Annotated in this window: 53 protein-coding genes (1 of these 53 cut by a window edge); 18 read left to right on the top strand and 35 right to left on the bottom strand. The window is 62.6% G+C overall.

Annotated features, from left to right (window positions below; all coding sequences use genetic code 11):
* Both M729_RS0120585 and M729_RS0120590 read left to right on the top strand, forming a co-directional pair.
* Positions 1–390, top strand: partial view of a phosphatidylserine decarboxylase gene (locus M729_RS0120585; protein WP_027162687.1) — the 3' portion only. 309 nt of this gene lie to the left of the window's left edge; only the last 390 of its 699 coding nucleotides appear in the window; its start codon lies off the left edge, out of view; its stop codon occupies positions 388–390.
* 75 nt (positions 391–465) lie between these two features.
* On the top strand, positions 466–1212 hold the full coding sequence (locus tag M729_RS0120590) for a phosphatidylcholine/phosphatidylserine synthase (protein ID WP_224621703.1): 747 nt from the start codon (positions 466–468) through the stop codon (positions 1210–1212).
* Positions 1213–1216: 4 nt separating this feature from the next.
* Here M729_RS0120590 and M729_RS0120595 read toward each other — a convergent pair whose 3' ends face one another.
* The 4 genes from M729_RS0120595 to M729_RS0120610 form a co-directional block, all read right to left on the bottom strand.
* Complete coding sequence (locus tag M729_RS0120595) at positions 1217–1810, bottom strand: TetR/AcrR family transcriptional regulator (RefSeq protein WP_027162688.1); 594 nt, start codon at positions 1808–1810, stop codon at positions 1217–1219.
* A gap of 109 nt (positions 1811–1919) precedes the next feature.
* Entirely contained in the window at positions 1920–2720 is an 801-nt protein-coding gene (locus tag M729_RS0120600; protein WP_027162689.1) for an NAD(P)H-binding protein, read from the bottom strand.
* A gap of 153 nt (positions 2721–2873) precedes the next feature.
* Positions 2874–5096 (bottom strand): AMP-binding protein, encoded by a 2223-nt coding sequence (locus M729_RS0120605; protein ID WP_027162690.1) that lies wholly within the window; start codon positions 5094–5096, stop codon positions 2874–2876.
* 123 nt (positions 5097–5219) lie between these two features.
* Entirely contained in the window at positions 5220–5627 is a 408-nt protein-coding gene (locus M729_RS0120610; protein WP_013532540.1) for a 4-oxalocrotonate tautomerase family protein, read from the bottom strand.
* Between the two features lie 114 nt (positions 5628–5741).
* On the opposite strand from M729_RS0120610, the gene M729_RS0120615 reads away from it, so the two are divergent.
* On the top strand, positions 5742–6596 hold the full coding sequence (locus M729_RS0120615) for a LysR substrate-binding domain-containing protein (protein ID WP_027162691.1): 855 nt from the start codon (positions 5742–5744) through the stop codon (positions 6594–6596).
* 163 nt (positions 6597–6759) lie between these two features.
* Here the strand turns inward: M729_RS0120615 and M729_RS0120620 are convergent, their stop codons facing one another.
* From M729_RS0120620 to M729_RS0120630, 3 genes are all read right to left on the bottom strand, one after another.
* A complete protein-coding gene (locus M729_RS0120620) occupies positions 6760–7668 on the bottom strand; it encodes a DMT family transporter (protein ID WP_027162692.1) in 909 nt (302 codons plus the stop codon).
* A 60-nt stretch (positions 7669–7728) separates the two neighbouring features.
* On the bottom strand, positions 7729–8616 hold the full coding sequence (locus tag M729_RS0120625; RefSeq protein WP_027162693.1) for a DMT family transporter: 888 nt from the start codon (positions 8614–8616) through the stop codon (positions 7729–7731).
* 178 nt (positions 8617–8794) lie between these two features.
* On the bottom strand, positions 8795–10312 hold the full coding sequence (locus M729_RS0120630; protein ID WP_027162694.1) for an alpha/beta hydrolase: 1518 nt from the start codon (positions 10310–10312) through the stop codon (positions 8795–8797).
* A 217-nt stretch (positions 10313–10529) separates the two neighbouring features.
* Here M729_RS0120630 and M729_RS0120635 point away from each other — a divergent pair, with 217 nt between their 5' ends.
* Complete coding sequence (locus M729_RS0120635; RefSeq protein ID WP_027162695.1) at positions 10530–11279, top strand: LuxR family transcriptional regulator; 750 nt, start codon at positions 10530–10532, stop codon at positions 11277–11279.
* Positions 11280–11388: 109 nt separating this feature from the next.
* Here M729_RS0120635 and M729_RS0120640 read toward each other — a convergent pair whose 3' ends face one another.
* The gene (locus M729_RS0120640; protein WP_027162696.1) at positions 11389–12483 is read right to left on the bottom strand and encodes a polyamine ABC transporter substrate-binding protein; all 1095 of its coding nucleotides are present in this window, start codon (positions 12481–12483) and stop codon (positions 11389–11391) included.
* Positions 12484–12528: 45 nt separating this feature from the next.
* The gene (gene aguA, locus M729_RS0120645; protein ID WP_027162697.1) at positions 12529–13635 is read right to left on the bottom strand and encodes an agmatine deiminase; all 1107 of its coding nucleotides are present in this window, start codon (positions 13633–13635) and stop codon (positions 12529–12531) included.
* Between the two features lie 202 nt (positions 13636–13837).
* Between aguA and M729_RS0120650 the strand changes: the two genes are divergently transcribed.
* Positions 13838–14344 carry an OsmC family protein gene (locus M729_RS0120650; protein ID WP_027162698.1) on the top strand — a complete coding sequence of 169 codons (507 nt, stop codon included), beginning with the start codon at positions 13838–13840 and terminating at the stop codon, positions 14342–14344.
* 3 nt (positions 14345–14347) lie between these two features.
* On the opposite strand, the gene M729_RS0120655 is transcribed toward M729_RS0120650, so the two are convergent.
* The 14 genes from M729_RS0120655 to rpsF form a co-directional block, all read right to left on the bottom strand.
* On the bottom strand, positions 14348–14569 hold the full coding sequence (locus M729_RS0120655; RefSeq protein ID WP_013532531.1) for a hypothetical protein: 222 nt from the start codon (positions 14567–14569) through the stop codon (positions 14348–14350).
* Positions 14570–14737: 168 nt separating this feature from the next.
* Positions 14738–15367: a hypothetical protein gene (locus tag M729_RS0120660; protein ID WP_027162699.1), complete on the bottom strand. Its 630-nt coding sequence runs from the start codon at positions 15365–15367 to the stop codon at positions 14738–14740.
* Between the two features lie 134 nt (positions 15368–15501).
* On the bottom strand, positions 15502–16242 hold the full coding sequence (locus M729_RS0120665; protein ID WP_013532529.1) for an SDR family NAD(P)-dependent oxidoreductase: 741 nt from the start codon (positions 16240–16242) through the stop codon (positions 15502–15504).
* A gap of 43 nt (positions 16243–16285) precedes the next feature.
* A complete protein-coding gene (gene purF, locus M729_RS0120670; protein WP_013532528.1) occupies positions 16286–17755 on the bottom strand; it encodes an amidophosphoribosyltransferase in 1470 nt (489 codons plus the stop codon).
* Between the two features lie 105 nt (positions 17756–17860).
* Complete coding sequence (locus tag M729_RS0120675) at positions 17861–18529, bottom strand: CvpA family protein (protein ID WP_027162700.1); 669 nt, start codon at positions 18527–18529, stop codon at positions 17861–17863.
* Between the two features lie 63 nt (positions 18530–18592).
* Entirely contained in the window at positions 18593–19996 is a 1404-nt protein-coding gene (gene radA / locus M729_RS0120680; protein ID WP_013532526.1) for a DNA repair protein RadA, read from the bottom strand.
* Positions 19996–20142: a hypothetical protein gene (locus M729_RS1000000137445; protein ID WP_198032117.1), complete on the bottom strand. Its 147-nt coding sequence runs from the start codon at positions 20140–20142 to the stop codon at positions 19996–19998. The genes radA and M729_RS1000000137445 overlap by 1 nt, the downstream gene beginning before the upstream one ends.
* A 76-nt stretch (positions 20143–20218) precedes the next feature.
* Positions 20219–21709 carry a replicative DNA helicase gene (locus tag M729_RS0120690; RefSeq protein WP_013532525.1) on the bottom strand — a complete coding sequence of 497 codons (1491 nt, stop codon included), beginning with the start codon at positions 21707–21709 and terminating at the stop codon, positions 20219–20221.
* A 220-nt stretch (positions 21710–21929) separates the two neighbouring features.
* On the bottom strand, positions 21930–22907 hold the full coding sequence (locus M729_RS0120695) for a small ribosomal subunit Rsm22 family protein (RefSeq protein ID WP_027162701.1): 978 nt from the start codon (positions 22905–22907) through the stop codon (positions 21930–21932).
* 1 nt (position 22908) lies between these two features.
* Entirely contained in the window at positions 22909–23232 is a 324-nt protein-coding gene (locus tag M729_RS0120700; RefSeq protein WP_013532523.1) for a YnfA family protein, read from the bottom strand.
* Between the two features lie 67 nt (positions 23233–23299).
* A complete protein-coding gene (locus M729_RS0120705) occupies positions 23300–24604 on the bottom strand; it encodes a cyclopropane-fatty-acyl-phospholipid synthase family protein (protein ID WP_024504321.1) in 1305 nt (434 codons plus the stop codon).
* Positions 24605–24904: 300 nt separating this feature from the next.
* The gene (rplI, locus tag M729_RS0120710; protein ID WP_013532521.1) at positions 24905–25489 is read right to left on the bottom strand and encodes a 50S ribosomal protein L9; all 585 of its coding nucleotides are present in this window, start codon (positions 25487–25489) and stop codon (positions 24905–24907) included.
* 218 nt (positions 25490–25707) lie between these two features.
* Positions 25708–25956, bottom strand: a complete 249-nt coding sequence (rpsR, locus tag M729_RS0120715) for a 30S ribosomal protein S18 (RefSeq protein WP_006203718.1) — start codon at positions 25954–25956, stop codon at positions 25708–25710.
* Positions 25956–26456, bottom strand: a complete 501-nt coding sequence (gene rpsF, locus M729_RS0120720) for a 30S ribosomal protein S6 (protein ID WP_013532520.1) — start codon at positions 26454–26456, stop codon at positions 25956–25958. The genes rpsR and rpsF overlap by 1 nt, the downstream gene beginning before the upstream one ends.
* 451 nt (positions 26457–26907) lie before the next feature.
* On the opposite strand from rpsF, the gene M729_RS0120725 reads away from it, so the two are divergent.
* Complete coding sequence (locus M729_RS0120725; RefSeq protein WP_024504320.1) at positions 26908–28569, top strand: pilus assembly protein; 1662 nt, start codon at positions 26908–26910, stop codon at positions 28567–28569.
* Between the two features lie 47 nt (positions 28570–28616).
* Here M729_RS0120725 and M729_RS0120730 read toward each other — a convergent pair whose 3' ends face one another.
* Positions 28617–30581: an LTA synthase family protein gene (locus tag M729_RS0120730; RefSeq protein WP_027162702.1), complete on the bottom strand. Its 1965-nt coding sequence runs from the start codon at positions 30579–30581 to the stop codon at positions 28617–28619.
* Between the two features lie 244 nt (positions 30582–30825).
* On the opposite strand from M729_RS0120730, the gene fabD reads away from it, so the two are divergent.
* The 7 genes from fabD (at position 30826) to gmk (ending at position 37385) form a co-directional block, all read left to right on the top strand.
* Positions 30826–31767, top strand: coding sequence for an ACP S-malonyltransferase (gene fabD, locus M729_RS0120735; RefSeq protein ID WP_027162703.1), 942 nt, complete (start codon positions 30826–30828; stop codon positions 31765–31767).
* Positions 31768–31827: 60 nt separating this feature from the next.
* A complete protein-coding gene (gene fabG, locus M729_RS0120740; RefSeq protein ID WP_013532516.1) occupies positions 31828–32565 on the top strand; it encodes a 3-oxoacyl-[acyl-carrier-protein] reductase in 738 nt (245 codons plus the stop codon).
* Between the two features lie 211 nt (positions 32566–32776).
* The gene (locus M729_RS0120745) at positions 32777–33013 is read left to right on the top strand and encodes an acyl carrier protein (RefSeq protein ID WP_006203723.1); all 237 of its coding nucleotides are present in this window, start codon (positions 32777–32779) and stop codon (positions 33011–33013) included.
* A gap of 34 nt (positions 33014–33047) precedes the next feature.
* Positions 33048–34310 (top strand): beta-ketoacyl-ACP synthase II, encoded by a 1263-nt coding sequence (gene fabF, locus M729_RS0120750; RefSeq protein ID WP_013532515.1) that lies wholly within the window; start codon positions 33048–33050, stop codon positions 34308–34310.
* A 102-nt stretch (positions 34311–34412) separates the two neighbouring features.
* Positions 34413–35678: an endolytic transglycosylase MltG gene (mltG, locus tag M729_RS0120755; protein ID WP_027162704.1), complete on the top strand. Its 1266-nt coding sequence runs from the start codon at positions 34413–34415 to the stop codon at positions 35676–35678.
* A gap of 156 nt (positions 35679–35834) precedes the next feature.
* Complete coding sequence (locus tag M729_RS0120760; protein ID WP_013532513.1) at positions 35835–36725, top strand: YicC/YloC family endoribonuclease; 891 nt, start codon at positions 35835–35837, stop codon at positions 36723–36725.
* Positions 36726–36728: 3 nt separating this feature from the next.
* Positions 36729–37385, top strand: a complete 657-nt coding sequence (gmk, locus tag M729_RS0120765) for a guanylate kinase (RefSeq protein ID WP_013532512.1) — start codon at positions 36729–36731, stop codon at positions 37383–37385.
* 48 nt (positions 37386–37433) lie between these two features.
* Here the strand turns inward: gmk and rsmA are convergent, their stop codons facing one another.
* From rsmA to lptF, 6 genes are all read right to left on the bottom strand, one after another.
* Positions 37434–38273, bottom strand: coding sequence for a 16S rRNA (adenine(1518)-N(6)/adenine(1519)-N(6))-dimethyltransferase RsmA (gene rsmA, locus M729_RS0120770; protein WP_027162705.1), 840 nt, complete (start codon positions 38271–38273; stop codon positions 37434–37436).
* Positions 38274–38283: 10 nt separating this feature from the next.
* Complete coding sequence (gene pdxA / locus M729_RS0120775) at positions 38284–39312, bottom strand: 4-hydroxythreonine-4-phosphate dehydrogenase PdxA (protein WP_027162706.1); 1029 nt, start codon at positions 39310–39312, stop codon at positions 38284–38286.
* A 1-nt stretch (position 39313) separates the two neighbouring features.
* On the bottom strand, positions 39314–40252 hold the full coding sequence (locus M729_RS0120780) for a peptidylprolyl isomerase (RefSeq protein ID WP_024504313.1): 939 nt from the start codon (positions 40250–40252) through the stop codon (positions 39314–39316).
* A gap of 90 nt (positions 40253–40342) precedes the next feature.
* On the bottom strand, positions 40343–42781 hold the full coding sequence (locus tag M729_RS0120785) for an LPS-assembly protein LptD (RefSeq protein ID WP_027162707.1): 2439 nt from the start codon (positions 42779–42781) through the stop codon (positions 40343–40345).
* Positions 42781–43866: an LPS export ABC transporter permease LptG gene (gene lptG / locus M729_RS0120790; RefSeq protein ID WP_027162708.1), complete on the bottom strand. Its 1086-nt coding sequence runs from the start codon at positions 43864–43866 to the stop codon at positions 42781–42783. Before lptG ends, M729_RS0120785 begins: the two co-directional genes overlap by 1 nt.
* Positions 43863–45065, bottom strand: a complete 1203-nt coding sequence (gene lptF / locus M729_RS0120795; protein WP_027162709.1) for an LPS export ABC transporter permease LptF — start codon at positions 45063–45065, stop codon at positions 43863–43865. Before lptF ends, lptG begins: the two co-directional genes overlap by 4 nt.
* Before the next feature lie 351 nt (positions 45066–45416).
* On the opposite strand from lptF, the gene M729_RS0120800 reads away from it, so the two are divergent.
* On the top strand, positions 45417–46928 hold the full coding sequence (locus tag M729_RS0120800) for a leucyl aminopeptidase (protein WP_027162710.1): 1512 nt from the start codon (positions 45417–45419) through the stop codon (positions 46926–46928).
* Positions 46929–46956: 28 nt separating this feature from the next.
* Positions 46957–47406: a DNA polymerase III subunit chi gene (locus M729_RS0120805; RefSeq protein ID WP_013532504.1), complete on the top strand. Its 450-nt coding sequence runs from the start codon at positions 46957–46959 to the stop codon at positions 47404–47406.
* 29 nt (positions 47407–47435) lie between these two features.
* On the opposite strand, the gene M729_RS0120810 is transcribed toward M729_RS0120805, so the two are convergent.
* On the bottom strand, positions 47436–47921 hold the full coding sequence (locus M729_RS0120810; protein ID WP_013532503.1) for a DUF995 domain-containing protein: 486 nt from the start codon (positions 47919–47921) through the stop codon (positions 47436–47438).
* A 133-nt stretch (positions 47922–48054) separates the two neighbouring features.
* A complete protein-coding gene (locus tag M729_RS0120815) occupies positions 48055–48978 on the bottom strand; it encodes a glycoside hydrolase family 26 protein (protein WP_013532502.1) in 924 nt (307 codons plus the stop codon).
* Positions 48979–49576: 598 nt separating this feature from the next.
* Here M729_RS0120815 and M729_RS0120820 point away from each other — a divergent pair.
* Both M729_RS0120820 and M729_RS0120825 read left to right on the top strand, forming a co-directional pair.
* Positions 49577–51457, top strand: coding sequence for a cellulose synthase catalytic subunit (locus M729_RS0120820; RefSeq protein WP_027162711.1), 1881 nt, complete (start codon positions 49577–49579; stop codon positions 51455–51457).
* A 292-nt stretch (positions 51458–51749) separates the two neighbouring features.
* On the top strand, positions 51750–52157 hold the full coding sequence (locus tag M729_RS0120825) for a hypothetical protein (RefSeq protein WP_013532500.1): 408 nt from the start codon (positions 51750–51752) through the stop codon (positions 52155–52157).
* A gap of 160 nt (positions 52158–52317) precedes the next feature.
* Here the strand turns inward: M729_RS0120825 and M729_RS0120830 are convergent, their stop codons facing one another.
* The 3 genes from M729_RS0120830 to M729_RS0120840 all read right to left on the bottom strand — a co-directional run bounded on the left by M729_RS0120830 (position 52318) and on the right by M729_RS0120840 (position 56103).
* Positions 52318–53319 carry a glycosyltransferase family 2 protein gene (locus M729_RS0120830; RefSeq protein ID WP_198032118.1) on the bottom strand — a complete coding sequence of 334 codons (1002 nt, stop codon included), beginning with the start codon at positions 53317–53319 and terminating at the stop codon, positions 52318–52320.
* A gap of 44 nt (positions 53320–53363) precedes the next feature.
* A complete protein-coding gene (locus M729_RS0120835) occupies positions 53364–54290 on the bottom strand; it encodes a lysylphosphatidylglycerol synthase transmembrane domain-containing protein (protein ID WP_027162713.1) in 927 nt (308 codons plus the stop codon).
* A 184-nt stretch (positions 54291–54474) separates the two neighbouring features.
* Positions 54475–56103 (bottom strand): glycosyltransferase family 39 protein, encoded by a 1629-nt coding sequence (locus M729_RS0120840; protein WP_027162714.1) that lies wholly within the window; start codon positions 56101–56103, stop codon positions 54475–54477.
* Positions 56104–56315: 212 nt separating this feature from the next.
* Between M729_RS0120840 and M729_RS01000000135480 the strand changes: the two genes are divergently transcribed.
* The gene (locus M729_RS01000000135480) at positions 56316–56933 is read left to right on the top strand and encodes a DUF995 domain-containing protein (protein WP_245267603.1); all 618 of its coding nucleotides are present in this window, start codon (positions 56316–56318) and stop codon (positions 56931–56933) included.
* Positions 56934–57032: the final 99 nt, after the last annotated feature.

Raw genomic sequence — 57032 nt, forward strand, 5'->3', positions numbered from 1 at the left:
GTCTTTTCCTGCCACGTGAACCGCGCCCCGGTGCGCGGCCGTATTGCGAAAATCGAACATCGGCCGGGCAAATTCCTCAATGCGGAACTGGATAAGGCCAGCACCGAGAACGAGCGCAACGGCCTGGTCATCGAGAGCCCCAATGGCACGGTCGCTGCCGTCCAGATCGCCGGCCTGGTGGCGCGGCGCATCGTCTGCTGGGCCGAGGCCGGCGGCTCGATCGGCACTGGCGAGCGTTTTGGCCTGATCCGCTTCGGCTCGCGTGTCGACGTGTTCCTGCCGCTGACCGCCACGCCGCGCGTTGCCGTCGGCCAGACTGCGGTTGGCGGCGAAACCGTGCTGGCCGAATTCGGCGGTGTTGCCGGCACGCCTCTTGTTCGGGTTTCCTGACCGGTGGGCACGCAATACAAAAAGTTCGAGGCCCATGCCAGCGGCGGTCCGCGCATCCGCGAAATCCCGATGCGCATGGTGCTGCCCAATCTGGTCACCGTGCTCGCCATCTGCGCCGGCCTGTCCGGCATCCGCTTCGGCTTCGAAGGTCGCTTCGAGCCGGCGGTGGTGATGGTGCTGCTTGCCGCCTTCCTCGACGGCATCGACGGCCGCTTGGCGCGGATGCTGAAGGCGACCTCGAAATTCGGCGCGCAGATGGATTCGCTAGCCGACATCGTCAATTTCGGCGTCGCCCCGGCTCTGGTGCTCTATGCCTTCCTGCTCGACCGCGCCGGCTCGCCGGGCTGGATCGCGGCACTGCTGTTCGCCATCGCCTGCGGGCTGCGCCTCGCCCGTTTCAACGTGCTCGATGACGAGAAGGCCGATCGCCCGATATGGCAGTCCGAATATTTCGTCGGCGTGCCGGCGCCGGCTGGTGCTGTGCTGGTGATGCTGCCGCTCTATCTCTATTTCCTGCGCACAGGGCTGGAGCCCAGTCGTCCAGCGGCCTTCGTCGCCACCGGCTTTACCATACTGGTCGCCTTCCTGCTGGTCAGCCGGCTGCCGGTCTATTCCGGCAAGAGCCTGAAAATCCCGGGCGACAGGGTGTTGCCGATCATCCTGGGTGTCGTGCTCTACGTACTGCTGCTGATGACCTACCCCTGGTACACGCTGACCGCTTCGGTTGCCGGCTACCTGATCTTCCTGCCGTTCAGTGTGCGCGCCTATTCGAAACGCGCCAAGCTGGAGGGCGAGAAGGTGCCGCCTTCCGATATAGGCTGAGCGGCTAGAGCCGCAGGCCACCGAGCAACAGATCGCTCCAGGCGGAAGCAAAGCGCTCGTCGCTGATGTCGATCGCACGCTCGCCCCAGATCGCTTCGAAGACCCGGAACATGGCGACGCTGCCGACGATGACGGCGGCGACGGCCTCGCTGTCATGCGGGCGCAGCTCGCTCTGGCGCTGACGCTCCCGCAGCCATTCGGCGACGGCGATGTAAGTGCTTTGCATGATCTCGCCACGCGCCGAGGCTTTCAGGTCGGGAAAATGCTCCAGATCCCGCCACAGGATCCGCAGCACGTCACGATTGGCGCCGAGTTTTTCAAGCATGCTTTCCACAAGCCGCCGCGAACCCTCGTCGACGGAAAGCGTCGTCTCGCCAAGTTCGGCCCGGCCCTCCCGTGCGGTGCCGACGAACTGTTCGATCGCGGTGGCAAGCAGATCCTCTTTTGAAGAAAAATGCTTGTAGAGCGCGCCGGAGCCGCGCGACAGGCCTGCCGCCTCCTGAATATCGGGAACGCTCGTCCGGTCGTAGCCGCGCTCGGCAAACAGGCGGATGGCCTCACGCAGGATACGCGCGCGTCCGGTCGATGGCGGCTTCATGGCTGCTCCTGGCTCCGCGGGCACGGTGAAGGGGATTGGCGATCGGACGCCAACATCCGGCGGACAATCGGAAATGACCCGCGCCGGTGCGTGCAGCGCCGCTGACCGGTCACTGCAGGCGCCCGCCTTGTTCGCAAAGCCACGCCTTCCAACTTCTTTCGCCAAGCCGTTCGACGGTTCCGACCAGACCCATCTTGAGGCTCATCCTGCGGCCGATCGGCAGCGGCAGGACGAGACGCCTCAGCCCAAGCGCGTCGCGGTATTGCCGCGCGAAATCCGAGAAAGGCATCGTGTCCGGACCGCCGATTGCCGGGCGCACGCCGCGTTTCCCGTCGCTGACGGCTTCGGCCAGATACATGGCCACGTCGCGTGTATCCACCGGATTTGAGGGCGAGGTCGGCAGCGGCCAGATCGGCAGCAATTTCAGCCCGCCGAGCATCTGCGCCAGAAGGTAATAGAATGGCGTCGCCGCGATGACGGACCATGGGAGCGAGGATTTTCGCACTAGCCGCTCGCCCGCAAGTTTCACGCGGGAATAGGGCAAGGTACTGAATTCGAGGCCGACGATGGACACGAAGATAAAGTGCGAGACGCCCCTGCGTTCCGCAGCGGCGAGCAGATGACGCGTGCCGTCGACATCGACGCTGGAAGGGCTCGAAAAGAAATCGACCAGCCTCATGCCACGCTTGGCGATCGGCGAGAGCGTCGCGGCATGAATGACGGTATCGACGCCGCGCAGCGCCTCATCGACGCCGTATCCGGTCGCGAGATCGCCCATTGCCCATTCAACGGAATTGTCTTGCTCAGTCTTTCGGGCAAGTAATCGGACGCTGTGGCCCGCTTCGGTCAATGCAGGTGCGAGATCGCGGCCCAGGTGCCCGGTTCCTCCGGTGACAAGGATTTTTGCCATTCGAAACCTCCTCATGCCAGCACATGGTTGGTAAGTGAATGATCACTCACCAATAAAACGCCGATAGGGCAAAAGCGTGGCAGCGGCGCTTATTCGCGCCTCTTTGGGAGGTTGCTCCGAGGAGGGCGGCTTTTCTTTCGAGATGGAACGAGCCTACGCCGCGACGCCGAGCCCCAGCCTGTCGATCGCCAGCTTTCGGGTCGAGACATAGTCGGTCTTGCCCGAACCCAGCACCGGGATTTCCTCGACCTTGACGATGTCGTTGGGCACCATCAGTTCGGCGGCGCCGGCTTGTTTGCCGAATCTGCGCAACTCGTCGGGATTGGCGTCGTCGGCGGTGGTGACCAGCACAATGCGCTCGCCGCGCCTCTTGTCCGGCACCGCTACCGCCGCATGGCGTTCTTCCGGCCACAACGACTGCACCAGCATCTCGACAGCACCCAGCGACACCATCTCGCCGGCGATCTTGGCGAAGCGCTTGGCGCGGCCGCGAATGGTGATGAAGCCTTCGCGGTCGACAGCGACGATGTCGCCGGTGTCGTGCCAGCCCGTCAGCGGCTGCAATTCACCGGGGCGGTCCGCGGTCATGTAGCCCATCATCAGGTTCGGTCCGTCGAGCCACAATTGGCCGGCATCGGAAATGCCTTCGATCGGCTCAAGCTTCATGCGCATGGCCGGCAGCAGCCGCCCGACGGTACCGTCGCGGCCATGGATTGCCGTGTTGACGGCAACCACCGGTGCCGCCTCTGTCAGCCCGAACCCTTCGATGATCTCGGCCTGGAAGCGTTCGCGATAGACACGGCGGGTTTCCGGCTTCACCGCCTCGGCGCCGGCAACGACGAAGCGCAGGCTGGAAAAATCGCCGTCCTTGGCGGTACGCGCATAGTTGGCGAGGAACGTGTCGGTGCCGAACATAATGGTCGGTTTCACCTTGCGCGCAACCTCGGGGATGATCTTGTAGTGCAGCGGCGAGGGGTAGAGGAACAGTTTTACCCCGGTGACCAGCGGCAGGATGGTGCCGCCCGTCAGGCCGAACGAATGGAACACCGGCAGCACGTTGAGCAGGATGTCGGCGGGCGAGATGGTGATGCGCGCCTCAGCCTGCATGGCGTTGGCGTAAAGGTTCTTGTGCGACAGCACGACTGCCTTCGGCGTGCCTTCCGAGCCCGAGGTGAACAGGATCACCGCCGGCTTGGCCGCGTCCTGTCGCTGCAGCGGCCAGCGCCACAGCAAGGCGGCGGCAAGCTTGTCCAGCGCGGTGACGCTCTCCCGCACATCCTCGAGCCAGAGAAGCCTGGCGCCGCCCTTTTCGACCGCCGCGACGATATCGGCAAGGTCGGCCTTCTCGACGAACGCGCGGGACGAAATCACGGTCCTTATCACCGCCGTGCGCACGGCCGCGGTGACGCTCGCCGGCCCGGCCGTGTAGTTGATCATCGCCGCCACCCGGCCGGCCGACAGAAGGCCGGTGAGCGACAGCACGACGCCATTGGCATTGGGCAGCATCACGCCGACTGCCTCGCCCGGAGCCGTTACCGCCTCGAAGCGCCTGCCCAGGACGCGGGCGCCGATGAACAGCTTGCGGTAGCTCAGCGCGCCGGAGATCACGTCCTCGATGATGATATGCGAAGCGCCGACGCGGTCGGCGGCATCGCGCATGGCCAGGAACAGGCCACGATCGAGGTTGGTGCCGAAGAGCCGCGCCTCGGCGACACGGTCGAACAGCGCGTTGGTGTTCGAGGCCTGCTCGGGGTTGCGCGCCACCAGCTCAGTGATGGTCATCGGCTCCAGCACGCTGATCGACAGTTGCGGAAACCAGTGTCGTGGCGCCTTGTCCGCAGGCGTCAGCGACACCGGCAGGCTGCGCGCGCCGCCGACGAAGATCGGCACGATTTCGGCATCGGCCTGCATGGCGATGCGGGTGACGGCACGAAACAACCGAAACGTCTTGACGTCGGGCTCGACTGCATCCGGCAGATAGACAGCGAGCCGGCCCTTGCCCTTCAGCACCCGCACCAGCCGGCGGCTGACGAAGACATGTTCGGCGTTGAAGGCGATGGTACGGCCAAGCTCGCGCCAAGGTTCTAGCCACGGCGAGCGCGCCGAGACCTCATCGAGAATATGCAGCGTGTCTTCCGGCAGCAGCGACAGCATCAGCGCCGGCTCGAAGCGCGATTGATGCGAGATGACGTAGATGACTGGGGCCTGCGCCTTGCGGGCGATCCTGATGCGGCTGTCTCCGATCCGGTAGGCAAGCTTGAACGGGACATAGAGCAGCGCCTGGGTGAAGCGTAGGCCGAGGCGGAATTTTTCCGCCACGCCAATCAGGAGCCAGGCCAGAACAAGACCCGCAAGCAGCGCCAGTGTCAGGATCATGCCGCGTCTCTCCCAACGTTTTTAGCATCTCGGCTCTTTGCGGCCGTGTCGGCCAGAACCTAGACGATGTGGGAGCAAGGTCAATGCGGAGCTTTTGCTTCCCTTGGTGCGGGAAGCTGCTTCTCACGCCGCCTGCAGCCGTCCACTGATGAAACGAAATTCCTGCGTCTTGCCGCCATAGCCGTAAGCGGCTGCCGGCACTTCATGCACGAAGGCGTAGCTCTCCTCGTGCACGCCGCCCAGCAGACGGCCGAAGGCTGCGAAGATCGCCTTCAGATAGGCCTCCAGCTCAAGCTTGGTGTTGGTGCCGTCGACCACCTTGATATCAAGCCAGAACGTGTTGGTGCCGTGCTCGGCCAGCGACTTGCCGCCGGCGAACCAGTGCTGCGGATCGACATAGGACACGGCAACTGCCGTGATCGTCGGGTCCTTGCGCAGCTGCGTCGCGGTGATTTCTGTGGCCTCCTTTGCGATGCGAGCGGAAAGCGCCGCGTCAGGTTTGCCGGTGACGCTGATGTTGATGATAGGCATTCTTCTTCTCCTTGGCTTGAGCGGCGTCCGATCGCCGTTGAAACAACCCATGCCACCACCTTTTAGTCAAAAAAATCGAATTGTTTTTAACCCATACTTCGATATTATCGAAGTATGGAAACACTGGATCCCGATCTGCTCCGAACCTTCCTTGCTTTCGTCGACAGCGGCTCGCTGGCCCGGGCGGCTGCAAGCATTGGCCGCTCGCCCTCGGCGGTGACCGCCCAGATGCAGCGGCTGGAGGAAATCGTCGGCGAGCCGCTGCTGGCGCCGCAGGGGCGAGGACGTGGTCTGACGCCGGCGGGTGAGGATCTCGTCGGCCACGCCAAGCGCATTCTTGCCGCCCATCGCGAGGCTTGGCTGGCGCTGAAGGGCGCCCGCGCTGCCGGGCGCGTTGCCATCGGCACGACGCAGGATTTTGCCGACAGCGGCCTGCCGGATCTGCTGCGTGCTTTCGCCGGCAGCCATCCGCGCGTCAGGATCGAACTGCGGGTCGGCCGTTCCGCTGAGTTGGCGCAGGCGCTGCAGTCTGGCGGTCTCGATCTGGCGATCGTCATGCGCCAGACGGCAGCGCCGGACGAAGTCGGCGTGCTGCGCGAGCCGATGATATGGCTATGCTCACAAAAGGGGCTGGCCACGCGGCAGGAGGAACTGCCGCTGGCGCTGCTCGATCCATATTGCGGTTTTCGCGAAGCGGCACTTGCCGCACTCGATGCCGCCGGCCGCCGCTACCGCATTGCTGCCGGCAGCGCCAGTCTGGCCGGCCTGCGCACAGCCGTGAACGCCGGTGTCGCACTGACGCTGCGAACGGCTCGCTTTGCCCATTCCGGGATTGTCGAGGCGCCGCGCCAGCTTGGCCTGCCACAGGTGCCTTTGGCTGAGTTCGCCATCCGGCTGCGCGCCGGTGCCGATGGATCGGCAGCCGATCTGGCGACCCTGCTCAGCGGTAACCTTGCCTTGTCGGGCTGAATGCCCAACGAACCCGACCTTGCGGTCCCAAGTGGCAAAGAAAAAGCCGACCTTACGGTCGGCTTGGAGTAGGACGGGCCGAGGGGTTTGGGGGGACTTGGGGATGGCCCGTCGCAGCAATAATGCCTGACCCGGATGATGGTTCCATGACTGTGTCACTTTTTTAAGAAATATTTGACGCCATGCGTTGCGAGCGCGCCATCAGCCAATCCCGCCCCGCATGGGCGAACACTGCGGTGAGCACGACGGCGCCGCCGATCATGCTGGCGGTTGGTGCAATCTCGCCCAGGAACAGGAAAGCAAACAGGATCGCGAACGGCACTTCGGCCGAACCGAGAAGCCCGGATTCGGCCGGCGGGATGAGCCGTGCGCCCTCCGTCCACAGGATCGAGGACAGCGCGAAGGACGCGCCGAAAGTGGCGAGCAGAACGGCATCTCTCGGCGAAACCGCCAGCGGATCGGTGACGAACCAACCGAGCACGAACAACAGGAATGCCGACACCGCACCGGCCCACACCACGGGCGTGTCGCGGAAGGCGCGTACCATGATCATGTAAAGGCCGCTGCCGATGGTCATTAGCAGTGCCAGTCCGTCGCCGAACAGATTGCCGGTGCCGAAGCCGGACCAGACCATGATCGCCACGCCGCACAGCGACACTGCGGCGGCGACCATCGTCTGCAACCGGAAGGGTTCGCGCGTCAGAACCCAGGCCAGCAGCGCCGTGACGAAAGGTGCTGTGGCATAGATGACAGCGACATTGGCGACGAAGGTGAACTTGAACGCCGAGATGAAAGCGATGCTGGCCAGCGCGCCTTCCACCGCCAGCAGCCAGCCGCGCCAGCCAAGCCGCAGGGTCTCACGCCCACCAGAACGGTGACGCCGCCACAGCACATAGAAGCTGATCAGGATCGCGCCGACAAAGCCGCGCCAGCAGATGATGGTCAACGGGTCGGCGTGGATTGATTTCGTCAGCACGCCCGTCAGGCCGAAGACGGCGGCTGAGGACGACACCAGGATGATGCCGAGTGTCCGCTCCGCGGCGGTGTCGGTGGTCGCCGCAATCTCAGTCATGCCGCCAGCCTACGCCGCTTGATCCTGACATCGTAGTGTCAGCAATGATGGCGATCCACATCATAGCCGTTTGCGGAAATGCTCGGTGCCGACGATCAGTAGGCCGGCGGCGACGATCAGCGCGGCACCCAGGAAGACTTCGCGGCGCGGCACGTCGCCCCAGATTGCAAAGCCGAGTGCGAATGCCCACAACAGCGAGGTGTATTCCAGCGGCGCGAGAACCGAGGCCGGCGTGCGCTTCATGCCTTCGAAGAGAAGATACTGCGCCAGGCCGCCGAGTGCGCCGACGCTGGCAAGCAGCAGCAATTGCGCCAGGTTTGGCGTCTGCCACCAGAGCAGCGCCGGCACCGCCGAAAACAGCAGGAAATAGAAATTGTTGAGCAGGAGCTGGATCATCGAGCGCTCGGCAAGGGCGGTCCTGCGCAATAGCACGATGGCGATGCCCCACAAGAAGGCGGCCGCCAGCACCAGCAGCACCGGCACGGACAGGCCGAGATGGGTCGGATCGCAAGCGATGAACACGCCGGCAAAGCCGATCAGCACCGCCAGCCAGCGCAGCATCGGCACCTTTTCGCCGAGCAGGAACACCGAAAGCACGGTGACGATGATCGGGGCCGCGTAATAAACGGTGGTCAGTTCGGCGAGCTGCAGGCTGCGCGCGGCGTTGTAGTAGCAGAGCCACGCAGCAAGCGTGAAGGCACTGCGCACCAGCATCGGCCGCACGATGGGCGAGCGCATCGTGTCGGCAAACAGCTGTCGTCCGCCGATCGCCGCGCACGCGCCCAGAATGGTGATGCTGCGGAAGAACATGATCTGCCAGACGCTCAGGCCGACGACCAGCAGCTTGATCGAAGCATCCTGTGTCGAAAACAGCAGATAGGCCGCACCGGTCAGCAGGATGCCTGCAAGAACCCGCTCGCGTGTTTCGAGAATGGCGATATCGGCCATAAGGCGCGTGGGACCAAATTTGCCGGAGCGGCAGAAATGCTGTGAGGAGCGACACAAGGGAGCCGTGAATTCAACTCCCTTGGTACCAAGCTATACGGGCGAAAACCCCTGCGGCGCTACGCCAGCCCGGTGCTTATATTGGGGCACGGGTCTTTGCCGAACTGCACTGTCGCCAAGCCTACTGCGTCGCCTGGTAAAGTTCCGAAGCGGCTTCTTTCAGCGCGCGCCGGCCGTCGGACCTGAAATACATCATGTGCCCGCCCTCGACGACATCGAGACGGATGGGCTTGGCATTGGCGAGCGACGGGATCTGGCTCACCAGGTAGCGCGAGGCGAGGTAAGGTGTCACCAGATCGGTGTAGCCGTTGACGATCACGACGCCGAGCGAAGGGTTCAGCGAGCGTGCGCGCTGCAGATCGTCCATCACCCCGGCATAGCCTTGCCGCGAGGCGCCGGTCCCGTAATCCCAATTGTGGCTGATTTCGCCATTGAGCAGCCGATAGCTGACATCGGTGCGAAAATGCAGTTCGTCGCTGATATAGCCGACGAATGCCGACGTCAGCGCCGGCACGCTGCGGTCGAGCACCGGATCCGGGCCGGCGATGCGGGCGCTCTCGGGCGCGATGTCGGCCGTGCCGATCGTGGCGTCATAGGGGCTGAGCACCTTGCCGCTGGCGCGGGAGAACTCCCTTGCGAACAGGCCGGTGGGGATGCGGGCGGAGTTCCGCTGCACCAGATCGAGCGGCAGGCCGGTGATGTCAGCCACGCGTTGGCTGGCCAGCCGCCTGCCTTGCTCCAGTCCGCTGGTGATTGCCGTGAGGTAATCGCCCATCGCATAATGTTCGACGTCTGCCAGCTTCTCCCGCAACGCGTCGCCGCTGACGCCTTCGGCGCGCAGGCGCACCGCCGCCAGTGAAGGCAGTTCGAGCGCCCAATGCAGCGGCTCGAATTCGTCGGGCTGCACCAGCGTGAACTCCAGCGCCGGGGAGATCAGCACGATGCCGTTCGGACTGATGCCGATATCTTCCTGTAACGTCCTGGCGAGCAGCGCTGCGCGGAACCCGCCATAGCTTTCGCCGGCGAGGAACAGTGGCGACCCGGTGCGGCCGTTCTGTGCGAGATAGAGCCGGATGAAGGCGCCTATCGAGCTGGCATCCTGGTTTACGCCCCAGAAATCGCGCGTGTCCTGACCCGGTGCCTCGCGGCTATAGCCTGTTCCCACCGGATCGACGAAGACGAGATCGGTCATGTCGAGCCAGCTGTCCGGATTGTCGATCAGTCTTTGCGGTGACGGCAGGAATTCGCCGTCGGCTCCCGTCGCGATTATCCGTGGACCGAGTGCGCCGATATGCAGATAGGCGGACGCTGCTCCAGGGCCGCCGTTGAACACGAAGGTGATCGGCCGCTGCTGGTCTTTGGCCCCGCTTGCCGGCGGCTCCAGTGTGTAGGCGACGTAGAAGATCTCCGCCGTGACGTCGCCCTTGCCCGATAGCAGCGACAGGGTCGCCGCCTTTGCCTGGTAATCCAGCTTGCGCCCGGCCAGCGTGATCGAATGGTTGGTGGTCTGCGGCGGCGGCAGCAGGGATAGCACGCCGCCCGAGGGCGCCGGCCGCTCCGCCGTTTCAGCCAGGACGGGCTGCGCCAGGACGGCAAGCATCGGCAGGATAAGGCAGATCAGTTTCAATTTGACCGGCATGATGGCTCCGCGACAACGACTCCCGCATAGGTATGGCCGAGAGGGTCAAAGTCAAAGGAAATGGCTGATTTGAACTTGCAACGGCTTGCGCTAGAGCCGGATGATTTCAGGTCGATCGACCTGAAATCTGAATCCGGCTCTAAATCAAACAGATGGAGCATGATGCCGTCCGAAAACCGCTTCACACTTTTCGGCATCATGCCTAGTATGAATTGGAATGCAGTCGAACCTTTCCCTCGATCAGTTTGGGCGCTGGAGCGGCGGTGTCGCCGCTGCGGCCGTTGCCGTGACACCCGAAGAATTGTCGGCTCGCTTCACGGCAGCGGCGAGCGAGTTGCTTGGCTCCGACCGCGCCTATGTCGGCTTTTACCGTCGCGACATCACATCCCTGACCATCGACGATGCCGGTCCCGATCGCTGGAACCGCGACTACGATGCACGACTGTATCGCCACGATCCCTTCTTCCAGAGGTTCGCCAGCACAAGGCAGGATTTCCTGTTGCCGCTGTCGGCACTCCGCAATGGCGACTTCCAGCGGACTCCCTACTATCGCGAATTCTTCGGCCCTTCCGACAGTTTCGACGAGATCACCGGCGTGTTCAATCTCGACCGGCTGACCGCTGGCTATGTCACTTTTCTCAGGCGAAACGGGGCAGAACCGTTTGGCGAGCAGGATCTGGCGACGGCTTGCGCGGCAAGCAGCGCGACAAGGCTCATTTTGGAAAGATTGCTCCATCTGTGCCGCTTCCGGCACAAGGGCGCCGCAATCGGTGACGCTCGCTCGCGGCTGAGCAGGCGCGAGACCGAGATTGCGCGACATCTGGTCGATGGTGGCAACGCCAAGACGATTTCGCGATGCCTCGCCATCTCGCCCGGGACCGTCCGCAACCACATCAAGCAGATCTATCGCAAGCTCGGCGTGCACTCCCAGGTCGAGTTGCTGGCGGCCATCCGCGAAGCCGCTTGAGCCTGACGGCTTCCGCCCGGCTCTGTCTTTTTGCTTTGACGCAATTCCCAAGGGAAAGCGCTACGCGCTTTTCCCGGGAAAACCGCTGCGCACTTTTTCCGGAATTGCTCTATTGTCCCGTCACGATGCGCGTCCACATGCGGTTTTGGGATCGCAGCAGCTTTGGGTCGTTGTTGTCCACCACGAACAGCTTGGCCTTCACGGCATCAGGCGGAAAGACGCCGGGATCGCTGGCTATGGCCTTGTCCATCAGCGGCAGGGACTCCGGTATCGCATTGGCGTAGGAGACATAGCTGGAATTGGCCGCGGCGATATCGGGCCGCAGATTGAAGTTGATCCAGGCCTGGGCGTTGTCGGGATGCGGCGCATCTTTCGGTACCGCCATCGTATCGAAGTTGATGAGCGTGCCTTCTTTGGGGATGGAATAGGCGATCTCCAGCTTCTTCACGGATTCCGCCGCACGGGTCCTTGCCTGGAGTATGTCGCCCGACCAGCCCAACACCACACAGATGTCACCGCTGGCGAGGTCGTTGATGTATTTCGACGAATGGAAATAGCGGATGTAGGGCCGCACCTTGACCAGCAGGTCCTCGACCTTGGCGAGGTCGTCGGGACTGGTCGATTTGGGGTTGATGTGAAGGTAGTTCATCGCCATCGGGATGACTTCAGCCGGCGCATCGATGATAGCTACACCGCAATCGGACAGCTTCTTGACCACATTGACGTCGAAGACCATGGCGAAGGAATCTGTCGGCCCGTCCGGCAGCCGCTGCTTCACCGCAGCGACGTTGTAGCCAATGCCGTCGGTGACCGCCATATAGGGCACTGCATGCAGGTTCTGCGGGTCGGCGCCGGCGATCAGCGCGAGGGCTTGCGGATCGATCTTCGAGTGGTTCGCAAGCTTCGATTTGTCGAGTTCCAGGAAAGCCCCTGCTTTGACCTGGTTCTTGAGGAACGGATAGGCTGAAGGGTAGACCACGTCATATCCGGAGCCGCCCGTGAGCAGCTTGGTCTCAAGCACCTCGTTGCCGTCATAGACGTCGTAACGAACCTTGATTCCCGTTTCCTTCTCGAATTTCTCGGCCGTGTCCGGCGCGATGTAGTCGGACCAGTTGTAGACGTTGACGATCTTTTCCTCGTCAGCCGAAGCCGCATTTGCGCAGACGCCGCAGGCAAGCAGGGTTGAGAAGATCAGAGCGCGCATAAATGTCCTCCGTTTTCGCTATGTGTTCTCGGCATGCTCCGTCCCTCAACGTCGTTGCGGGGCATAGACCGGCAAGGTGATGCAGGCGACATTGCCGCCGCCCAGCAGGATCTCTCGCGAGTTTTCGATGCCGACTATCCGGTGGTCGGGAAACAGCTTGGCCAGCATCCGCTTGGCCTTCACATCGAGATCGCAGCCGAACTGCGGTACCACCACGACGCTGTTGCCCGGATAGTAGTTGATGTAGCTCGCCGCGATCCGGTTTCCGGCCGGTCGCGCCCAGGTCGAATCCAGCCGGTCCACGCTGTCGCTTTCTTCCGGCGTCATCTCGATCGGCATGGGGTGGGGCAGCCGGTGAACTTCCAGCGCGCGGCCCTTCGCATCACGAGCCGAACGCAGCACCTCTTCGGCTTCGCGCACGATATCGTATTGCGGGTCTTCCCGATTGTCGGTCCAGCTCAGCACGACCACACCGGGGCGCACGAAGCAGCAAACGTCGTCGACATGGCCGTCGGTCTCGTCGAAGGCAAAGCCGCGTGGCAGCCAGATGACGGTGTCGACACCGAGATAGTCGCCAAGCTGGCGCTCCACCTCGGCCTTGCCGAGATGAGCGTTGCGATTTCGGTTGAGCAGGCATTGCTCCGTCGTGATGAGCGTGCCCTGACCGTCGCACTGCAACCCGCCACCCTCGGCGATCAGAGGTGCGCGGTAGCGATCCATGTTCTCGATTTCGAGCACTTTTTGCGCCGCAAGGTCATCCAGGTCCCATGGCGAATAGAGGCCGCCGTCAAAACCGCCATAGGCGTTGAAGATCCAATCGACGCCACGCACGTCGCCTTGATCGTTGACGACGAAATTGGGACCGCTGTCGCGCAGCCAGGAATCGTTGGTGGACATTTCCACGACGCGCACATGACCGGGCAATCGCGCTCGGGCATTCTGCCACTGGCGAGCAGAAGCCGCCACCGTCACCGGCTCGCTTTGCGCGATCGCCGCGGCGACATCGGCGAACAGTTTTTGCGCGGGCTTGGCGCCGAGGCGCCAGGTGTCCGGCCGCTCCGGCCAGATCATCCAGCAGCCTGACTTGGGTTCGAATTCGCCGGGCGCGCGAAACCCATCCTGTTTCGGCCTTGTCGAGAGGGTTCGAGGCATCGGGGACCGCCGGGAAATGGAGTGATGACTTGCCCGGATCAGACGTTTTTGGGACCTTGTCCGTCAATGTCCCATTTGGGATATCGGTGTAGGCGGCTGGCACCTGTTGCGGAATGGCATTGCCTTCCCAAGGTGATCGGCGCAAATCTTGACCGGACGGCGCATGCCGGTGACGCAAGCAGTCGACGAAAGGGGAAAGCGGATGGATGCGACCGAACTGAAGGCCATGCAGGCGCCGCTGAAGCAGGCGTATCGTGACGACGCTTCGCAGGCCATGATCACGCTTCGCGCCAAGGGCTCGATCGACGACCAGTCGGTTGCCTGCAAGGTGGAGACGGGCAGGGCGCTCGCCATCGCCGGCCTGCATCCGGCAACAGGCGGCTCAGGCCTTGAGCTCTGCTCGGGCGACATGCTGCTGGAGGCGTTGGTCGCCTGCGCTGGGGTGACGCTGAAGGCGGTGGCGACGGCGCTCGAGTTCAAACTCGGCGCCGCCACGGTGGAGGCTGAAGGCGATCTCGATTTTCGCGGCACGCTCGGTGTCGCCAAGGATGCGCCGGTCGGCTTTCGCGCCATCCGGCTCAATTTCAACCTCGACACCGATGAGCCGCAGGAGCGGATAGACTCGCTGCTGAAGCTGACCGAGCGTTATTGCGTGGTATTCCAGACCATCAGCCAGAAGCCGGAACTGACGGTCAGCGCACGCCGCTGACGCCTACTGTGCTGACGGTTCTTCGGCGTCACCCTCGTCGGTGAAGGGCGAGGCGCTCGGCACGCATTGCACCGACCAGCCGGCCGGTGTCGGCTGCTTCTGATATTCGGTGATGGCGGCGGTGCATTGTTCGCGCTTGTCGAAGGTGCTGGGCAGCACGACCATGCCGCCTTGCGGACCGGCGATTACCAGATACCAGACCAACGCTGCTGCGGTCGTAGCCATGGGGATTTCCTTGTTCTGCCAGTTGGGCGCTTGTTGTGGGAGTCGCGGTGACCCTACCAACTCCAAGGAAATGACGAAAGCATGACCGCGGCACAGCTTCCCGCCGCCAAATCACAGCCGCGTGATGTGACGGCGGGTTTCCCAGCCCGATTTCGAAGCGCAATCGGCTCAGTTGGTGGCAAAACAATAGAACAAGCCATCGCCCCCGGTGCCCTTCAGCGCCTCTTGGCTGCAGCCGCCGCGCGAGGCGTGCGAGGAATTCCAGGATTTGGCGGCTGCAGAATCGTCGAGGCCCGTGCGGTCATGATGGCCCATCATCGCGGCGCCTTCCGCCCCGCTCATGGTCCAGTCGCCGCAGGTCTGGTCGGCGATCTTGGTGCCGTCGGGCTTGGAGCCGGTCAGCACGTCGTGGCGGTTCGGCGTGTCACCGCGGCCGTTGACCACTTCGCCTTTCTCGTTGAGCGCCGTCTGCTTGGTGATGCCGTTGGCATCGCTGTGCAACGAGGCGACGTCCTCAGCGATCTTGACGCCCTTGGCGTTCACCCACGGCCCCTTGCCGATGCGGTCGCGGGCGTCAGTGTCGCTGGTCGACAGATAGGCAGCCCAACTCTTGCCGGTGACACCGGCGGCTTCCGCCAGCGATGCGCAATGCGCGTCGGCGCCCTTGAGGCCGCCGAGGTCGGCACCCTTGCCGGAACCGACACTGGTGACGAAGAAGCTCATCTTGGCATCTTGCGAGTAAGCGGCGCCCGCGGCTGCGATCAGGATGGCCGCGGTGGCGAGAAGCAGTTTGCGCATGGTGGTTCCTCCGGTTTGGGCTTCGACTACGTCGAAGAAACGTTTCCGGAGGCCTGTTTAATCCCTACGCATGTCGCTTAAAAGTGCGCAGCGGTTTTTGGGAAACCGACATGCGTCAAAAAAAGGCTCAAGTTTTATTCCGGCTGCCTATAGGCGACGAAGCGATTGTGCTTGGCCTGGAAGATCAATCCGGTCTCTTTCAGGTCCGGGCTGGCCAGCGGCACGATGCGTTTGGCGATCTCGGAGGGATGCGGCAACGTCTCGGGATCTTCGCCCGGCACTGCCTGGGCCCGCATGGCGGTGCGGGTGGCGCCGGGGTCAGCGGCGTTCACCCTGAGCGGCAGGCTCTGCGTCTCATGCGCCCAGGAGCGCATCATCGTCTCCACCGCGGCCTTGGATGCCGCGTAGGGTGCCCAGAAGGCGCGCGCCGAGTGCGCGGCGTTGGAAGACAGGATGATCGCGCGGCCAGCATCGGAGAGCCGCAGCAGAGGGTCGACCGAGCGGATCAGCCGCCAGGTCGAGGTGACGTTGATGGTCATCACCTTCTCGAAGGTTTTTGCTTCGACATGACCGATCGGCGAGATGACGCCGAGCACGCCGGCATTGGCGACGAGAATGTCGAGCTTGCCCCAGCGTTCGTGGATGGCGCCGCCCAGGCGGTCGATGCCGGCCATGTCGGCGAGGTCGAGCGGCACCAGTGTCGCCTGGCCGCCGGCCGCCTTGATCTGGTCGTCGAGCTCTTCCAGCCCGCCGACAGTACGAGCCACCGCAATGACATGCGCGCCGGCGGCAGCCAATTCCTTGGCAATGAAATAGCCGATGCCGCGCGAGGCGCCGGTGACGACCGCAACGCGGCCGGAAAGGTCGAGGGTCATGCGATGGATTCCGGGAATTGACTAACGCTGATGGCGGTCCGGCCTACGTCCCGCTTGTCGCCAGCAGCGACAGCGTGCGCACATTGTCGTGGCCTTCGAAGTCGAGCAGGCGGGTCGGGTATTGGCCGGTGAAGCAGGCATCGCAGAATTGCGGCTGGTCGTTGTCGCGGCTGGCCTCGCCGACCGCGCGGTAGAGCCCGTCAATGGTGAGGAAGCCAAGCGAATCGACGCGAATGAACTCGGCCATCTCCTCGATCGACATGCGCGATGCCAGGAGCTTCGATTTCTCCGGCGTGTCGACACCGTAGAAGCAGGAGGCGCGTGTCGGCGGTGAGGCGATGCGCATATGCACCTCCTTGGCACCGGCGTCGCGCACCATCTGCACGATCTTCTGGCTGGTGGTGCCGCGCACGATGCTGTCGTCGACCAGCACCACGCGCTTGCCTTCGATCATGCGTCGGTTGGCATTGTGCTTCAGCTTGACGCCCATGTGGCGGATCGAATCGCCCGGCTGGATGAAGGTGCGGCCGACATAATGATTGCGGATGATGCCGAGCTCAAAGGGAATGCCGGCCGCCTGGCTGAAGCCGATCGCCGCCGGCGTGCCCGAGTCCGGCACCGGCACGACGATGTCGGCCTCGACCGGGCTTTCGACCGCCAGCTCGGCGCCGATACGCTTGCGCACCTCATAGACGTTGCGGCCTTCGACCGAGGAATCCGGCCGCGCGAAATAGACATATTCGAAGATGCAGAAGCGGGTCTTCTGCGGCTCGAAGGGGAACAGGCTCTCGATGCCCTTGGACGTGACGACGACCATCTCGCCGGGCTTCAGGTCGCGCACGAAACGCGCGCCGATGATGTCGAGCGCGCAGGTTTCGGAGGCCAGGATCCAGGCGCCGTCGAGATCGCCCAGCACCAGCGGCCGGATGCCGAGCGGATCGCGGCAGCCGATCATCTTTTTGGCCGTCATCGCCACCAGGGAGAAAGCGCCCTCCACCTGCCGCACCGCATCGATGAAACGCGAGTTCAAATCGCGCTCCTTGCTAGTGGCGACGAGGTGCAAAAGCGTCTCGGTATCGGAGGTGGAGGAAAAGATCGCGCCTTGCTTCTGCAGCGCGCGCTGCACGGTCATGGCGTTGGTCAGATTGCCGTTGTGGGCGACGGCGAAACCGCCATCGGCCAATTCGGCGAAAAAGGGCTGGATGTTGCGCATGCCGGCGCCGCCCGTGGTGGCGTAGCGCGTATGGCCAATGGCGCGGTTGCCTTGCAGGCTGTCGATGACGCGCTGCTTGGTGAAGGTGTCGCCGATCAGGCCGACATGGCGTTCGACATGGAACTGGCTGCCGTCATAGGAAACGATGCCGGCCGCTTCCTGGCCGCGATGCTGCAGCGCATGCAGGCCCAATGTAACGATGGCCGCAGCGTCCTGCCGGCCGAAAATGCCGAACACACCGCATTCATCGTGGAAATGGTCGTCGGCCTCGGCGGAAAGCACGTCGTCTGCGTCTGCCATCTTAAGCTCCGCTAAAATCGCCATATAATGCGGGTTCGCGCCGAAAGCAACGCGGGCCGTGCAGTCGTTCACACCATCGTCAGATCCTGACGCCGTTTTTCGGCGTCAGTTTGCCGGTGCCGCCGGTGCCGGAGCGGCCGGGGCGTTGTTCGCCGGTGGTGTTGCGTCATTGTCGTCAGGCGCCGGCGTGTTGGTATCGTCGCCGCCCGCCGGAGCATCCGCCGCCGGTGCGTCCGGAGCAGCTGGCGTCTCGGCGGCCGGCTGATTCGGATTGAGCTTCTTGAGAATCGCGTTTTCCGGATCCTCGGGCAGCAGGCTTTCGAGCTTGGCGCCGATTTGTTCGAGCAGCGGCCGCGATTTGGCTTCCGTGACCCAGGCTGGCGCCTTGGCGCCGGCCAGCCAGTTGAAGAACAGCAGGGCGACGGCAACGACCAGGATGCCGCGCGCGGCGCCGTAAAGGAAACCCAGCGTCCGGTCGAGTGCGCCGATCCGGGAATCGATGATCCAGTCGGCGAGCTTCATGGTGATGACCGAGACGACGATCAGCGCGATGATGAAAACCACGCCGGCGGCGGCCGCCATGGCCACCTTTTCATTCTCGATGTAGTGAGCGAGGTAAGGCACGACCGGCTTGTAGAAGAAGAACGCCGCCGCTGCCGCCGCTGCCCAGGAGACGACGGACAGGACTTCGCGCGAGAAGCCGCGAACCATGGCGAGCATCGCCGAGACCAGAGTGAAGCCGACGAGAATTCCGTCAAGCAGCGTAATCGGCATGTCTTTCGCCCCACTCCATGAGCCGCATTATAGCGCCGAACATCGGGCTCTGGGTCCGATGCTCTAGTCTTCTTCGTCCACGCGGCTTCGGCGTGAGCCGGCTATGCGTGCCACGAGGTCGGCAAGCTCGGTCGGCTGGAAAGAACCGGCCCCGATCCCCCCGGCCAGTTCCCCGCTGCCCGAGGGCAGAACCGCGCTTCCAAAACCCAGCTTTTCGGCTTCCTTGAGGCGCTGTTGCGCATGCGCAACCGGCCTCACGGCGCCCGAAAGGCTGATTTCGCCGAAATAGACGCAATCGGCGGGAAGGGCAAGACCGGTGAGCGAGGAAACCAGGGCGGCCGCCACTGCGAGATCTGCCGCGGGCTCCGAAATCCGGTAGCCGCCGGCGACATTGAGATAGACATCATGGCTGCCGAATCGCACCCCGCAATGGGCTTCGAGAACAGCCAGGATCATCGACAACCGGGCGCCGTCCCAGCCGACGACGGCGCGGCGCGGCGTGCCGAGCGAGGAGGGTGCGACCAGTGCCTGGATCTCGACCAGCACCGGCCTTGTCCCTTCCATGCCGGCGAAAACCGCCGCGCCGGGCGATTTGGCGTGGCGTTCGCCAAGGAAAAGCTCGGACGGATTGGCGACCTCGCGCAGGCCCTTGTCCGACATTTCGAAGACGCCGATCTCGTCGGTCGGTCCAAAACGGTTCTTCACGGTGCGCAGGATGCGGTAGTGGTGGCCGCCTTCGCCTTCGAAGTAGAGCACGGCGTCGACCATGTGCTCGACGACGCGCGGCCCGGCAATCTGGCCTTCCTTGGTGACATGGCCGACCAGTACGATCGCCGCACCCGTGGATTTCGCATAGCGGATCATCGCCTGGGCGGCGGCGCGCACCTGGGTGACGGTTCCGGGCGCCGAATCGGCAAGGTCGGTCCACAGCGTCTGGATCGAATCCAGGATGACGAGGTCAGGCCGCTTGCCGTCGGCGATCGTCGCCAGGATGTCCTCGACATTGGTCTCGGCGGCAAGTTCCACCGGAGAGGAGGCGACGCCAAGCCGCTGCGCCCGCAGCCTGATCTGCGCGACCGCCTCTTCGCCCGAGACATAGACGATGCGGTGGCCTTTTGATGCCAGCGCCGCGGCCGCCTGGGTGAGCAGCGTCGACTTGCCGATGCCGGGATCGCCGCCGACCAGCAGCGCCGAGCCGCGCACGAAACCGCCGCCGGTGGCGCGATCGAGTTCGCCAATGCCCGAGATGATGCGTGGCGCGTCCTCGATATCGCCGGACAGCGTGGTCAGCACCACGGCGCGTCCCTTGCGGGCGTTGCGCGTGTTGGCTGGTCCTGAGCCGATGCCGCCGGACGTGCCTTCCTCGACCAGCGTGTTCCACTCGCCACAGGCATCGCATTTGCCGGCCCAGCGCTGATGCACCGATCCGCAGCTTTGGCAGATGAATTGGACGCGCGATTTGGCCATTAGATGGAAGCCACGCCGTGACAGGCTGGCGGGGCAGCGCCCCCCTTTGGCCTGCCGGCCATCTCCCCCTCGATGGGGGAGATTTGCAGCTTCAGCGCTTGCGCCTTCTTTTCAACGCCAAAAATTGGCGAAAGCGTCGATGCCATCCGATCTCCCCCCTTGAGGGGGAGATGTCCAGCAGGACAGAGGGGGGCGCCAAGGAATGGGACCTGTCTCAATAGGTCACTCGAACCTTTCCGGCAGATGATGCTCCTCGGCGAGGTCGGAGAAGCGGGTGAACTCGCCCTGGAAGGCAAGGCTGACGGTGCCGGTCGGTCCGTGGCGCTGCTTGGCTATGATCACTTCGGCCTTGCCCTGGACCTCGATCATCTTCGTCTCCCAGGCGAGATGCTCGGGCGTGCCTTTCTCCGGCTCCTTGTTCTTGATGTAATATTCCTCGCGGTACACGAACAGCACGACGTCGGCGTCCTGCTCGATCGAGCCCGATTCGCGCAGGTCGGACAGCTGCGGATGTTTGTCGTCGCGGCTTTCGACCTGACGCGAGAGCTGTGAGAGCGCGATGATCGGCACGCCCAACTCCTTGCCGAGCGCCTTCAGTCCGGTGGTGATCTCGGTGATTTCCTGGACGCGGTTCTGCGACGCCTTGGCAGATGAACCCTGCATCAGCTGGATATAGTCGATGACCATCAGGTCCAGCCCGCGCTGGCGCTTGAGGCGGCGGGCGCGCGCCGCGAGCTGGGCGATCGAGATACCACCCGTCTGGTCGATGTAGAGCGGGCGCTTATGGTTCTCCTGCGTGTAGGCGACAAGCTTGCCGAAATCGGCTTCCGTCAAATCGCCGCGCCGGATTTTCGACGATGGAATCTCGGTCTGCTCGGAGATGATGCGGGTGGCCAGCTGCTCCGACGACATTTCAAGCGAGAAGAAGCCGACGACGCCGCCATTGGCCGCCTTGACGGAGCCGTCGGCCTGTTGGGCAGGCTCATAGGCGGCAGCGATGTTGTAGGCGATGTTGGTGGCCAGCGACGTCTTGCCCATGCCTGGGCGGCCGGCGATGATGATCAAATCCGAAGGCTGCAGACCACCCATGCGATGGTCGAGATCGCGCAGGCCGGTGGCAATGCCGGACAGGTGGCCATCGCGCATATAGGCCGCGCTGGCCATGTCGACGGCATTCTTCAACGCATCGGAAAAGCTTTCGAAACCGCCATCGTAGCGGCCGTTTTCGGCCAGTTCGAACAGCCGCCGCTCGGCATCCTCGATCTGTTCGCCGGGTGCCATGTCGACCGGCGCGTCATAGGCGATGTTGACCATGTCTTCGCCGACGGTGATCAGCGCGCGGCGCGTCGCAAGGTCATAGATGGCGCGGCCATAGTCGGTGGCGTTGACGACGGTCACAGCCTCGACCGCCAGCCGCACGACATATTGCGCCATCGTCATGTCGCCAACCTTCTCGTCGGCTGGCAGGAAGGTTTTCAGCGTGATCGGCGTCGCCACCTTGCCCATACGGATGAACTCGGACGCCACCTCATAGATCTTGCGGTGCAGCGGCTCGTAGAAATGGCTGGCCTTGAGGAAGTCAGAGACGCGGTAGAAGGCGTCGTTGTTGACGAGGATGGCGCCGAGCAACGCCTGCTCGGCCTCGATGTTGTTTGGCGCTTCACGATAAAGCGGTGTTTCCGCGACGCCGAATTTTCGCGCTGCCTCTGCCATGATATCCCCGATTTCAATCCCGGCCTTTCGATATCAGAACGTGATGAGTCGGTGCTGACCTTTCTGCATCACTACCCAACCAAAGAACCTTGATGCCCGTTGTTCACAGGAACAACCAATCGTCCACAGGAGAGTATTCGCGTGCCCCGATTCCAGTTGACTCGACAGGGCGCGGATCTCTATCTGACTCGTCAGAACAAAGCAAGAACAATGGCACTCTTCATTTTGCGATGTTGTCCAGCCTGTCGCCCCAGTCCAGTCGCCGGGCCAACTTGAAGTCGGCGCCGTCGCGCTTGGTGAACAAGCGCTCGGTGGCGGTGCCGTCGTCCTGGCAAAGCTTGAGCAGAACCTTGCCGGAGCCGGATTTCGGTGGCGCAAGAACTCGTGCCTGGTGTGATGTGGGGCCGTCGCGAGAAGCCGCGACGTAGATGAATTTCTCGTCTTCCCACGGCACGTCGGCATCCTTGGCCAGCCGATGCAGGCGCGAGCGGGCGACGCGGCGGGAAAAATGGCACCAGTCGGGCTGGACCAGCGGGCAGGGCGCCTGATGCGCGCAAGGCGCAAGCACATGTGCGCCCGCCTCGATCAGCTGCCGGCGCACGGCAAGGATGCGCTGCCAGCCGGCGGGGGTGCCCGGCTCGACGATCAGGAGCGTGTCGCCAGTGAGTTGCCAGAGCCGGTCGATGAGTTTCGGCAGCGATGCCGGCGCGATTTCATCGAGCACATAAGCGCACGTGACCAGATCGGCCGGCTCGATGCCAGCAAGGTCGATGGTGGCATCACCGGCCAGCCATCTGCTCTGGGCGGCAATAGTGTTGCCGGCAAGCGTCTCGCCGACCTTACGCACGGCGGCACTGGCTTCGAACAACACCGCCTGTTCGAGATCGGGCCACAGATCGGTCGCGGCCCAAAGCACCGTGCCAGGGCCGGCGCCGACATCGAGCAAGGTCCTGGGCTGAAAGGCAGGCTTGGCGTCGCTCAGCGCGTCGAGGCTGGCACGGATCGCGGCATAGGTCGCCGGCAGCCGCGTCGCCAGATAGGCCTTCACCGCCAGATCCTCGGCCATGTGCAGACGGCCGTCGCGCAACTCGGCGCGGTAGCGGTCGGACAGCGTCTTTGCCGCTTGCTTGAGTACCGCCAGCGGAACGTTTTCGAGCAGACGCTCGACACCTTGGCGAAGGGAGGCAGGCAACTCCATCTCAAGCGCCCCGCGGGACGAGAAGGATCACCGAAGCACCGGCAATGCAGAGCGCGGCACCGGCAAGATCCCAGCGGTCGGGGCGAACGCCTTCAACCAGCCACAGCCAGCCAAGCGACGCCACGATGTAGATGCCGCCATAGGCGGCGTAGGCGCGACCGGCGGCTGACGTGTCGACCAGCGCCAGCAGGAAGCCAAACAGGGCAAGCGAGGCGAGGCCGGGAAGCAGCCAAAGCGGCGACTTCTCCAGCCGCCACCAGGCCCAGAATGAAAAGCAGCCGGCGATCTCGGCCAGAGCGGCGGCGGCATAGAGGACAAAGGTCATGAAAAAGGTCCCGCGACGGTCACGGGACCTTTTTCAGTGCAGGCGCCGGCAATGGCAAGCGGCAATGCTATTCCTGGTCGGCAACCTTGCGGCGGCGAGCCGGCTTGGCGGCCGGGCTCTTTTTGACGGGAGCCGTTTCACGATGCCCCATATCGCGCATCTCGAGCGCTTTTTCGCATTTGGCCATGTAGTCGCGTGTCATCGGCAGCGTATCGTTCTTCTTGGCGATCTGGATCTGGAAGATCACCAGATCCTGCCAGCGGAAGGCGGCTTCCGAAGCCGCCAGATAGAATTCCCACATGCGGCAGAAGCGCTCGTCATAGATCGCCTTGGCCTTGTCGCGATTGGCGGCGAAGCGCTCGCCCCAGTGCTTCAGCGTGTCGGCATAGTGGAGCCGCAGGATCTCGACGTCGGTGACGACCAGGCCCGACTTCTCGATCGCAGGCATCACTTCCGACAGCGACGGGATGTAGCCGCCCGGGAAGATGTATTTGCGGATGAAGGCGCTGGTCGCCCACGGCACGCCGGAACGGCCGATCGTGTGCAACAGCATGACGCCATCCGGCTTGAGCAGCGTCGCGCTCTTGTCGAAGAAGGTGCGATAGTGGTTGACGCCGACATGCTCGAACATACCGACCGAGACGATGCGATCGAAACGCTCATTGAGTTCGCGGTAGTCCTTCAGCTCGAAATGCACGCGGCTTTCCAGCCCTTGCGCATGCGCCCGGTCGGTGGCGACGCCATGCTGCTCGGTCGACAGCGTGACGCCTTGCACGTCGACGTCGAACGCCTTGGCGAGATAGAGGCCAAGCCCGCCCCAGCCGGAGCCGATGTCGAGCACGGTCTGGCCGGCCTTCAGCCGGAGCTTGGCGGCGATGTGGCGTTTCTTGGCGGCCTGCGCCTCGTCGAGCGTCATGTCCGGCTGCTCGAAATAGGCGCAGGAATATTGCATGTCCTCGTCGAGGAAGAGCCGGTAGAGATCGCCCGACAGATCGTAGTGGCGCTGCACGTTGCGCCGCGAGCGCGAGGCGGTGTTGATCTGCTGGAGCCGGCGGAAGGCGTGGCGCAGGCCTTCGATGGCCTTCGACCAGGTGGCGTCGATGCCGCCGCTGCCCATGTTCTGGAAGGCGATGCGCATCACGCCCAGCACGCCGCCCTCGAGAATGTCGAGTTCGCCGTCCATGTAGGCTTCAGGCACCGCCAGCATCGGATCGAAGGTGATGGCGCGCTCGGCATGCGCGGTTTTGATGTGCATATGCACCGGTTCGCCGCTGCCGTCGCCGAAAACCACCGCCGTGCCCTTGGGGCCGGTTACCCTAAGATTGCCGGTGCGCACCAAGCGGTCGAGAACGCGCTTCAACAGAATATTCATGACCAAATGTCCCCTCTCGGCCAGACAGGCTGCCTTGGCGCGTGACCGCGAAAATCGGGATCGATTTCGCCGGAGATCTTGCGCCGAACCAAAGTTGCACAGCGTGCTTTGCGCGGCCAAAGGACGCGCGACGCCATAGTCTGCAACAATATATAGGGGTTCGAAAAGTTCCATTTGGCACAAAAATGCCCGGGCGCGAGGCCCGGGCATTGGTCCAGCATGGCTGGATGACGGCAAAGTGATCGGAGCTTGGCGTCAAGTCGTGATCAGCCCATGGCTCCAATCGCTTGCGACGTGTGATCAGGCGTTGTCTTCGTCGCCCTCGAACTCGGTGTTCGGATCGAAGAAGTTCTCCGGCCGGGCGTTGTCGTTGATGTCGTCGCCATAGATGGCTTCGGCGGTGGTCAGCGTCTCGCCCTTGGCCTGGCGCTCGGCTTCGTCGGCCGTGCGGGCGATGTTGAGCGTGACAGTGACCTCGACTTCCGGATGCAGCGCGATCGCCACATTGGTGACACCGATGGTCTTGATCGGCTGGTTGAGCAGGATCTGGTTGCGGTTGATCGAAAAACCTTCCGCCGTCAGCAGATCGGCGATGTCGCGGGTCGAAACGGAACCGTAAAGCTGACCGGTTTCGCCGGCGGAGCGAACGGCGATGAAGCTCTTGCCGTCGAGCTTTTCAGCGACCTGGGCCGCTTCCGACTTGCGCTCGAGGTTGCGGGCTTCAAGCTGGGCGCGCTGGCCTTCGAACTTCTTCTTGTTGGCTTCGTTGGCGCGCAGCGCCTTGCCCTGCGGCAGCAGGAAGTTACGGGCGAAGCCGTCCTTGACCTTGACGGTATCGCCCATCTGGCCGAGGCGGGAAACGCGTTCGAGAAGAATGACGTCCATGGATTTGTTCCTTTGGTTGGACGCCAATCGATCGATGAGATCGGCGCCGAATGTCTTGGGAACAGGTCAGGAAGCTTGAGCGCCTTTGGCGCTGGTGTCGCTGTCCTGCCTGTGCGGCAGTTAGAGGTTTTGACCTCAACCCGGGATTTGATGTTCAACCCTGCGGCGCCCGTCGCCGTGGGAGAAGAGCGGGCGGCGAACCGCCCGCATTTGAGATATTAGCGAACCACGTAGGGCAGCAGGCCGAGGAAGCGGGCGCGCTTGATCGCCTTGGCGAGTTCGCGCTGCTTCTTCTGGCTGACGGCGGTGATGCGCGACGGCACGATCTTGCCACGCTCGGAAATGTAGCGCTGCAGCAGACGCACGTCCTTGTAGTCGATCTTGGGCGCGTTGGCGCCGGAGAACGGGCAGGTCTTGCGGCGGCGATGGAACGGGCGCCGGGTCGGGATCTGATTGATGTCGACCATTATTCTGCACCCCCTTCAAAGCCTTCGCGCGGACGGCGCGGACCACGATCGGCACCGGCGTCGCCGAACGAGCGCGGCGGACGATCGCCACGGTCGCCGCGATCACGATCGCCGAACGAACGCGGACCACGATCGCCACGGTCACGGTCGCCGAAGCCGCCGCGTTCCGAGCGCTCTTCGCGCTTCTGCATCATGGCCGACGGGCCTTCCTCATGCGCCTCGACCTTGATGGTCAGGAAACGCAGCACGTCTTCGGACAGGCCCATCTGGCGCTCCATCTCGTTGAGCGCGGCCGCCGGGCAATTCAGGTCCATCAGCGTGTAGTAAGCCTTCCGGTTCTTGTTGACCCGGTAGGTGAGGGACTTCAGTCCCCAGTTCTCGACCCGGCCGACGGACCCGCCATTTGCGGAGATGACACCCTTGTACTGTTCGACAAGCGCATCGACCTGCTGCTGCGAGAGGTCCTGCCGGGCAAGAAACACATGTTCGTAAAGAGCCATTATGTCTTATGCCTTTCTTCGTTTCTCTCCCGGTTCCCGGCGGCAAAAGCCTCTGCAACTTCTCTGACCCGCAAACCCTCGAGGGGCAGGGGGAAGAAAGGAGCATGACGAGACGGTCGAGAGCGGAGACACGGGAGGCGGAAGCACTTCCGGCTTCACACGAAGGTTCTGAAAAACCTCCGGCCCTCCGTTCAGCCCCCAGCAAGGACCGGCAGATTGCCGGCGTCTATACAGCAATCCGGCCGCAAAGCAAGGGCAAGCGGCATTCCCGTGTGTCGCAGGCGACGATCGGGAGCAGCAACGGCCGGAGTCGTGGTTTCCGGCAACCACGTCTTAACCACACCAGCAGGTTGTGTGGAGTTGAAGCCTGGCCGTCAACGGTCGATTCATCATGGAAGGCGCAAAAGCCCGGACAACCGCGCAAAAGCGGCAAGCATTTCCGGGGGTAAGGATGCTTCTCAACAAATTCTGGCGCTCGAAGAGCGGCAATTTCACGCTTGTGCTGGGACTGGGTTTGCCGGTCATCCTGACGGCAGTCGCTTTCGCAACCGATGTCTCGACCCTTATGCGGGCCAAGAGCAATTTGCAGAACGCTCTCGATTCGGCAAACCTTGCTTCTTCGCACCTTGGCGATCTCGACATCACCCGCAATGACGCTTTCAACCGCTATTTCCAGGCCAACATCGTCGGTCATGGCGAGCTCGACAATGCGCAGGCGACGTTGACTGTCGACAAGGGCGTCAATTTCGTCAAGACCAAGGCGGTTGCCTCGGCGGACGTCCATCTCAACTTCGCCTTCCTGTTCGGCGACAGCAAGCACATCGTGGTCGATGCCTCGGCGGTCGAATCGAACAACCAGCTCGAAGTCGTGCTGGTGCTGGACAACACCGGCTCGATGGCCGGCGCGCGGATGACGGCGCTGAGGACGGCGACAAAATCGTTGCTCGACACGCTCGAAGCGGCGAAATCGCCAACGCGCAAGATCCGCGCCTCGCTGGTTCCTTTCGTAACGGCCGTCAACGTCAACGGCGACGGCTTCGACCCGTCCTGGATCGACATGGACGGCAAGTCCTCAACCAACGGCGTCAATTTTCCCGTCATCGACGGCAAGCGGCCGAACCACATGGCGCTTTTCAAACAGCTCAAGAAGACCGGATGGGCCGATGCCGGATGGAATGGCACCGGATGGAAAGGTTGCGTCGAGGCGCGGCCAGGCGCTTACAATATCTCCGACACGCCACCCGACCCGGCCAAGCCCGACACGCTGTTCGTGCCCTACTTCGCGCCGGATGATCCCGAAGACGCCCAGAAGCCGTCTGGCTCCTATGGCAATTCGGATAAATACTACAACAACTCCTATCTCAACGATGTCAGCGACAAAACCAGGCTTGCCCAGTCGGGCATCAACATTCTGGGCATCGATCTCAGCAACCTGCTCGGCAATCTCATCGAACTTCTGTCGCCCGATGACAGGGATGCCAGGGAAAAGATCGCCAAATATGTTGCGCCCGCCAAGGAACTCATCACCGAGATCGGCTCTCCCATCACTGTCGGCCCGAACCGTGCGTGTCCGACCCCGGTGGTCCCCCTGACCGACGACTTTGACAAGCTCCGCAAGGCGGCCAGTCAGATGACCGAGTGGAATGGCTCGGGTACCAATGTCTCCGAGGGCCTGTCATGGGGTATGCGCGTGCTGTCGCCCGCCGCGCCCTACACCGACGGAGCGCCGTGGAAGACGCCCGGCATCAGCAAGATCGTGCTGTTGCTCACCGACGGCGAGAACGTCGTCTATGGCGCCAGCGAACAAGAATCGACAAAGTCGGATTACACATCCTATGGCTATCTGGCTGGCGGCCGCTTCGGATCGGACAACCAGACGACCGCTGCGCGCAATGTCGACGGCTGGACCAAAAACGTTTGCACGCAATTGAAGAACGAGGGCGTGCAGATCTACACCATGGTGCTGCAATCCGACACCGCAGCCAACCGTGCGCTTTACAGCGCCTGCGCCTCGGATCCGAGCAACTATTATGCCGTCAACGATCCGACCAAACTGCCGAACGTGTTCCTTCAGATCGCCAACAACTTCACGAAGCTGCAATTGACCAACTGAACACGCGACCCGAGACGGACCAGCAGGCTCTGAGGAAATCGCTGGCCTCAACTCGTATGGGCGGCGACAATCTTGTCGACCGTTTCGGGGAAGAAGTCGGGCGCTGCGTGGCGTTTGCCGAACATCATATCGTACTGCAGCAGGCGGAAATCGCGGATCGCCGGATCGATCTCCTTCTGCCGCGCCCAATCGGGCGTGGCCTCGCCAGCCGGCGTCAGCAGCAAATTGCGGTCGACGACACGGTAGTGTTCGCTCATCTCGCCCAGGAAGCCGGTGTAGTAGGGATGGCTGATGCCGGCCGTTTTCAGTATATGATAGGGCAGGAAGGCCGGGCTGACAGCGCCCATGTGCTCAGCCGGCCCGGTGCGGTTCGACCAGATGACCAGCGGCGTCTCATGATGCTCGAGGGCAGCCTCGGGCGACGCTTCCTTGCGCGGCGCGACATTGTCCTTCAGGAAGCCGGTTTCGACATAGACCGGCCCGAGCGGCGGCAGATGGTCGCCGAAGAAGGCGATCACGGTTGGGCGGGAGCGTGTCTTTGCCCATTCGACGAGGCGTTCGAGACCGCGATCGGCATCGGCTGAGCCTTCGGCGTAGCTGAGCAGCGATTCGCGCGCCCACTGGCTGATCGGCGCCTGCACCCTGTGCGTGGGACTGTAATAGCGGTTCGGTTCGTAGGGACCGTGGTTTTGCAGGCTGACCGCAAAGAAGAACACCGGCTCTTCGCTGGCGTCGGCCTCGCTGATGATCTCGTCGGTCATCGCGGCATCCGATGCCAGTGGCCCGCGCTTTTGCATTGGCGGCAGCGTCTCTTCCGACTTGAAATCGTTGAAGCCGAAATCGGCGTAGACCGCGCCACGGTTCCAGAACCAGTTGGTGCCCGGATGGATGGCGCGCGCCCGATAACCCTGGCTCTTGAGGAAGGTTGCCAGCGACGGCGTCGGCGTGCGCACATATTGCTGGTAGGGGATGCTGCCGGCCGGCAGGAACGCGTTGGAGAAGCCGGTCAGCGCCTCGAACTCGATATTGGCGGTCATGCCGCCGAACTCCGGCGAGAACATCGAGCCGGAGCGCAGCGCCCGCACATTGGGGATCGGATCGGGCGTGATGGTGACGCCGGGCAGCTTGGTCGGGTCCCAGAAGGACTCGCTCATGACGATGATGATGTCAGGCTTCTCGGCCGGCACCGAGGCGGTCACATCGGGCCTGGCGATCGCCGCGATCGCCTTGTCGGAATAGCCCGGCGGCGCAGAGACATGCGCCATCGGCACATTGAGCGCAAAGGCCAGCGCAAAACCGTTGGAGGCATAGTTTTCCTTCTGGTCCCACATGATCGGGATGATCTGCAACCGGTCCCTGGTCCAGGAGAACGTGGCATAGTCCATGATCGAAACGAAGAAGGCGAGCAGCGGCACTGCCAGCGTCAGCCGCGCAAGGCGTCCCTTGCGGCTGAGTGCGGGAACCTTGCGGCGCCACATCCGCCAGCCATAGACGAGCAGCGACAGGCCGGCGACGATGCCGACGACCATGGCGAGCGCGGTCATCGGCCGGTCGCGCACCAAAAGCGGCAACAGCGCGAAGATCTGGCGGGCATAGAGGAAATCGGTCGGATAGAGCGGATCGCCGAGATAATGCGACTTCTGGTGGCCGACGAAGGCAAGCGATAGCGTCAGCGGCGCGACGATCATCAGGCTCTGATGGCTGCGGCCCAGCACCGCATCGAGGCCGATCAGGATCAGCGCGAACACGACGATGGTGGTCCAGCCCGGCTTGAGCGGCTGCAGGAAGAAGGAGACCGTGCCGGCAAAGTCGCCGCGCACGATCAGTTCGATGGCAAACACCAGGACGGCGGCGATCGCCAGGCTGATCAGCCCATAGCGCATGACCGGCCATCTCCTGCCCGGCAGATAGCCGGTGGAGGGGTCGTCTTCCAGGAACTGTGGCGCGGCCTTGCCGGCGCGTTTGTAACTCTTTGCCACTTTAACTTCCCCACCCAGCGACAAGCACGTCACTCGATTGTCATGGAATTGTCACGCAAAGCTAGCGCCTGTGGCCAAAATAAGAAGAGCCAGCAAACGAATCGTGAGCGGTTTTCATCAGGAGTGATCGCCAAAAAGCCTTTCGGAACAGGCACTCGGCGGATGAAGCTGCCGTCGAGCAGGGTCGAACCGGGCTTGACTTGGCGGCCTGCCTTGCGTCACAGGCAAGAAAAACTCGTCTATCAGGCAAGCAAAACCAGCCCTTGGGAGCCCGCGCATGGCCGTTGCATTCACCTTTCCTGGACAAGGCAGCCAGGCAGTCGGCATGGGCAAGGATCTCGCCGACGCCTTTCCCGAGGCGCGCAGAATTTTCCAGGAAGTCGACGACGCGCTCGGCGAAAACCTGTCGAAGCTGATCTGGGAAGGGCCGGAAGAGACGTTGATGCTGACCGCCAACGCGCAGCCGGCGCTGATGGCGGTGTCGCTGGCCGCGATCCGGGCGCTGGAATCGCGCGGCTTCTCGCTGAAAGGCAAGATCGCCTATGTCGCCGGTCATTCGCTGGGCGAATATTCCGCGTTGGCGGCTGCCGGCTTCGTTTCGGTTGCCGATGCCGCCAGATTGCTGCGCATCCGCGGCAATGCCATGCAGGCGGCGGTGCCGGCCGGCGAGGGCGCCATGGCGGCGATCATCGGATTGGAACAGGCCGATGTCGAAGCAGCCTGCGCCGAGGCTGCCAAAGGCTCCGTCTGCCAGATCGCCAACGACAATGGCGGCGGCCAACTGGTCATTTCCGGCGCCAGGGCCGCGGTCGAACTGGCGGCGAAATTGTGCACTGAGAAAGGCGCCAAGCGCGCACTGATGCTGCAGGTGTCCGCGCCCTTCCATTCGGCGCTGATGGCGCCGGCCGCGAACGTCATGCGCGACGCACTCGCCGGTGTGACAAAGAATGCGCCGGTCGTTCCCGTCCTCTCCAATGTCACGGTCAGCCCGACCAGCGATCCGGACGAGATCGCCCGCCGCCTGGTCGAGCAGATAACCGGCCGCGTACGTTGGCGCGAGACCGTGGAGTGGTTCGGCGCAAATGGCGTCACCACGCTTTACGAGATTGGCGCCGGCAAGGTGCTTTCGGGATTGGCGCGGCGCATCAACCGCGACATCGCCACTGCGTCGGTCGGCTCGGCGGCTGAGGTCGAGGCGACGCTAGCAGCGCTTGCATAAAGCCCCATTTGATCCCATTCCCTGCAAAAGGGGTGTTCTCTTCTCAATCAGGAGACAAAAATGTTCGAATTGACTGGCCGCAAGGCGCTCGTCACCGGCGCATCGGGAGGCATCGGCGAGGCGATCGCCCGGATGCTGCATGCGCAAGGCGCGATCGTCGGCCTGCATGGCACCCGCGTCGAGAAACTGGAGGCGCTGGCTAGCGAGCTTGGCGACCGGGTCAAGCTGTTCCCGGCCAATTTGTCCAACCGTGACGAGGTCAAGGCGCTCGGCCAGAAAGCCGAGGCCGATCTCGAAGGCGTCGACATCCTGGTCAACAACGCCGGCATCACCAAGGACGGGCTGTTCGTGCGCATGTCGGATGCCGATTGGGACAGCGTGATCGAGGTCAATCTGACCGCCGTTTTCCGGCTCACCCGCGAACTCACCCATCCGATGATGCGCCGCCGCCATGGCCGTATCATCAACATCACCTCGGTGGTCGGCGTGACCGGCAATCCCGGCCAGACCAATTACTGCGCCTCCAAGGCCGGCATGATCGGCTTCTCCAAGTCGCTGGCGCAGGAGATCGCCACCCGCAACATCACAGTTAACTGTGTTGCACCAGGCTTCATCGAATCGGCAATGACCGACAAGCTCAACGACAAGCAGAAAGAGGCGATCATGGCGGCGATCCCGACGCGGCGCATGGGCACCAGCGTCGAAGTCGCGTCCGCCGTCGCTTATCTCGCCTCCAACGAAGCCGCCTACGTCACCGGCCAGACCATCCACGTAAATGGCGGCATGGCTATGATTTGAACGAGGTTCTGCAGCAACGCCGGCGGGTTGTGTAAAGAGACCATTTCGGCTTGGACCTCAGCTATTTTTCGTGTAATGCGGCCCGCAACCCGGCGGTTCGGGCAAAAATCGGTCCGTAGTCGTTGCGTTTCCGGCAGGACCATCTTTCAGCTTGATTAGCGGCATTCTGCCCGCTAACGAAGACAGACAAACAAAAGACGAGGATGCCCAAATGAGTGACACCGCAGAGCGCGTCAAGAAGATCGTCATCGAGCACCTTGGCGTCGATGCCGACAAAGTGACGGAGCAGGCGAGCTTCATCGATGATCTGGGCGCCGACAGCCTCGACACGGTCGAACTCGTCATGGCGTTCGAAGAAGAATTCGGCGTGGAGATCCCCGACGACGCGGCCGAGACCATCCTGACCGTCGGCGATGCCGTGAAGTACATCGACAAGGCTTCGGCCTGACGCTTTCTGCAGTCATCACCGGGGAGGACCTGCGATGAGGCGTGTCGTCGTCACGGGCCTTGGCTTGCTGTCGCCGTTCGGCATGGGCTTCGAGCACAGCTGGAAGGAGCTTCTGACCGGCCGCAGCGCTGCCAAGCGCATCACCGAGTTCGAGGTGGAGGACCTTGCTTGCAAGATCGCCCACGTCATTCCGCGTGGTGACGGCAGCAATGCCACCTTCAATCCCGAGGCCGTGCTCGAGCCGAAGGAATTGCGCAAGATCGGCGACTTCATCCTGTACGGGATTGCCGCCGCCGACGAGGCGCTGAAGGATTCCGGCTGGGAACCCAAGACGCATGAAGAGCAATGCGCCACCGGCGTCCTGATCGGCTCCGGCATCGGCGGCATCGAGGGCATCGCCGAGAACGCGATGATCCTCAAGGAGCGCGGCCCGCGCCGCATCAGCCCCTTCTTCATCCCGGGCCAGATCATCAATCTCGTCTCCGGGCAGGTTTCGATCCGGCACGGGCTGAAAGGCCCGAACCATGCGGTCGTCACGGCCTGTTCGACCGGCGCGCACGCCATTGGCGATGCTGCCCGGCTGATCATGTGGGGCGATGCCGACGTGATGGTCGCCGGTGGCGCCGAAGCGCCGGTGACGCGGCTGTCGATCGCCGGGTTCGCCGCATGCCGGGCACTGTCGACGGAACGCAATGATTCGCCGCAAACGGCGTCGCGCCCCTATGATCGCGACCGCGACGGCTTCGTCATGGGCGAGGGCGCCGGCGTTGTCGTGCTCGAGGAGCTCGAACATGCCAAAGCGCGCGGCGCCAAGATCTATGCCGAGGTGACGGGTTATGGTCTCACCGGCGACGCGCATCACATCACGGCGCCCGCCGAGGATGGCGATGGTGCCTTCCGTTGCATGACGGCGGCACTCAACCGGGCCAAGCTTACGCCTGCCGACGTCGACTACATCAACGCGCACGGCACCTCGACCATGGCCGACACGATCGAGCTCGGCGCTGTCGAGCGGCTTGTCGGCAATGCCGCATCGAAGATCTCGATGTCGTCCACCAAGTCGTCGATCGGCCATCTGCTTGGGGCGGCCGGTGCCGCCGAAGCGATCTTCTCGATCCTTGCCATCAGGGACAATGTCGCGCCGCCGACCATCAACCTCGACAACCCCGAACGCGAAACCGCGATCGACCTAGTGCCGAACAAGCCGCGCGCCCGCCAGATCGACGTGGCGTTGTCCAATTCGTTCGGCTTTGGCGGGACCAATGCGTCGCTGGTCTTCCAGCGCTACAATGGCTGATCGTCCGGCTGCCGGGCGACGCTTTGGCGTGCCGCCAATTTTGCCATATTCGCCTCTACTCTGCCGCTGGGGATTCGTTGGGCGATCAAACGGTAGGGCGAAATGAACACAAATCCGGCAGGCAACGGAGAATTCGGGCAACGGCCGGCAACATCCGGACCGATCGTGCCGAAAACGGCCAGCGAGGCGTTGCGGCCAGAGGCCGGCACGCCGCCGCCGAAGCGCTCGCGTGCGTCACGCAGCCAGGTCGTCGTGTTCATGAACTTCGTCATCTCCTCGGTGATGCTGGTGGTTCTGGCGGCCGGCGTCGCGGTCTATTTCGGCAAGCAGGAATTCACCGAGCCCGGACCCTCGGCTAATGGCGACACCTTCCTGGTCAAGCCGAACACCGGCGTCCAGGATATCGCCGACCAGCTCGAACGCCGCGGACTGATCAGCGATGCCCGGGTATTCCGCCTTGGCGTGCGGGCCTTCGGCAATGATTCGGCGCTGAAAGCCGGCGAGTACGAGATCAAGCCCAGGGCTTCCATGCGCGATATCATGGAGCTTCTGAAGAGCGGCAAGTCGGTGATGTATTCGCTGACCATCCCTGAAGGACTGACGGTCGACCAGGCATTGCAGCGTATCGCCGAGGAGACTGCCTTGAGCGGCGACATGCCGGCAACCACGCCGCCGGAGGGCAGCCTCGCCACCGACACGCTGCGCTTCACGCGCGGCGCGACACGCCAGCAGATGGTCGACAAGCTGCTTGCGGATCAGAAGAAGCTGGTTGACGATGTCTGGCAGCGGCGCGCGCCGGACCTGCCGCTGGCCAACGTCGAAGAGTTCGTCACGCTGGCTTCGATTGTCGAAAAGGAAACGGGCAAGGGTGACGAGCGTTCACGGGTTGCCGCCGTCTTCCTGAACCGGCTTGCCAAGGGCATGCGCCTGCAATCCGATCCGACCATCATCTACGGGTTGTTCGGCGGCAAGGGAAAGCCGGCGGACCGGCCGATCTACCAGTCGGATATCCAGAAACAGACCCCCTACAACACCTATGTGATCAACGGCTTGCCGCCGACGCCGATCGCCAATCCGGGTCGTGCAGCGCTGGAGGCGGTGGCCAACCCATCGAAGACCGACGACCTCTATTTCGTCGCCGACGGCACCGGTGGGCACGTCTTTGCCGCGACGCTGGACGAGCACAACGAGAATGTCGCCCGCTATCGCGCTCTGCAGAAGAAGCAGGCGGATGACGTCGCCAAAGCCGCCAAGACCACCGGCGGCGGCGACAGCAATGCCGTCAAGCCGGCGGACGGTGGGCCGGCCGACAGTGGGCCGGCTGACGGTGCCGACGACAGCGGCGGTGACGCGGGCGCTGCCCAGTAGAATGAAGAAAGGCGTTGCCCGACAGGCGACGCCCTGACATTTGCAAGAGCGCCGCGCGTCCGATTTCGACGCGCCTGCGGCGCAGTCATTTTCAAGCAGCACTTGCTCTGTCCGGAAAGCCGGTTCGGGGCAATGTGCCAGGGACGTGTGGGCGATATGAATTTGCAGAGCATGACCGGTTTTGCACGCGCCGTCGCCGAGCACGAAGGCACTTCGATCGCCTGGGAGGTCAAGTCCGTCAACGGCAAGAGCGTCGAAGTACGGCTGCGGCTGCCGCAAGGCTTCGAGCGGTTGGAACCGGCTGTCCGGCAGATACTTCAGAAACGTTTTGCACGCGGCAATTTTCAGGCGACGCTGACCATCGGCCGTGCCGTCGGCGCGCAGGCGCAGCCGGTCGTCAACGAAGCCTTCCTGAAGGACCTGGCCGGGCTCGCCAAGCGGCTGCAGGAGCAGTTCGGCGTTGCTGCGGCGACCTCGGATGGACTGCTGTCGCTGCGCGGCGTGCTCGACATTCCCGAAACTGTCGAAACCGAGGAGGCGAGGGCCGCGCTCGATGCCGCGATCATGGCCGCGCTCGAAGTGGCCTTGAACGGGCTTGAACAGGCACGGCAGGGCGAAGGGGCCGCGCTGGCTTTGCTGCTGTCGGGTCATATCGACACAATCGAGGCGCTGACGCTGCGGGCAGAAGTGGATCCATCCCGCGAGACCGCGGTGATCCGGGAACGCATCGCCGAGCAGGTCAGGCTGCTGATGGACGCTTCCGCCAATTTGGATGCCACCCGACTGCACATGGAGGCCGCGTTCCTGGCCACCAAGGCCGATATTCGCGAAGAGATCGACCGGCTGAAAACGCATGTCGCATCCGGCCGGGCACTGCTGGTGGGCGGCGGCGCGGTCGGTCGCAAGCTCGATTTTCTGGCACAGGAATTTAACCGCGAATCGAATACGCTGTGTTCCAAGTCGAATGCCGCCGCCATCACCGCGATCGGGCTGGACCTGAAGGCGGTGGTCGACCAGTTTCGTGAACAGATCCAGAATCTGGAGTAGCCGATGGTTGCCAAGGATTTGGGGTCCCGCATTCGCCGCCGGGGCCTGATGCTCGTCCTGTCGTCGCCGTCCGGCGCCGGCAAGTCGACGATCGCGCGCAATCTTCTGGAAAGCGATTCCAGCCTCGAACTGTCGGTCTCGGTCACCACCAGGCCGCGCCGCGGCAGCGAGATCGAAGGCGTCCACTATCATTTCCGGACGATGCGCGAATTCGAGCGGCTTCGTGATTCAGACGCGCTGCTGGAGTGGGCCGAGGTGCATGGCAATTGCTATGCGACACCGCGCGAGCCTGCCGAACTGGCGCTGTCTGAAGGGCGCGACATGCTGTTCGACATCGACTGGCAGGGCGCCCAGCAGCTCAAGGAGAAGATGCGCGCGGACATCGTCTCGATCTTCATCCTGCCGCCGTCGATGAAGGAGTTGAAGGCACGGCTGAAGCGCCGCGCCGAAGACCAGGAAGCGGTGATCGAAACGCGGTTGAAAAACGCCCGCAACGAGATCGAGCACTGGAAGGAATATGATTTCGTCATCGTTAATGATGACCTCGATCGCGCCTTCGCCGAAGTGCGCGGCATCGTCGTCGCCGAGCGGCTGAGACGCGACCGCCGGCCAGGCCTGTTCGATTTCGTCTCGGGACTGTTGGACGAGAAGACGGGTTGAGGCGGTGAAGCGCCAATCTCCCCCTTGTGGGGGGAGATCGGCAGCCTCTTACACCGCGTTTGTCAACCTTACAAACTCCTCGACGCTGAGCGTTTCGGCGCGGCGTGTCGGATCGATGCCGGCGCGTTCGAGCAGGGCCTCGCCGCCGAGGCTCTTCACGCTCTGCCGCAGCATCTTGCGACGTTGGCCGAAGGCGGCTTCTGTGACGCGGCCGAGTTTCTTCACCTCGGTGGGCAGGGGCATCGGGCGCGGCACAAGATGCACCACCGAGGAGGTGACCTTTGGCGGCGGCGTGAATGCCTGTGGCGGTACGTCGAAGGCGATCCTCGCCTCCGTCCGCCAGCCGGCAAGGACCCCCAGCCGGCCATAGCTGTCGCTGCCGGCGGGAGCGACGATGCGCTCGGCCACCTCGCGCTGGAACATCAGAGTCATCGAGGTGTAGAAAGGCGGCCAGTCGCTGACCGTCAGCCAGCGCACCAGCAGCTCCGTGCCGATGTTGTAGGGCAGGTTGGCCACGATCTTGACCGGGCCGCCATTGCCAGTCGCTCGACCGGCAAGGCCTGTGAAATCCGTCTTCAGCGCATCGCCCGAAACAACCTCCAGCCGGCCGGGATAGTGGTCGGACACTTCGGCAAGAGCAGCCAGGCAACGTTCGTCGCGCTCTATGGCGATCACCTGGCGCGCTCCGTTGGCAAGCAAGGCGCGGGTCAGCCCGCCGGGACCGGGGCCGACCTCGATGACGGTTGCATCGGACAAGTCGCCGGCGGTGCGGGCGATCTTGCCGGTGAGGTTGAGATCGAGCAGGAAATTCTGGCCGAGCGCCTTCTTCGCCTGCAGCCCATGACGCTCGATCACCTCGCGCAGCGGCGGCAGCCCGTCGATGCTCATGTCCGAGATCTCATGCGGCAACCGCCTTGGTGTTCGTGTCGGCCAGCCGCCGGGCAAGCTTCAGCGCCGCTATCAGGCTGTCGGGCCGCGCCACACCCTTGCCGGCGATGTCGAAGGCCGTGCCGTGGTCGGGCGAGGTGCGGATGAAGGGCAGGCCGAGCGTGACATTGACCGCCTCGTCGAAAGCCAGCGCCTTGGCCGGGATAAGCGCCTGGTCGTGATACATGCAAAGGGCCGCGTCGTAACCAGCCCGCGCCCGGACATGGAACAACGTGTCGGCCGGCAAAGGGCCGAAAGCGTCGATGCCGTCGGCGCGCAGGATGTCGACCGCCGGGCGCACGATCCGCTCGTCCTCGAGGCCCATTGCGCCGCCTTCGCCGGCATGTGGATTGAGCCCGGCAATCGCCAGCCGTGGCCTGGCGATGCCGAAGCGGCCGGCAAGGTCGGCAGCGGTGATGCGCGCGGTGGCGACGATCAGTTCGGTGGTCAGTGCCTTCGGCACCTCGGCCAGCGCGATGTGGATGGTGACGGGAACGGTGCGCAGGTCGGGTCCTGCCAGCATCATCACCGGCATCGCCTCGACGCCGCTGTGCCGAGCCGCCAGATGCGCCAGATATTCGGTGTGGCCGGGAAAGCGAAAGCCGGCATCGTAGAGCGGCTTCTTGGCGATGGGGCAGGTGACCACGGCCGAGGCTTCGCCGGCAAGGCAATCGGCGACGGCGCGGTCGATGGCCTCGATCGTGGCGGCCGCATTGGCCGGATCCGGCTGGCCGGGGCTGTCGATGCAGCCTGCAGCCAGCGGAACGATCGGCAAGGCGCGGGCAAAGACCTGCGCCGCTTGTGCCGGGGTGGCTTCGGCGATCGGCAGCGAGAGGTCGAGCAGGCGCGCCCGGGAGGCGATCAGCGCCGGATCGGCGAGCAGGTAGAAGGGGGGCAGGGCGGCAGCCTCGCGCGCCATAAAGGCGGCGATGGCGATCTCCGGCCCAATGCCGGACGGATCGCCGGCGCTCAACGCGAGCGCAGTCACTGCGTTGCCCACGTCAGCGCTTGACGATGCGGGCTTTTGCCTTCAGCTCGTCGACATATTTCTTGCTGAGCGCGTCGGCATCCTTGTCGCCGCCGGAGCCTTCGGCCTGGAACGCCATCTGGGCAACTTTGTCGTCGGACACTTCGCGCGACGAGCAGATGCCGATGAATTCGACGCCGCGTTCGGTTTCGCGCGTGACGGTGGCACCGCCGACTTTGGTAGCTTTGATCTGCTCGGCCCAGTCCGGCGGCAGTTGCGGCGCCAGCACCCGGCCCAGATCGCGAACGGTGACGTCGATCAGGCCCTTGGCGAATTCGCGCGTCGTGTTGCAGCCGTTGAAGCGGGCGCGCATGGCGTCGGCCTCTCGCTTGCGTTTGCCCAGCGTCGCGCTGCGTTCAGCCGCCGGCACCACGAAGATGACCTGCTGCAGCATGTATTCGGTGGCGCTCGGTTTGGCGCCGCCTTTTTCGAGCATCTTCCTGACGAGATCCTGTTCGCTGACGGCGCCGGTGCCGTCGCCGGAACGGTAGCGCGCGCTCAAGGCCTGGTTCCAGGCCATCTGGGCGCGGATGAATTCCTTGAAGTGGCTCTTGGTGACGCCCGACTTCTCCATGACGCCGTCGAGCTGGCTGAGCTGCATCTTGTTGCTCGAGGCAAAGCGCTGATACGCGGCATCGACCTGGGCGTCGCTGATGCGGATACCAAGCCGCTTGGCCTCGGCCATACGCAGCGTCTGGTCGATCATTTCCTGGCCGGCATCGCCCTTCTTGCGCTGCAGCTTCAGGAAAGCGGCGCGATGGGCGATGTCGCCGGTGGTGACAGGAATGTCGTTGACGACGTATTTGATCTCGCTGGCGAAAGCCGGCGGCGCCATTACGGTGATCGACACGGACGTCGCCGCCACGAGCAACGCGAAACCTGCTGAAAAGAGGTATTTCCTCATCGTTGGCATCCCAATTCTATCCCGGTCCCGCCCAATTTGATCTTTCCAGGTGCGCGAAATCCGTGCCAGCCCTATGCGGCGAAACGATGTCGCCGATTGTTACTGGATCGTGTCGACGGCACTGGTCGACGAGCCGAAATCGCCGAGGGTGCGGAACGACAGATTGAAGCCGATGGTCTGCGACACCTCCCTGGTGTTCAGATCGCGCGACTGCGAGTAGGTCATCAAATAAGTGAAGCAGGAATCGTTGTAGGCGAAGCCGACGCCGTCCTTGACCAGCAGGCTTTGCTGCAGGTCGTAGGTTCCTGTGCCGAACACGCGCCAGTTTTCGGCCAGATGCGTGGATGCACCAAGCGTGACCTCGTGGCGGTCGGTGGTGAAGCCGTACAGCGGCTGGGCCTGGATGAAGGCGTATTTGGCGCTCAGCGACACAGGCAGGCCGGAATAGGCGGCCTTCACCTCGGCGCGGCGAATCTCGAAGCTCTGTTCGTCGAAACGGCCGCTGACCGAGGCCGCGAAGCCGTTGGGGCTGTTGATGCCGAACAGGCCGACATAGTCGGACTTGGTCGTGTCGAGGCCGGAGTTTGCGCCGACATTCACCAAATCCGGCGCGGCGAACGAGTTCTCGCCGCCAATCTGATAGGATTGGCCGAAAATGGCATTGGTGCCCCAGCCATTGTTGTAGGAGCCGGAATAGCGGAAGCCGACATTGGCGCGCGAACCGCCTTCGACGCGGTCGTAGCCGGAGAACTTGTCGCGTTCGAACAAGGTGGTCGCATCGAAGACCATGCTTTGGGCGTCTTCGTTGGGCACTGAGAGGCCGCCGACATATTGCTCGTTCGGACGCATGAAGACCTGTGCCATCGGTTCGATGACATGGCTGGACCCGCTGGCCATGGAAAACAGCACCGGCCAACGCATCTCAAGCCCGGCGGTTGCCATATAACGGGCAAATGACGAGCGCATGTCGTCCTGCTCGCCCAAATGCGTCGCCATTCTGTCGATCGCGTCCAGCGAAGCCGACGACGCGTTGAGGTAGTCGACGTCGCCCTGCAGCGCGAGCAACGGCGTCAGCACCAGCCCGCCATCGGTGACGAAGCTCCGCTTCCACTCGGCCTCGGCGGTGAGACGGCCCGATTCGCCTTCGATGCCGCGGACGCGCTGCGTGGGAGTGAGGGCATTGTAGGGCTCGACGAAGGTCTCATCGACATCGTCGCGGCGGATGACACGCGCGTTGACATTGAGCGATAGCTGGCCGCCGGCCACCGACGCATCAGGAATATAGGCGTAGTCGAGCGACGGCAGCACCCAGGGCTGTTGTCCGCTTCGCGCAGAGGCGTTGTCGTCAGGTGTATCTTCCTGCACATCGAAATGCATGGCGCGCACGTCGAAATAGTTGCGGCCGTTGAGACCCGTCAAGTAGACCGACGACTGGTGGACGCTGCTATTGTACTTTTCGATGCCGTAGGTATTCGAGAAATTCTTGTCGGTCTGCAGCAGCACGTCCCAGCCGAAGTTCCAGCGTGAGTTGATGGCGAACTGCCCCTGGGTACCCATCATGCCGCGGAATTTGTTGGGATCGCCGGCGCTGCCCGAATTGACGTTGTGGCCAGAGCTGGAGGGGAAGGCAGTGGTGTCGAGGAAAGCGTCGGGATTCTGCTGGTGTATCCCGGCGATCTTCAAGCTGTACTCGCCATTGTTGAAGCGCTGACGCCACTCGGCCTCACCGAGGAAACCCTGCCTGGTATAGCCGGTGCCGGTGACGGTCAGGTCGTAGGTCGGCGCCAATGCGAGATAATAGGGGACTTTCACGCCGACGCCGAGATCGCTCTTGTAGATGATGCTCGGGATCAGGAAGCCGCTCTTGCGCTTCACCGTCGGGTCGGCAATTTCGAATGCAGGCAGATAGGCAAGCGGAAAACCGAAGAACTCGAAATTCGCATTCTCGAAGCGAACCGTCTTCTTTTCGCCGTTCCAGATGATCTTCTTGGCCTTGACGCGCCAGGTCGGCGCTTTGTCCGGCTTATCCTCGCACGGCTCGCAGGCGGTGTAGACGCCATTGTGGAAGGTGGTCAGCACGCCGCCCATGCGTTCGGCGCTTTCGGCGGCGAAATAGGCCTTGTCGATGGTTTCGACCCGCAGCGCGTTGACGAAGCCGTCGGCGAAGTCATCGGTGATGTCGATATGCTGCGAATTGATCTTGGTACCGTCGCTGTTGATGACTTCGACGTTACCGCTTGCGACCATTCGCTTGGTGTTGCGGTTGTACTCGACCCGCTGGGCGACAAGGCGATTGCCACCATAGTCGATCTGCACGCCGCCAACGGCGGTCACGGTCTGATTGTCGTTGTTATAGACCAGCGTATCGGCGGCCAGCAGCATTTGCGAGCCGGATGGAACCGATGTCGCCATGTCGCCGACGTCCTGCGCAAGCGCCGGTGCCGGAACGGCGTAGGCAAGCACGCACGCCAAGGCGGTCGCCGCATAGAGGCGCGCCAAACCGGCCTGCCTGTTGCTGGGCAAAAACGCCTCCCTCACTAGCCGTCTTCCTTGTATAGCAGGAAAGTCACCCCGAAGAACATAGCCACCATGACCGGCACCCAGGCGGCTACGACAGTCGGCACGAATCCCGCCACGCCGAATGCCTTCACCAGAACCGAAACGACATAAAGCAGAAAGCCAGCGATGATGCCACCCAGAATCATCGTCGCCGACTGCCCCATCCTAGCAAATCGCATTGAAACCGTTGCCGCGATCAGCGTCATGGCGACGAGAAGGAACGGCAACGCCACGAGCGAATCAAACTGCATGGCAAAGGCATTTGCCTTGAGGCCGAAGGAGCGGGCAACCTCGATCTTTCCGGGCAGGTCGTAGAAGGGGATGGTTTCCGGGCGCGCCAGCCGCTCTTGCACGAATTCGGGCTTCAGATTGGTCGGTACGCGTTCGGTTGCCGATGCCTGGATCGTGCCGTTCTGGAACGTCTTGACGTCCTGCAATTCCCAATAGCCGTCGCGCAGGAAGGCACGGGCAGCATCCTTGCGCTCGACGATGTTGCCTTGCGGGTCGAGAATGAAGAATACGACATCGGCCATTTCCAGGCCCTGGTTCAGGATGGCCCGCGCACCGATGATGGTGTCCCCCGAACTGGTTTTCTGCCGGATCCAGGGCGCGGCATCGGCCGAGACCGTATTCGATTTGCCGGAACGCAGCTGGGTTTCGATCTGCTCGGACCAGGAGAATGCGTGCGCGGCGAGCGGATTGATGACGCCAACCGACAGGACGCCGAACAGCAAGGCTCCGATACAGCAGGGCAAGAGGAACTGCCAGGCGGAAACACCGGCGGAACGCGCGATGACCAGCTCGTAGCGCCGGTTCAGCGACACCAGCGTCGCCATCGCCGAGAAGAGACCGACGAACGGCACCGTCTGCAGCATGATCATCGGCATACGGAGGCCTGAAATGGCTACCGCCGTGCCGTAGGTGAAGCCGGGCAGGCCGGTGGTGCGGCCGGACAGCTCGGTGAAATCGATCAGGAACACCAGCGCCAGGAGGCCGATGAAGAACCAGATGGTGATCGTCACGTAGCGGAAGAAGAAATAGCGGCCCAGTGTCCAGCCCATCAGCCGACCCCTTGCCCTGATGTGCCGCGCCTGGACAAACGCAATTTGAAAGCATTCCAGCTGTCAGCGATGCGCGAGGCGAAGTTTGTCATCCAGTCCGCCCAGGTCACGGGCAGTTCCAGTGTCCGGTTCGAGACGATGAACCAGATCGCCACCGCGGAAGCCACGATCGGCACACCATAGACCATATAGGCATATTGCGGGATCTCGTCCGCCTTGCTGGCGGCGAAAAAGCCCAGCCAACGCACGAACAGCGATATCGTGATCGCGGTGATCAGCGGATTGACGCGCGCCTCGCGGTGCGACCGCGCATCCGCGGCGACCGCAAGCGCGATCAGCGCGAAAACCATGGAATAGGTCCATTCCGAGAACCGCTGGTTGACTTCGGCCCGGTATTCGTAGGGGCTCTGCTGATAATACTTGTCGTTGGCGCTCGGGTTGAGCAGGTACTGCGTCGTCTGGTCCTTGGGCAGGAGCGTCACCGCTGAAGCCGCCGCCATGAATGCCGACATGTCGAAGGCATAGGAGGTGAAGCGGATGACGGAGAGATCGCCGGTCAGCGTTTTGCGATGGATGACGCCGTCATTCATCATCAGCACCTTTTCACCGCCGCGTTCGATGATGCTGCCGGTCTTGGCGTAGTAGACGAGGTTGACGCCTTCTTCGCGCGAATCGGCGACGAAAATGCCGCCCAGCCGATTGTTGGGAAGGCGCTCGCCGACCTGCAGGAACAACCCGTCGTCGATCTTGCGGAAGGTGCCTTCCTGGATGATCAGCGACAACAGATCCGCGCGTGACGACGCCACCAGGGCCCGGTTCTTCTGCCGTGCGTAAGGATCGATGCCGTTGTCGACGGCAAAGGAAAAAACGGCTGCGGCGAGCGCCAGCAACATGATCGGCCGCACGATCGTCCAGCGCGAGGCCCCCGCGGCGTTGACGACGGCAAGTTCGGAATCCGAATTCATGACGCTGAGTGTCTGAGCGACCGCCACCACCAGCGCAAAAGGCACGACGATCGGGATGATGGACGGAAGGATGAGGGCGGCGACTTCGAAGAAGGTCAGCGCTGACTGGCCGCTGTCGGTGACCAGATCGATCTTTGCCAGCACCTGCGTCGTCCATACGATCGCCAGCGTCCACACAAGAGCGGCCATGAAGACCACGAAAGCGCGGCGCATGATGTAGCGTTCAACGACCTTCATGAAGGCTTTTCTCGATTTTTTCGAACGGCATCATGCCGCCGAACAAGGTAGCTGTCCGGCAGCGCCTGCACAACTGGCTCATCAGATGGTCTATCCGGGTTCTGTCCCACATCACGCCCCCCGGCTGGGCGGAGTGTCGGCGGGAATGGATAAGAAAGGGCGAACATCGATGGTTAACAACAAGTTGCGGCAAAAAGCGGGGCCGTGCCGCGACGAATCGTCATCGATTCCATAGGTCATATGGGATGCCAATTCGGCAAAGTCTTGCCAAATGCCGGAAAACGACCAAATGTCGCGCATCGTTTCGAACCGCTTCCCCAAAAGTCGCGCATTCCCTGAAAGCAGGACATGATGAATCAAAGACCGTCGATCGCCTTCGCCAAATTTTCCGGGTCCCAGAGCGCGGTGAACAAGAAGGGCACGGTCTTCGTGCTCGCGGCGGATGAGGGCGGCCTGAGCGACGTCGCCAAGGCCGGCGATCCCGGCAAGACACTGGAGCGGGCTTTTCCCGTGGCTGAGTTCACGGGCAAGTTCGCCAGCACGGTGGAAGTTCTGGCCCCGCAGGGAGCGTCGCTCGACAGACTGGTGGCGATAGGCACCGGCAAGGTGTCGGGACTGGACGAATATGCGTGGTTGAAGCTTGGCGGCACCGTTTCCGCGTCGCTGCGCAAGGCGACCGAGGTAGCGGTGATCCTCGATGTGGTCGGCGCCTCGCCGAGCGCGAAGGACGCGGCAAGCCTTGCCGCGGGCATTCTCCTGCGCAGCTATTCCTTCGACAAGTACAAGACCAGGAAGGACAAGGACGACGGCAAGGCAGAGCCGAAGAAGCCGGTCAAGGTGACCATCCACACCGCCGATCCGGCCGCTGCGAAGAAGGCCTTCGCCGATGCCGAGGCGGTGATCGACGGCGTCCTTCTGGCGCGCGACCTCGTCAACGAACCGGCAAACGTGCTTGGGCCGGTCGAGTTCGCTGCCCGCGCCAAGGAACTCGAGGCGTTAGGCGTCAAGGTAGAGATATTGGCTGAGAAGGAAATGAAGAAGCTCGGCATGGGCTCGCTGCTCGGTGTCGCGCAAGGCTCGCCACGCGGCGCCCGCATGGCGATCATGCAGTGGAACGGCGGCAAGCCGAAGGACAGCCCGATCGCCTTCGTCGGCAAGGGCGTCACTTTCGACACCGGCGGCAATTCCATAAAGCCGGCCTCGGGCATGGAGGATATGAAGGGCGACATGGGCGGCGCCGCCGCCGTTACCGGCCTGATGCATGCGCTGGCGGCCCGCAAGGCGAAAGCCAATGTCGTCGGTATCATCGGACTGGTCGAAAATGCCGTCGACGGTCATGCCCAGCGTCCCGGTGATATTGTCACTTCGATGTCGGGCCAGACCATCGAGGTGCTCAATACCGACGCCGAGGGCCGCCTCGTGCTGGCCGATGCGTTGTGGTACTGCAACGACCGCTTCCAGCCGAAATTCATGGTCAATCTGGCAACGCTGACCGGCGCCATCATGGTGGCGCTCGGCCAACATTATGCCGGCCTGTTTTCCAACAATGACGAACTGGCCGAAAAATTGTCGGTGGCGGGGCAGGCGACTCAGGAACGGCTGTGGCGCATGCCGCTCGGCGCCGAATACGACAAGCTGATCGATTCCAAGAACGCCGACATGAAGAACATCGGCGGCCGTTTTGGCGGCGCCACCATCGCGGCGCAGTTTCTGCAGCGCTTCGTCAAGGACACGCCATGGGCTCATCTCGACATAGCCGGCACGGCGATGGGGGCGCCGTCGAACGAGATCAACCAGTCGTGGGGTTCCGGTTTCGGCGTCAGGCTGCTCGACCGGCTGGTGCGCGATAACTATGAGCAGTGAACGGGTTCGATCACTATAGGCTGAAGCGATGGCCGACGTTCTGTTCTACCACCTGACCGAATCGACGCTGGAGGATGCGCTGCCAGGCCTCCTGGAGCGCAGCGTCGACCGTGGCTGGCGCGCCGTGGTGCAGACAGGCACCGAGGAACGCCGCGATGCGCTCGACCAGCATCTTTGGACCTTCCGCGACGATTCGTTCCTGGCGCACGCAACCGATCGTGAGGCTCATCCCGGCGAACAGCCGATTCTGTTGACCACCGGCGACGGCAATCCCAACGACGCCAAGATAAGGTTCCTGGTCGACGGCGCGGTGCCGCCTGACCTTGGCGGCTACGAGCGCGCGGTGTTCCTGTTCGATGGCCACGATGCCGCCCAGCTCGAGGCGGCGCGAGGACACTGGAAGGTGATGAAGAGCGCTGGCCACGACGTCACCTACTGGCAACAGACGCCAGATCGCCGCTGGGAGCGCAAGGCGTAGACCAGCCGCTTGTGGCGGATGACACGATCCTACAGTCTTGCCTTGATCCGGTTCTGTTTCCGGGTGACGTAGTCGCCGTGTTTCAATCTCTTGAAAACATACCAGTCGCCATCCGGAGCCTTGCGCTGGTAGATTACTTTGCCAGCCTGGCGGTGCTCGAAGCAGGTCATCGAGCCCTTCACGCCCCAGGAACCGTGCCATTGCGCACGCCAGCACAGCTTGCCGCCGCCGGGAATGAACCACATGCCGTCGCCATAGCCCGACTTGCCTTTGTCGTGGGTCCAGGACTCGAACTGTCTCTGCTTGACGGCAAAGAAGCCGGCGCCCTTCTTGCCCCACAGCCACGAATGGTTCTGATAGATCTGGTAGACGCCTTCGTCAGGAACCGCTGTGGCCTCTTGAGCCTGCTCGGCGATTTTCATCGCCGTCTTGGCTGTCGCAGGAGCCTGGAAGGCAAGAACAAGAACGGAGCAGGCGAATGCCGCTCCAAGATAATTTCCCACTACCCGCTTCACGAAACTTCTCCACAGACTGATTTACGCCACGCCTCAATCCTCATCCCGAACCGCTGGTTCGGGATGGATCACGATCAAACAAGGAGATTGGAAGTCGATCCCGATCGCGTCGGGGTCGATCAGCACGATGCGTCTACGGCAGGACGTGCTGGGTCACCCTCCAGTCGGGCAGACCATAGCCACCCAGCCACGGCCACACTTCCTTCTGGTTGAAGTAGACAACCGAAGTCAGCGCCGGGAACTCCGCGTAGGATTTGCGGGAATCTTCCTGCCATTTCGAGACATAGTCCTGCTTCCCGACATAGCCGAGTTCCGCAACGATGATCGGCTTGTTGAACACTGCAACGCGGTCATAGCCGGGCTTCAGCAGCTCAGCGAAGGTGCGGTCGCGGCCGGTCTCGTCATCATCTTTTTTCTGCAGACCGAACACCGACAGGCCGATGACGTCGACATAGTCGTCGCCGGGGTAGTATTTTTCCAAACCCTCTTCGCCTTTGGGCGACCACATGTACTTGGCTGCGGGGGCAGCTTTGCGGCAGATGTCGACTTCGCGCTTGTAAGCGGAGATCCAGTCCTTGGGAGCCCAGTTGGCCCAGGTGAAGCGGCCGTTCTTGTCTTCCATTTCCTGCGCCCAGCGAATGGTCACCGGGCTCTTCATCTGTCCCACCAGGTCGCAGATCGCCTGCATGTTGGCGTCATATTTGCCGCTCAAAATGCCGTCGCGCAATTCGGGCGGGGTGATGCGCCAGTCCTTGGACCAGGTCCACGGCTCAACCGTGATCAGCAGCGAACGGCCGCGCTGCAGCGCATAGGCGTCGGCGAGTGGCAGCGTCGACAGATCGACGTCTTCCCAGGGCAGGAACAGCTCTTCGATGCTGGCGCTCTTGTCGGCGCTGAAGTCGCCGTAGGGATCGTAGGATCCGAACGCCGAGGCGGCGCTGCTCGTCTGGACGGGGTCCGTCGCGGCTACTGAGCCAGCGCCTCCTGCCGTGGGGAACGCGGCGCTTCCGCCCAATGCCAGCGCGATTGCAAGTGCTTTTACTGTGGAGTGTTTCATGTCGATCTCCCATGGCCCCAACCTCTTGCGGAAGTTAAGGCTTCGCCCGTGCGCATCGATGCTTGATCGACACGATTACCCAAAACCGATCGGCTCTATTTGCAGAATCTGCGGGATTTCGGAGCGACCCGTTGGCGGATGTGCGAAACCTGACACAGAGCCACCCAAAAAATTATCTCTCAAGGCCCTATACAGGGGGCGCTCGAGAGAAAGTTCGCCGCGATACTCACAAATTCGCGTCAATATCCCGATATATCATCCCTGGCTAATTTAAGAGCCGGTCGCGACCAAGAGTCAAGTGCAATTAACGGTTGCTTAACCATATGCGCGCGACATGGTTAACGCTGCTCTCAAAGTTCGATCCTTGCCGGACAGCTTTGGCCCGGCGAATTCTCCAGCGCTGAAAAATTTGCGGCTCATCGTTCACGTGCTGGTCGGTGGAAACTGTTCCACCGGACTATCCTTAACCAGTTCTGAAGAACCATAATTAAGGAATAACTAATTTAGTTGACTCTAAGGATGCCTGAGCGGATTCTGCTGCTGGGTTAGGCTCATCGGCCGTCGTTTGGCTGATGCTCGGGTGGCGGCAGTAAAGTGTATGAGTGTTTCCGCGGACGTGGGGATCATCGGCAGTAAGACCATGCCGAAACGGGGGCGTGGGGCAGCTCCGGGGAAGGCGGCGGAGAAGCCTCCTTTTCTGGTGCCCGTGCTGTCGGCCGCCCAGAAGCGGATCTGGAAGCTAGGACTTGCCTGCTGGTCGGTAACGTTCGGATTTTTCTGGTTCTGGTGGCTGCAGCCCGGGCACATCGAACACGTTATCCCATACATGCTGGCGACATTGACGCTCGTATGGCTGACATTCATGCCGATGTATTTTCTCTTGAACGTGCATGCGATGAAAAAGCCGTCCAGGCTTCACACGATCCCGAAGCATTCGCGTGTCGCGATGGTGGTGACCAAGGCTCCGTCAGAGCCGTTTTCCGTGGTTGCGCGAACCCTCGAGGCAATGCTGGCGCAGGACTGCCCGCATGATACCTGGCTGGCCGACGAGGACCCGTCCGAGGAAACGATTGCCTGGTGCGATGCCCATAACGTCATGATTTCGACGCGGCGCGGGCGGGAAGATTATCACCGCAAGGTGTGGCCCCGCCGGACGCGCTGCAAAGAGGGAAACCTGGCCTTCTTCTACGACCACTATGGTTATGAACGCTATCACTTCGTCGCTCAGATGGACGCGGACCACGTCCCGACACCAACCTATCTCAGGGAAATCCTGGTCGCCTTTGCCGACCCGGCGGTTGGCTATGTATCGGCGCCGAGCATATGCGACAACAATGCCGCTGAAAGCTGGTCGGCACGCGGCCGGCTGTTCCCGGAAGGGATGTTCCACGGACCTTTGCAGTCCGGCCACACGGGCGACGGAACGCCGCTCTGCATCGGCTCGCACTATGCCGTGAGAACCGCAGCGCTCAAGCAGGTCGGCGGCCTTGGCCCGGAACTGGCCGAAGATCACTCGACGTCCATGCTGTTCATTGCGGCTGGTTGGCGCGGTGTGCATGCCATAGACGCCATTGCCCATGGCGACGGCCCGCAAACCTTTGGCGATCTTGTCACGCAAGAGTTCCAGTGGTCGCGGAGCCTGATGACGATCATGCTCGAATACTCGCCCATATACCTTTCCAAGGTATCGCCACGGCTGAAATTCCAGTTCCTGTTCCGCCAGCTCTGGTATCCGCTTTTCGCCGTATTTTCGCTTCTCATGTACATCATGCCGATATACGCGCTTCTTACGGGTCAGAATTTCGCCAATGTGACGTATATTGACTTCCTTCTATACTATGCGCCGAACTCGATTTCGCTGATTGTGCTGGTGATGCTGTTGAAGTCCTTCGGGCTGTCGCGCCCACTGACCGCCAAGACGATCAGTTGGGAGGGAATGTTGTTCTCATTTTTCGCTCGTTGGCCGTGGGTGCTGGCGGGCACGCTGTCGTCGATCCGCGATTATCTGACCAAGTCGTTCGTCGATTTTCGCGTTACCCCCAAGGGCAGTGGCCCGAAAAACCTGCTGCCTGCCCGCGTTATTGTTCCCTATGTGGTGCTTGCAATGGGAGCTTCGCTGCCGGTCCTTCTTGTAGACCGCGCCTCGGACGCCGCCGGCTTCTACTGGTTCGCTGCCTTCAATGCGTTCGTCTACGGATTGCTTGTGGTCGTGATCATCACCAGGCACCTCGTGGAGAACAAAATTTCGTTGCGTTGCAATGCCACGAAACTCGCCTTGCAGACCTCGCTCGCTGGCGTTGCGCTCTTCGTCCCGGGCGCCGCGTTCTGTGACCGCGGCCTGGAAGGCATATATGGGCTCCAGCAGGGGGCAGGCGGTATGCGCATCGTCAGCGTGGCCTACCCGGTTTCCGGAGCCGGGCGCGGCGGGAGCGGAACCCGCACATTCCATCTTGACCCCGCCTGGAATCCGCCACGCTGACGCCGACAGGCGTCCGTGCGCAAACAACTCCCCTGAACCGCATTTGCCTTGATAGCCGGCCGGCAAGCTGTAGCAGGGCCAGACACGGGCCCAAAAGGTCAAATTTTAATAATATCCGGTCGAGTGCCGAAAGACCGCGCTCATCATATCGTTTGCATGATATTTAATAAGTCTCCCCTAATATACAGCTCATGATGTGAGTGGCGATGGGTCACTCGCGTGGTGCGGAAAGCAAATAAGAGCAATATATCTCCGCGCTCCAGCGACTTGTATTTCATGGCAGGGGATAGCGATGAACAAAATAATGGAAAGAGGGGCAAGGCTCGGCAAGAAACATGCCTGTGCATTTGCCGCGGTTGCATTGATCTCGATGATGTCCGGTTGCCAAAGCATGGATGCCACCAAGACGAGCTCGATCGGCACCAAGCCCGTGGTTCATTCGCTTGGCCAGAGGGTGCACTACGCCAAGGACAAGCGGCTGCATCTGATCAACCGCAAACCGCTCACCAAGATGACCAACGTGACGCGTACGAGGGAGGAGGCCTATGCGGCCTTCGTGCGGCCGCAGCGGGTCGGCAGGCCGGCGACGGTGAAGGTCTCCTACAGTCTGGGCAATGGCGGCCCGCTCCTGGGTCATTCGCCCTGGATATGTGGTCCGAGCGGTTTCGGCCAGCGCGCCAGCTGCCGTTCGCGTTACTAAGCCATCAGACCTGAAGCGCGGCCGATTTGACTGCTGCCGGGTCTTTGCCGGGGGGGCGCGAGTGGAGGGCGGGAGGTTTGCGCAGACGTTGCGCTTTGCCTCTTGCCCTCCAACCGCCATGCGTTCGTTAGGCGCGGACCTCCGTGGCATTCCGATCAGGTCACGATGGTCGGCCCGGGGCGTGCCAGCCGTCATTGTCGCCGGCCGGCGGCCGTAGCCGCGCGACATAGGCCGATGCTCCGTTCGCCTCGTGATAGACGCGTGCCAGCATTTCCGCCAGCACGCCCGACGTCACCATCTGCACCCCGGCGATGAGCAGGAAGAAGCCGGTGAACAGCATCGGGCGCGTTCCGATGTCTTCGGCGAAAAACAGCTTCAGGCAAAGCAGGTAGGCAAGGATCAGCGAACCCAGCGCGCCAAGCACGATGCCGATGCCGCCGAAGAAATGTCCCGGCCGTGTGCGATAGCGCATGAAGAAGTACATGAACACCAGATCGAGCACGACCCTGAAGGTGCGCGAAATGCCGTATTTGGACTGGCCGTGGATGCGGGCATGGTGCGTCACCACCTCCTGCGCGATGCGTCTCGGGGTCGTCACCGTGGCCAGCCATGCCGGGATGAAGCGGTGCATCTCGCCGTAGAGCTTGACGCTGCGGATGACGTTGCCGCGATAGACCTTAAGGCTGCAGCCATAGTCCTTGAGGCGCACGCCGGTGACGCGCGCGATCAGCGCGTTGGCGATGCGCGAGGGCAGCCTGCGCATGAAAAACCCTTCCTGGCGGTCCTTGCGCCAGCCGACCACCAGGTCGAGATCCTCGCTCAGCAGGCGATAGACCATGCGCGGAATGTCGTAGGGATCATTTTGCAGGTCGCCGTCGATCGTGGCGATGACGTCGCCGCGCGCCGCGTCGATGCCGGCCTGCATCGCGGCGGTCTGCTTGTAGTTGCGCACCAGCTCGACCGCATGCACATGCGAGCCGTAATGCACTGCAAGGCGCCTGATCTCGCTCACCGTCGCGTCGGTGCTGCCGTCATCGACCAGCACGACCTCCCAGGGCTGGTCGTAGCCTTCCATCGCCTGGTGGATCCGTGCCAGCAGCGGCTCGACATTTTCGGCCTCGTTGTACATGGGGACGACGATGGACAGCGTATGGTTCGGCATTACCGCGCCGTCAGGCAGTCCCGAAGCAGGGATGGGCAATACGTTCATTGGGATGGCTTCCTTGCAGGTCCGACAGCCGGATTTCCCGGCAGCGTCGATTTCGAGGGAAACAGCCAGGCGATCGCACCCGTGGCGATTGCCGAGCAGAAGATGAACAGGTGCAGCGCCAGCGCCGCCTGCAAGCCATTCTTCATCGTGATTCCGGAGGTGAGCAGCGCCGCCGCTGCTCCCGCTTCATAGGTGCCGAAGCCGGCGACGCCTTGCACCGGCAGTATGGCGGCTCCTTCGGCCCCAACGACGCCTGGAAAGGCGGTCGAAAAGGATGTCCCCAGCAGCATTGCCAACAACCATCCCTGCACAGTGAGCTTCAGCGACCAGTTCGCGATCGTCCACCACCAGCCATAGCGCGAGCGTCCGGTTGCTTCGGTGAACACATCTCGGAGCTTGCCGAGCTTCGCCACGATCTTGCCGCGGCCGGCCCAGTCATGCGGCGCACGCGCCCAGCGCGGCAGGTACCAGGCGGCGGTGATCAAGACGGCCCCGCCCGCAATCCTAATCGCCGGATGCAGGCCCGGCCATACAGCCAGGGCCAGCACGCCGACGACGAAGGCGTCCTGCAGCCTGAACCACAGCAGTGAGGCGCTGGCGCGCATGATCGGTATGCCGAAGACCTGGCGCAGGAGCAGGGGAAAGGCCGTCTCGCCGCCGCGAAAGGGCACGACGTTGATCATCGCATTGTGGATCAGAATGACGCGCAGGCAGGCGCCGAAGCGGCCATGCACCTCGTCGCGGAACTCGTCGCAGACGCGCAGCGCACGCAAGACATAGGTGGCGAAGAACGCGATCGTCGCCACGGCGAAGGTGCCGGGCGTGATGCGGGCAAAGGCGTCGCCGACCATGCGCCAGCGCGAGTCGCTGGCGAGCCAGGCCAGCAGGGCCAGCGTCACAATGATCGAAATCGCTCGTTTCAACAATTCCTCCGGTCGCAACCGTCGAATTCCGCCAGCCGTAGAGATATTTGACCTTGCTGGCCGGCTTGTCTCGCTTAGCTTGCTGCGTTGGGCAGGCGAGGGCGGGTCGGCAAGGTCGCTGACCGTCGCCGGATTTCCAACGTTTGCCTGATCCCCAGCCCATAAGCCCAACGGCCTGACCAGATCAAGGCCGGCTGATTTCATAAATCAGGAGGTTGTCCGAATCCAGCCGCTTGGTCCCGATCTTGTTGAGATAGTCGATCACCCCGTCATGATGCTCGATGAACGGCCGTTTCTGACTGTCTTCGGCATCCTTTGCCACGCCGAACCAATCCGCGCCTTGCGTGCGAAGTTCCTCAAGCTGTGCTATCGCGATGGCATCGTCCTCGACGAACCTGGACCACTCCACGTCGCCGCCACCAGGCGGAAACACCCACCCGCGCGCCCTGCTGTAATAGACTGCGACGGGATCTCCCACCTCCGGAGCGATGGCCACGACAAGATCGCCAGGTTGGGCCCTGCGCGCCAACTCGTCGCCAAGCAACTTTCCATTCATGGCGAAGGGCGCCTTCATCGTCCGGACGAGAGGAAAAGTCGACCAGACAAGCATAGCGGCCACGATGCAAATCGACCGCAGAATTACCCCAGGAGACGGAACGGTTTTGGCTCCAAGCGTCGCCAGGACGACCGCGCCACGGCCGCAAAACATCGCAAATGGCACATGGAATATATGATAGTTCCATGGATTGGTCGTGATCTCACGTGCCGCAGCGAAATAAACAACAGAGGCCGCTGCAAGCCATATGAAAGGTATGGCCGAAAGAGCGCGTTCTTTCGATTCCGCGACTGGCTGGGGCGGCATCCAGAATCCGACCGCTATCAAAATCATGAACGGATAGCCGTAAAACCACCAGACCGACGTGTTCCAAACAGATTTGAAATAGAAATCGTTGTTGGAAAATGCCCAGAATCCAGAATCCCAGATGTATCCGCTGCCCGCGACATGAAACGGCGGATAGGTTCGCCCGAGATAAATGGCCCAGCTGTAGTAAGCGCCGATGACGAACAGGCTGACCAGTCCGCTTATGAATACTTTGGCCGCATGCTTTCGCCGATTTTGCAAAAGCCAGCAAACCATCAGATAGAATATGACGCCTCCAGCAGCCAAACCCGGTGGTTTTGCAAGCACACCGAGGGAAAAGCTGGCTGTGGCGAAGGGGAGCAGCCACGCGCTGCCTCCCGTCCAGTATTTCGTGAAAAGCCAGACGCCCAAGGTTACCAGAGCCAGCATCGAGGGGTCGGGAAGAAACGAGCTGTCGATCATGATCGCCGCCGGCATCAGCGCATAGGCAAGTGCCGCGGCGTGGGCGTGCGTCTCGCCCCAGCATAACGCCGTTAGTCTGTGCAGTGAAAGCACCGTCACCAAGCCGAAAAGGGCCGCAATCATGCGGCCGAACCAGTCGTGCCAGCCAAAGAGTTGGTAGAGTATGGCGGTCAGATAGCTGACGATCTGGAACTCGCGGCCCTGATAGCTTGGCCCGGGCCCGGTCCAGCTGACCTCGGGGAAGAAGATGTTCCAGCTGCGCTGCTGGAAATTGTCGGCCATCATCGCGGTACTTGTTTCGCGCCAGCTGAAGGCATCGACCAGCGGCAAGGTTATGTTGTGGAACCTGAACAGGATCGCAATGAACAGTATCCCCAGCAAGATCGCCATGTTGAGGCTCACGGTATTGCGAGCAGTCGTTTCCCGGACGGTCGACTGCTGCCGGTATTGCTGACCTTCGGCCTGGTTCAATTCCGGGTCGCCCGCCATTTGAAACCGCGTCCTCCCTGACGTCTGCGGATGTTGCTTTTGAGTGCGATTGCCAGAGTTGGGCAGAGCATATGACACATTTCTTAATTTTGACGACAGCGGGATGCGCACATCTGGAACGGTTGTTGTCCGTCCGCTCGCAAAGGTTGACATCACCGTTCTCGCGACTGTTAAATAGTTCATACGGCTGTCAGAGCGATGATAGTGCTATCTTGGGCAAAACGGGCATGCGAACGCCAATTGTACTGACAGCTCTGACCGGATTGCCACCGCATGGTGTCGACCGTCGACGCAAACATTGTCGGTTCGCAACTTGTATGCAACTCATGTTTCTCCTGGCCCTCTGCGGCCAGACGGCGCTTTCGGGAACGGCGCATGCGGCTGCCGCCAAAGACGGCAGACCAGCGGGAACGGTCATCGCACCGGCTCCAACTGCCTACGAGCTGCAGCTTCTTTATGCCGACCGCACATGGATATGGAAAAACGGCGCGGCCTTTTTCGCGCAGGGCAATCGACGTCTCCAGGCCTGGACGTCCGGGCAGGACACCGCGTCTGTCGCGGAGGGCAGATGGCTGGTGACCAAGGACGGCAAGATGTGCATGGAGCTCGCCTGGCGATCGAAGGGCTACACCGGCGAGCAGCACCGCACCTGCTACAGCCACCGCATTCAGGGCCGGAATATCGAGCAACGCAAGGATCCGGACGGGGAATGGTACGGTTTCAAGCGATCTCCCGAGGATCCTTCCGACGAATACAAGAAATTCGAAGCAGGCGACACCAAGGGCGCGCAGTTCGAAGTGACCCGCAAGCTGGTCGATGCCAAAAAGTAGGCCGCTTCCGGCCGCGCTGAGATGGCCTGGCTGTTCTCCCCGTGCGCCTGTTGTGGAACCCGCGAATCGCTTATGGTTGAGTGGCTCGGCAGGCGCGAT

It is taken from the genome of Mesorhizobium sp. WSM1293, assembly GCF_000513875.1.
Taxonomy (GTDB): Bacteria; Pseudomonadota; Alphaproteobacteria; order Rhizobiales; family Rhizobiaceae; genus Mesorhizobium; species Mesorhizobium ciceri.

Coding starts and splice junctions, on each gene's coding strand:
- M729_RS0120590 (WP_224621703.1), top strand. CDS start 466: ATGGTGCTGCCCAATCTGGTCACCGTGCTCGCCATCTGCGCCGGCCTG.
- M729_RS0120595 (WP_027162688.1), bottom strand. CDS start 1,810: ATGAAGCCGCCATCGACCGGACGCGCGCGTATCCTGCGTGAGGCCATC.
- M729_RS0120600 (WP_027162689.1), bottom strand. CDS start 2,720: ATGGCAAAAATCCTTGTCACCGGAGGAACCGGGCACCTGGGCCGCGAT.
- M729_RS0120605 (WP_027162690.1), bottom strand. CDS start 5,096: ATGATCCTGACACTGGCGCTGCTTGCGGGTCTTGTTCTGGCCTGGCTC.
- M729_RS0120610 (WP_013532540.1), bottom strand. CDS start 5,627: ATGCCTATCATCAACATCAGCGTCACCGGCAAACCTGACGCGGCGCTT.
- M729_RS0120615 (WP_027162691.1), top strand. CDS start 5,742: ATGGAAACACTGGATCCCGATCTGCTCCGAACCTTCCTTGCTTTCGTC.
- M729_RS0120620 (WP_027162692.1), bottom strand. CDS start 7,668: ATGACTGAGATTGCGGCGACCACCGACACCGCCGCGGAGCGGACACTC.
- M729_RS0120625 (WP_027162693.1), bottom strand. CDS start 8,616: ATGGCCGATATCGCCATTCTCGAAACACGCGAGCGGGTTCTTGCAGGC.
- M729_RS0120630 (WP_027162694.1), bottom strand. CDS start 10,312: ATGCCGGTCAAATTGAAACTGATCTGCCTTATCCTGCCGATGCTTGCC.
- M729_RS0120635 (WP_027162695.1), top strand. CDS start 10,530: ATGCAGTCGAACCTTTCCCTCGATCAGTTTGGGCGCTGGAGCGGCGGT.
- M729_RS0120640 (WP_027162696.1), bottom strand. CDS start 12,483: ATGCGCGCTCTGATCTTCTCAACCCTGCTTGCCTGCGGCGTCTGCGCA.
- aguA (WP_027162697.1), bottom strand. CDS start 13,635: ATGCCTCGAACCCTCTCGACAAGGCCGAAACAGGATGGGTTTCGCGCG.
- M729_RS0120650 (WP_027162698.1), top strand. CDS start 13,838: ATGGATGCGACCGAACTGAAGGCCATGCAGGCGCCGCTGAAGCAGGCG.
- M729_RS0120655 (WP_013532531.1), bottom strand. CDS start 14,569: ATGGCTACGACCGCAGCAGCGTTGGTCTGGTATCTGGTAATCGCCGGT.
- M729_RS0120660 (WP_027162699.1), bottom strand. CDS start 15,367: ATGCGCAAACTGCTTCTCGCCACCGCGGCCATCCTGATCGCAGCCGCG.
- M729_RS0120665 (WP_013532529.1), bottom strand. CDS start 16,242: ATGACCCTCGACCTTTCCGGCCGCGTTGCGGTCGTCACCGGCGCCTCG.
- purF (WP_013532528.1), bottom strand. CDS start 17,755: ATGGCAGACGCAGACGACGTGCTTTCCGCCGAGGCCGACGACCATTTC.
- M729_RS0120675 (WP_027162700.1), bottom strand. CDS start 18,529: ATGCCGATTACGCTGCTTGACGGAATTCTCGTCGGCTTCACTCTGGTC.
- radA (WP_013532526.1), bottom strand. CDS start 19,996: ATGGCCAAATCGCGCGTCCAATTCATCTGCCAAAGCTGCGGATCGGTG.
- M729_RS1000000137445 (WP_198032117.1), bottom strand. CDS start 20,142: ATGGCATCGACGCTTTCGCCAATTTTTGGCGTTGAAAAGAAGGCGCAA.
- M729_RS0120690 (WP_013532525.1), bottom strand. CDS start 21,709: ATGGCAGAGGCAGCGCGAAAATTCGGCGTCGCGGAAACACCGCTTTAT.
- M729_RS0120695 (WP_027162701.1), bottom strand. CDS start 22,907: ATGGAGTTGCCTGCCTCCCTTCGCCAAGGTGTCGAGCGTCTGCTCGAA.
- M729_RS0120700 (WP_013532523.1), bottom strand. CDS start 23,232: ATGACCTTTGTCCTCTATGCCGCCGCCGCTCTGGCCGAGATCGCCGGC.
- M729_RS0120705 (WP_024504321.1), bottom strand. CDS start 24,604: ATGAATATTCTGTTGAAGCGCGTTCTCGACCGCTTGGTGCGCACCGGC.
- rplI (WP_013532521.1), bottom strand. CDS start 25,489: ATGGACGTCATTCTTCTCGAACGCGTTTCCCGCCTCGGCCAGATGGGC.
- rpsR (WP_006203718.1), bottom strand. CDS start 25,956: ATGGTCGACATCAATCAGATCCCGACCCGGCGCCCGTTCCATCGCCGC.
- rpsF (WP_013532520.1), bottom strand. CDS start 26,456: ATGGCTCTTTACGAACATGTGTTTCTTGCCCGGCAGGACCTCTCGCAG.
- M729_RS0120725 (WP_024504320.1), top strand. CDS start 26,908: ATGCTTCTCAACAAATTCTGGCGCTCGAAGAGCGGCAATTTCACGCTT.
- fabD (WP_027162703.1), top strand. CDS start 30,826: ATGGCCGTTGCATTCACCTTTCCTGGACAAGGCAGCCAGGCAGTCGGC.
- fabG (WP_013532516.1), top strand. CDS start 31,828: ATGTTCGAATTGACTGGCCGCAAGGCGCTCGTCACCGGCGCATCGGGA.
- M729_RS0120745 (WP_006203723.1), top strand. CDS start 32,777: ATGAGTGACACCGCAGAGCGCGTCAAGAAGATCGTCATCGAGCACCTT.
- fabF (WP_013532515.1), top strand. CDS start 33,048: ATGAGGCGTGTCGTCGTCACGGGCCTTGGCTTGCTGTCGCCGTTCGGC.
- mltG (WP_027162704.1), top strand. CDS start 34,413: ATGAACACAAATCCGGCAGGCAACGGAGAATTCGGGCAACGGCCGGCA.
- M729_RS0120760 (WP_013532513.1), top strand. CDS start 35,835: ATGAATTTGCAGAGCATGACCGGTTTTGCACGCGCCGTCGCCGAGCAC.
- gmk (WP_013532512.1), top strand. CDS start 36,729: ATGGTTGCCAAGGATTTGGGGTCCCGCATTCGCCGCCGGGGCCTGATG.
- rsmA (WP_027162705.1), bottom strand. CDS start 38,273: ATGAGCATCGACGGGCTGCCGCCGCTGCGCGAGGTGATCGAGCGTCAT.
- M729_RS0120780 (WP_024504313.1), bottom strand. CDS start 40,252: ATGCCAACGATGAGGAAATACCTCTTTTCAGCAGGTTTCGCGTTGCTC.
- lptF (WP_027162709.1), bottom strand. CDS start 45,065: ATGAAGGTCGTTGAACGCTACATCATGCGCCGCGCTTTCGTGGTCTTC.
- M729_RS0120800 (WP_027162710.1), top strand. CDS start 45,417: ATGAATCAAAGACCGTCGATCGCCTTCGCCAAATTTTCCGGGTCCCAG.
- M729_RS0120805 (WP_013532504.1), top strand. CDS start 46,957: ATGGCCGACGTTCTGTTCTACCACCTGACCGAATCGACGCTGGAGGAT.
- M729_RS0120815 (WP_013532502.1), bottom strand. CDS start 48,978: ATGAAACACTCCACAGTAAAAGCACTTGCAATCGCGCTGGCATTGGGC.
- M729_RS0120820 (WP_027162711.1), top strand. CDS start 49,577: ATGAGTGTTTCCGCGGACGTGGGGATCATCGGCAGTAAGACCATGCCG.
- M729_RS0120825 (WP_013532500.1), top strand. CDS start 51,750: ATGAACAAAATAATGGAAAGAGGGGCAAGGCTCGGCAAGAAACATGCC.
- M729_RS0120830 (WP_198032118.1), bottom strand. CDS start 53,319: ATGCCGAACCATACGCTGTCCATCGTCGTCCCCATGTACAACGAGGCC.
- M729_RS0120840 (WP_027162714.1), bottom strand. CDS start 56,103: ATGGCGGGCGACCCGGAATTGAACCAGGCCGAAGGTCAGCAATACCGG.